The organism is Aliivibrio sp. 1S175 (assembly GCF_001690985.1).
GTDB lineage: Bacteria > Pseudomonadota > Gammaproteobacteria > Enterobacterales > Vibrionaceae > Aliivibrio.
The window spans coordinates 634386-692056 of the sequence record NZ_MAJS01000079.1; the positions used below are offsets into that span (position 1 = coordinate 634386).

The window sequence follows — 57671 nt, forward strand, 5'->3', positions numbered from 1 at the left end:
GACTTAATGTTAGAGCTGCTATTCCTATTATTACCTATTGCTGCCGGATATGGCTGGTATATGGGTAACAGGAGTGCGAGACAACAACGTCAAAGAGATACAAATCACCTGTCACGCCAGTATGTGACGGGGTTAAATCTATTGCTTTCTGATCAGTCAGATAAAGCAGTAGATCACTTCATTGAACTACTTCAAGTTGATAGCGATACCATAGATACTCATTTAGCCTTAGGTAATCTTTTTAGAAGCCGAGGTGAGGTTGATCGTGCTATTAAAATTCATCAAAACCTCATTGCTCGTCCAAACCTAACGTTAGATCAGCGTAATATTGCTCTGCAGCAACTGGCGAAAGACTACATGGTTGCTGGTATTCTTGATCGAGCAGAAAAGATTTTTGAACAGCTTGTTGATGAACCCGATCACAGAGAGGCAGCATTACTGCAGCTTGTTGCAATTCATCAACAAACCCGTGAATGGGAACAAGCAATTAACTTTGCAAATAGCTTAGTTAAAATGGGAAAAAAGAAATTAAAGCCAGATATTGCCCATTATTATTGTGAATTGGCAATGCAAGAACTAACAGATAGCCATATTAATAAAGCTAAGCAAAACCTGAAGAAAGCCTTATCTATTGATAATCAATGTGTCCGCGCCTCTATTATGATGGCAAAATTATTAATGGAAGAAGATAACTTCAAAGCCGCCGTTAGCCAATTAGAATCCGTTTTAGATCAAGATATTGAATTTATCAGCGAGGCATTGCCTTTACTTGCTGAATGTTATGAAAAGCTGGATCGAGAAGGTGCATTATTACATTTCTTGAAAGAAGCGATTTCAAAAGGAGCAGGTGCAAGTGCTGAGTTAATGTTATCAAATTTAATAGCGAAGCATGAAGGGACCGCATTAGCTCAAGGTTATATGACTAAACAACTGCTTAAAAATCCAACTATGAAAGGCTTTTATCGCTTAATGGGGTATCACGTGGATGAAGCTGAAGATGGCAGGGCAAAAGCCAGCCTATCAAGCTTACAACACCTGGTAGGAGAGCAGTTGAAAATGAAACCAAACTATCGATGCAGTAAATGTGGTTTTTCTGCGCATCGTTTATTTTGGCAATGTCCTTCTTGTAAAGGTTGGGGTGTTATTAAGCCGATTAGGGGCTTAGACGGTGAATAATTAAGAGGCGCATGAGTGCCTCTTTTTTTGATTAAAATAAATATAAATAAGGATAGAAAATGAAAGACCAAAAGGTAATCGTTGCGTTGGACTATGATAATCAATCAGATGCATTAGCATTTGTTGATAAAATTGATCCTAGTTCATGCCGATTAAAAGTGGGTAAAGAGATGTTTACTCTATTTGGCCCTGAGTTTGTAAAGGAACTTCATAAGCGTGGTTTTTCTGTTTTTCTAGATTTAAAATTTCATGATATTCCTAATACCTGTTCAAAAGCGGTAAGAGCGGCTGCTGAAATGGGAGTATGGATGGTCAATGTTCATGCGAGTGGTGGTGAACGTATGATGACTGCATCACGTGAAATCTTAGAACCGTATGGTAAAGATCGTCCATTACTTATTGGTGTTACTGTTTTAACTAGTATGGAGCAGCAAGATTTAGCGGGTATTGGATTAGATATTTCACCACAAGAACAAGTTAGACGTCTTGCGGCGTTGACTAAGAATAGTGGGTTAGATGGTGTTGTGTGTTCAGCTCAAGAAGCATCAATGCTAAAAGCTGACCTAGGCAAAGAGTTTACGTTAGTGACTCCTGGTATTCGTCCTGCAGGCTCTGCGGTGGGTGATCAAAAGCGTATTATGACGCCAGTAGATGCTATTACTTCAGGTTCTGATTATTTAGTGATTGGTCGTCCAATTACGCAGGCAGAAAATCCATCAGAAGTATTAAGCGAAATTAATCTTTCTTTAGCGTCAGTTTTATAAGTTTGTAATTTGACAGGTGAAAGATCCTAAATTTGTAATCACTGATAAATAGATAAAAAAATAGAGACCATTTGGTCTCTATTTTTGTTTGTAAGTTATACCAATCACAGTAAGTAAGTGATCAGAAATAGCGCAGGAAAAATGATTGAGAACAAGGCGAAATGTTTCGATAAGTAGTTATTCTACAATCAAAAATTTCAACGCAGTTATCGAGCATTTTAACTAGCTAGGATGAGCAGTTATTTACTACGATTGGTATTATCTTTAAAAAAAGAATTACATTACACGCATACCAGGTTGAGCACCTTCGTGTGGTTCAAGGATCCAAAGATCTTTACCACCAGGGCCTGCAGCTAGGATCATGCCTTCAGACATACCAAACTTCATCTTACGAGGTTTAAGGTTAGCAACCATAACAGTTAGCTTGCCCTCTAGTTCTTCAGGTTTGTATGCTGATTTAATTCCAGAGAATACTTGACGAGTTTCACCGCCAATGTCTAACTGGAATTTAAGTAGTTTATTTGCCTTTGGAACTTCTTCACAAGAGATAATACGTGCAATACGCATATCAACAGCTTCGAACGCATCGAATTCAATCTCATCTGCGATTGGTTCTTTGTCTAGTTCAGTTTGGCTTGCTTTTTCTTTGTCCGCTTCTGCTTTTTCTTTTGCTGCCATTTCAACTGCAGCATCTTCTTTTGATTCTTCAACCATTGCTTCTACTTTCTTAGGATCAATACGGTTGAACAATGCTTTAAACTTCGTAATCTCATGAGATGTTAATGGTTGTGCAACGCCTTCCCATGTTAATGTTTCGTTTAAGAATGCTTCAGTACGTCCAGCAAGTTCTGGCATTACAGGTTTCAAGTAAGCCATTAGTACGCGGAATAAGTTAATACCGACAGAAGCGACTTCTTGTAACTCTTGTTCTTTGCCTTCTTCTTTCGCAAGAACCCAAGGTGCTTTTTCGTCAATGTATTGGTTTGCTTTATCAGCAAGCGCAGTAATTTCACGAATAGCGCGGCTAAACTCACGAGTTTCGTATAATTCAGCGATACGGTCTGCAGCAGTAACGAATTCGTTGTAAAGCTCAGGAGCCACAAAGTTATCAGCAAGTTTGCCATCAAAACGTTTAGTAATGAAACCAGCGTTACGAGAAGCTAGGTTAACAATCTTATTTACGACATCAGAGTTTACACGCTGAGTGAAATCTTCAAGATTTAAATCAAGATCATCAATACGGCTATTTAGTTTTGCTGCGTAGTAGTAACGTAAGCATTCTGGGTCTAAGTGATTTAAGTAAGTACCGGCTTTAATGAATGTGCCTTTCGACTTAGACATTTTCGCACCATTTACTGTCACGTAACCATGAACAAATACATTGTTTGGTTTACGGAAACCAGAACCTTCTAGCATTGCAGGCCAGAAAAGACTGTGGAAATAAACAATGTCTTTGCCTATGAAGTGGTAAAGCTCTGTTGTGCTGTCTTTTTTCCAATATTCATCAAAATCTAGGCCTTCTTTTTTGCTACATAGATTCTTGAAAGAAGCCATGTAACCAACAGGAGCGTCTAGCCAAACATAGAAGAATTTATTGGTTTCACCAGGGATCTCAAAACCAAAATAAGGCGCATCACGAGAGATGTCCCACTGTTGCAAACCAGATTCAAACCATTCTTGCATTTTGTTTGCTGTTTCAGTCTGAAGAGAGCCAGAACGAGTCCACTCTTTTAACATGCTTTCAAACTGAGGTAAGTCAAAGAAGAAATGCTCAGAATCTTTCATTACTGGAGTTGCACCAGAAACGGCTGATTTAGGGTTGATAAGATCTGTTGGGCTGTACGTTTCGCCACAGTTATCACAGTTGTCGCCGTATTGCTCTTCAGCTTTACATTTTGGACATGTGCCCTTTACGAAACGGTCAGGTAAGAACATTTCTTTTTCGGGGTCAAATAATTGAGAAATAGTACGGCTAGTAATAAAACCATTCTTTTTCAGTTCAAGATAAATGTTAGATGCTAATTCACGGTTCTCATCGCTATGAGTGCTGTGATAATTATCAAAGCTAATATCGAAGCCCGCAAAATCTTTTTGATGTTCTTCGCTAACAGCTGCGATCATTTCTTCAGGAGTGATACCCATCTGTTGAGATTTAAGCATTATCGGTGTGCCGTGAGCGTCATCTGCACAAATAAAGTTAATGTCGTTGCCGCGTAAGCGTTGGTAACGAACCCAGATATCCGCTTGGATATGCTCAAGCATATGGCCTAAGTGGATTGAACCGTTTGCATACGGTAGAGCACATGTAACCAGAATTTTTCTCGGATCTGTAGCCATATCTTCTCTTTCGCTTAATGTGATGGGTGAAAATTTTAAGAGATAAATAGTACCTGAAGCGAGCTTGAATGCATAGAGGATCAAGGGGGCAATTAGTGATAGGATGAGTAAAAATAACTGAGGAGTAGCAAGATGGCATTTACAACGATGGCAGAGATAAAAAATTGGCTCAATGATTTTTCCCATTCACAACTTTGTGAGCGTTGGGCGGAGATCCCTAATGTAGTCTCTATTGCTGCAACAGGTGTGATTACCGTGACATTGCCTTTTGTTTCTCACTCAGTGAAATCCAGTTTACTTTCTTGGGTTGATGAGCAAAAAGAACAATTGAATCTCTCATCTTTAGAGTTCTCTGTGATATCTAAAATAGCAACATTAAAAACAGACAAACAAGCGGTAAAAGGCGTTAAAAATATTATTGCTGTTAGCTCTGGTAAGGGAGGGGTTGGCAAATCAACCACTGCAGTTAATTTGGCCTTAGCTTTAGATCATTTAGGCGCAAGAGTGGGGATATTAGATGCGGATATCTACGGCCCATCCGTTCCATTAATGCTAGGCGTTGAAGATAAAAAGCCAAATATTATTGATAATAATCGAATGATGCCAGTAGAAGCTCACGGTTTACACAGTAATTCAATTGGTTATCTGGTTGATAAATCAGAAGCTGCTGTATGGCGAGGTCCAATGGCATCTAAAGCATTATCCCAGTTAATTAATGAAACGTTATGGCCAGATCTGGATTATTTGATTATTGATATGCCACCAGGTACTGGTGATATTCAACTTACTTTATCACAGCAAATTCCAACAACAGGGGCTCTGATTGTAACAACACCGCAAGACTTAGCATTAACGGATGCTATAAAAGGGGTGAATATGTTTAGTAAAGTAGATATTCCAGTTGTTGGTGTGGTAGAAAATATGAGTGTTCATATTTGTTCTAATTGTGGCCATGAAGAGGCCATCTTTGGTACTGGCGGTGCAGAGTTAATGGCGCAACGTTATTCAATTCCTCTATTAGGACAGCTTCCTTTACATATTGATATTCGTCGTGAGACTGATTCGGGCACCCCAAGCGTTGCGTCTGATGCCTCTAGTGCACACAGCCAACTCTATATTGAATTAGCGGAGCAGGTTTCAAGTCGTTTATATTGGCAGGGAGAGGTGGTTGCTGACCAAATAATGTTCAAGTCATTGTAGCTTCACACTTATGTGTAATTTTCGGTGGAAAGTATGGTGAGTAATCCTTATAATCAGGCGGTTTTATTTTAATAACCGTATCTCGCACACTTTAGGTATCTTTTATGTCAGAGAACAGTAATCATCACTGTATTATCGTAGGTATTGCAGGGGCATCAGCTTCAGGTAAGAGTTTGATCGCTTCGACTATTTATAATGAACTACGAGCAAAAGTTGGCGACCACCAAATTGGTGTAATAACTGAAGACAGTTACTACAAGGACCAAAGCCACCTGACCATGGAAGAAAGAGTCAAAACGAATTATGACCACCCAAATGCACTTGATCACCAATTATTGAGTGAGCATCTTGAGCAATTAATGCGTGGTGAAGCGGTTAACATTCCGACTTACAGTTATACGGAACACACACGTACAGCAGACGTTGAAGTAATGACGCCAAAGAAAGTAATTATTCTTGAAGGTATTTTATTATTAACGGATCCACGCTTACGTAATTTAATGCACGCAAGTGTGTTCATGGATACGCCTTTAGATATTTGTTTATTACGTCGTGCTAAGCGTGATGTAGAAGAACGCGGTCGTTCAATGGAATCGGTATTTGAACAATATCAGAAGACTGTTCGTCCAATGTTCATGCAATTTATTGATCCATCTAAACAACATGCCGATATTATCGTCCCTCGTGGCGGTAAAAACCGTATCGCAATTGATGTATTAAAAGCACATATATCGCGTTTATTAAAAGCATAATCAGATGATATAAAATAAAAAGGCCAACATTTATGTTGGCTTTTTTTTTGTCTGATTTCTGTAATTTATCATTATTTAGGTATATAACTATAGGTAACCCTATGTTTATTAGGCCTAAGTGATGGCATAATTAACACTATCTTTACGATTTCAATACATTAGATGGATTTTTGCCGTGAAAAAAATTGCCCTACTAATTAGCATACCGCTTATCGCTATCATTGCCGCATTATTGGTGTTGGTATTACTTGTTAACCCTAACGATTTTAAACCTTTGATAAAAGAGCAAGTTGAGGCTCAAACGGGTCGTCAATTAACCATTGATGGCGATATTGAATGGCGATTTTTCCCATCCATTGGTTTCTCTATTGGAAAGACAGCACTAAGCAATCCTGAAGGTTTTGCGACTCCAAATTTAGTTAAGTTTGATAATGCAATTTTGGATCTTAATGTGCGTCCATTGTTTCACCACGAAATAAACATAGGGTTAGTTACTTTAGATGGAGCTTCCTTTACGTTACATACCTTAAAAGACGGTTCGACTAACCTTGATAATTTAACGCCTAAAAAAACGCAGGTTGGAACCGAAGCGCCAGTATCAGAAGATACAAATGTGGCAACTAATGCTAGTGAGGTTTCTCAGCCAAGCACAAGTATAAATGATTGGAAAATAACACTAGAGGGCATCGCTTTAACGAATGCAAAAGTGCTTATTCAAGATGATAGAGCAGGGTCAAAGACAAAGCTCAATGATATCAATTTATCATTGTCTCAATTTAGTCCGGGAGAATGGGCACACTTAACGTTTGATCTTAAAGGCAATTTAGGTCAACAGAAAATTTCTCTTGCTGGTAAAACCGATTTAAATATTGCAACTACGCTAGATACAGCATCGTTAAAGCAAACTGAATTTACAGCATCGTATTCAGATGCAACGAATACATTTGATAATATTACGTTCACTATTGATCAATTTTCTTTTGATGAATGGGCCAATATTCAGCTAATAGCAAAAGGCAAAGCGAACGATTTACTGGTTAATTCAGAATCATCTTTTGCTGTTAACGTCCCTAAATCATTAGATCTTATTCGTATTAAGTCGTTTAAAAGTACCAATAACGTAAAAGGTAAAGGGTTACCAAATGAAGATGTTACTGCCGTTATTGGTTTTGATAGTTCATTTGATGTAAACAAATCTTTTTTAAAGGTAGAGAAACTTACCTTATCTGCTGTCGATACTGACTTTACTGGTAAAGTGAGTGTTGAGCTAAGAGATATCTCTAAAGTACGCTTTTCTTTACGTAGCCCGAATATTGATGTTGATGCACTATTAGCGACATTACCAAAAAGTGATACGCAAGTTACAGATGAGAAAGCGAAAACAAACTCATCAAGTAGCACATCAACACCAGTTAAAGAAGTTGAACCTGACTTAAGTGCGTTAAAAACATTGGATGTCGCGGGTACGATTATCATTGATAAGTTTAAAGCGAATAATGCAAAAATGCAGAATGTTGAATCTGTATTTTCAATTAATCGAGGTGTATTAAAGCTAAGTAAATTTCATTCGAATTTATACGGCGGGGCTATAGATATGACCGCCAACTTAGATGCCCGTAAAGCAACCCCAAGCTATACAGCTAACAACGTTATTAAGGGCGTTCAAATTGCGCCATTATTAATTGATGTAATGGGAGAAAGTTTAGTTGAAGGAACAGGGAGTATTAATCTTAATATTTCTGGGAAAAGTTTAAAACCAACGGAATTAAAACAAAACTTGAAAGGGAAGGCATCGATTAACTTTGCTGACGGAGCCGTTAATGGGGTAAATATCCCATTACTGATACGTACGACTTATGCTCAAATTAAAGGCGAAAAAATAAAAGGCAGTGAAGAAGCTGAAAAGACAGATTTTAGTGCGTTATCTGCAGACTTTTATTTATCTAAAGGGAATGCGACAACGAAGAATATTAAGATGGTCTCTCCACTGTTAAGGATCCATGGTGAAGGCTCTGCACATTACATCAATGAGACAACGAATATGTTAATTAAAACATCAATCGTTGGTTCATTAAAAGGGCAGGGCGGTAAAGACATCAATGATCTTAAAGACGTCACTATTCCGATCCGTATCACGGGCTCTTGGGCTAAACCAAAATACAAACTTGAACTTGATGATGTGATGCAGCAGAAAGCGAAAAAAGAAATTGACCGCGGTATTGAGAAATTAGAAGAAAAATACGGCGACAAAATTAAAGATGAAAAAATAAAAGATGCTGCAAATAAATTGTTAAAAGGACTATTTAACTAATAGAACTTAACAATCATGGAATAGAAAATGGCCTGTAATCTTAATGATACAGGCCATTTTTATATTATTGGAATTAATCTTATTTACCAATCGATGCCTTTCAGCGCTTTTACTCCAGAATCAAACGCATGCTTAACACTACGAACTTCAGAAACGGTATCAGCCATTTCGATTAATTCACGGTGTGCTGCTCGACCAGTGATGACGACCGATTGCATTTTTGGTCGATTTTCTAATGCTGTTTTTAATTCATCTAATTCTATATAGCCGTAAGTGACCATGTAAGTCATCTCATCCAATAAAACTAAGTCAACCGACTCATCAGATAGACTTTTTTTACATTCCTGCCACACTCGTTGTGCAGCTTCTGTATCTGTTGTTTTATCCTGCGTATTCCAAGTGAAGCCTGTTTTCATTACATGAAAAGGAACGCCGTGACCTTCTAATAGATTTCTTTCACCACAATCCCATGTCCCTTTAATAAATTGAGCTACGACACAATTTAATCCATGGCCGACAGCTCTCGCTACTGTCCCAAAACCTGAGGTTGTTTTTCCCTTTCCATTACCAGTAACAACAATTAATAAGCCTTTTTCTATTTGTGCTTTTTCTACACGCTTATCTACGTTCTCTTTGATTTTTGATTGACGTTGCTTATAGCGCTCGTCTTTCTGATCTAGATCAGCCATTTTTTTATTCCATTAAATAAGAAGGGGAAGTAGTTAGTATTTTTGTAGGGTGTTAGATACAAAAATCCCGATAGGAGAACCATATCGGGATTTTTATTATCAATCAATTATAAAAGTGAAAGAGCAACTATTGGCTAACCACTTTATAGATTGGATCTTCTTGCACATTAATCTCTACCAGGCTACCAGCCTTATTTAGAAGTGCATGACAATCTTGGCTTAAGTGGCGAAGATGTACCTTTTTGCCTGCTTTAGAGTAGCGATCAGCGATAGTATCAACCGCTTCAATGGCCGAGTGATCCACCACTCGTGATGCAGCAAAGTCAATCACGATGTCTTTTGGATCACTTTCAACATCAAATAACTCTAAGAAATTAGCAGCAGAACCAAAGAAGATTGGGCCGTTAATTTCATAAACCTTAGAACCTTCGTCATTCACTGTATTTGTCGAGTAAATGTGTTTCGCGTGTTGCCATGCAAACATTAGCGCAGAAGCGACAACACCAACACCAACAGCAACAGCAAGGTCAGTCAGTACAGTAACAACGGTTACTAACACAATAACAAAGAAGTCTTGTTTTGGTACGCGACGAGCCAGTTTGAATGTAGCCCATTCAAATGTACCAATAACAACCATGAACATAACACCAACTAATGCTGCTAATGGGATCATTTCAATTAAACCAGAAGCGAAAAGGATGAAACCAAGTAGGGCAAGTGCGGCTGTAATACCTGATAAACGACCACGACCACCTGAGTTTACGTTGATCATTGATTGACCAATCATAGCACAACCACCCATCGCACCAAATACAGAACAAGTTACGTTTGCCACGCCTTGACCAACACATTCACGGTTAGATTGGCCACGAGTCCCCGTCATTTCATCAATGACAGTTAGGGTTAATAATGACTCGATTAGACCGATTGCCGCTAAAATTAATGCATACGGGAAGATGATGTATAACGTTTCTAAAGAAAGAGGAACGTTAGGTACAGAGAAAGTAGGCAGTGAACCAGCAAGTGTTGCCGCTTCGTCTCCGCTCATCGTACGTAAGAAATCAACAACAGTACGTGTGTCTAAATCTAATCCTTGAACTAAACCTGTGACTACAATGATAGCAACTAAAGAAGAAGGAATAGCCGTTGTTAGTTTTGGTAAAAAGTGAATGATAGCCATTGTTAGTACAACAAGACCAAGCATTAACATCATTTCAGGACCTTGAAGCCAATCTAAGTTGCCTAAAGCGTCAGGTGCTTTAAATTGACCAAGTTGAGCAAGGAAAATAACAATAGCTAGACCGTTTACAAAACCGATCATCACAGGATGCGGAACGATACGAATAAATTTACCTAGTTTAAATAAACCAGCAGTAATTTGCAGAAGACCGGCGAGTAAAATTGCTGCAAAAAGGTATTGAACGCCGTGCATTGCGACTAAGCTGACCATTACAACGGCCATGGCACCGGTTGCACCAGAAATCATTCCAGGGCGACCACCAATTATTGATGTAATTAAACCAACAATAAATGCAGCATAAAGGCCAACCATAGGGTCAACACCAGCAACAAAGGCAAAGGCTACGGCTTCAGGAACAAGAGCTAACGCAACGGTAAGCCCTGAAAGAACATCATTCTTTACTGAATGATTAGAAAATTTTGGGAATTCAAACATGTTTTTTAGGTATCTTCTTGGTTGTTTTTCAGGCATGTGTGGCGCGAATCGTACAGAAAAGCGTGATGAAGTTCAATGTTTATTCAGGATATCAATATAAAAAAAGCAAGTTACGTCGAAACGTAACTTGCTTAATTACAATGGTTTTATTATTCAAAGGCGAAGCCTAAGAAATTATAAACCTGCTGTTTTTGCCATTGCAGCACTTGCGTGCCCGGTTGCTGTTAAGCTACCGGCTTGTTTAGGCACAAAGCGTTCAGTTCTGAATGCAGCAGCGGTTACAGTGATTTCTTTAATCTCTGTAGGGCCAGTTGCTTTTGTCATACCTGAAGATGCTTGACCTTTATATTGTGGTTTAGCAGTAACAATTTCAGTTTTAGGTTGAGCTTCTACTGTTGCTTGAACAGTAGGTACCTGTTCAATCACAGGTTCGACTTCAACAATAACTGGTGCTACTTCTTCAGCAACAATGGGTGCAACTTCAACAAGAGCTACTTTATCTTCAACAATAACGTCTACTGTTTCAATCGCAACTGGTGCATCTACTTTAGTTGGTTTTTCTGTTATTGCTGTAGGAGCTTCAGCAGCAGGAGCTTCGATAATCGTTTCTGTCACAATTGCTTTTTCAACAATCGGAGTTGCAACGTAAGGAAGTAATACTTTACCCATCGCCATTTCAGGGAAAGCAACACCACCAACGAGATTTTTCACTACGTTAGCTTGATTTGCTTTGTCTTGTGCGTTTTGAGTATCGTTATCAACAAATTTCTCTTGTTGTTGTTTAGCCAGTTTTTGCTTCAAGATTTGAGCATAATCAGGATAAACTTTGCCCATCGCCATTTCAGGAGAGGCTACACCAGAGAATAAACGAGCAGGGTTTACAGGGCGACGATCACGACGGCGACGACGTTGACCGCTTGCACGTAAATGGCGAGGAGAACGACGATTACGACGCTGTCCTTCTTTACGCTCTGTATTTACTTCTGTATTCGTTTCTTTTGCTACTTCAGGTTGTGGTGCTGGAGTTTCAATTTCAGGAGTTACAACTTCAGGAGTTACAACCACTTTGCTTTCAACTTCAGCAGCTTGACCCGTACGGATTTTCTTCTGCAGTTGACGACGTTGACGACGTTGTTTAACTTGAACCGTTTTTTCACGTTTTTCAGCTGGTTGCTCTGATACTTGAACTGGAGCTTGTTGAGCTTCAGCAGCCAGTTGAATACCTTGCTCTGCAATTTCTTTACGAACTTTAGGCTGTCTAGTTGGCTTGTTATCAGCTGCTTTTACTGGTTTAGTAGCGGCAACTTCAACATCTTCAACTTTCTTATCACGACGGTTTTCGTTGTTATTGCGGTTATCATTACCGTTACGACGATTATTACGATTGTTACGATTATTTTCGTTACGACGACGATCGTTGTTACGGTTTTGATTATGACGTTGTACTGGTTTTTCTTCTTTCTCTTCTTTTTTCTCAGTTTCAGCTGGTGCTGCTTCTGGTGCAGAGAAGAAATTAGCAATAGTAGAGAAGATGCGGCTAATTAAACCCGGCTTATCTTCTGTTGTTACTGCTGTTTTTGGCTCTGTTGTTTTAGCTTCTGGAGCTTTAGCCATTGGAGCTGCTTGAGTTGGTGCACTGAAACCTTGAAGAGCCGGCTCTTCACGTTTCTTCGGTGCAGAATACATTGCAGGCGTTTCTTTGGCTTCAGCTTCACGTAATGCTTCTAAATTCTTAGGAAGAAGATAAGACAGCATTTCTTGTTCTTCACCTTCACGGATACGGACCACTTCAAAGTGTGGTGTTTCCATGTCAGAGTTAGGAACAATAATAACGCGAACATTATGGAATTTTTCAATGTGTTGAACTGAGCGGCGTTTCTCATTCAATAAATAAGAAGCGATAGCGACAGGGACAACAGCAAGAACTTGAGTTGTATTGTCTTTTAAAGATTCTTCTTCGATTAAACGAAGTACTGAAAGTGCTAGAGATTCATTATCACGAACCACACCAGTACCCGTACAACGAGGACAAATATGGTGACTTGCTTCTGCTAAAGACGGGCTTAAGCGTTGGCGAGACATTTCTAATAAACCAAAGCGAGAAATACGACCGATTTGAACACGAGCACGATCCATACGAACCGCTTCACGCATACGGTTTTCTACTTCACGTTGATGACGAACTGGCGTCATATCAATGAAATCGATAACCACTAAACCACCTAAATCACGTAGACGTAATTGACGAGCAATTTCATCGGCTGCTTCTAGGTTAGTATTTAATGCAGTTTCTTCGATATCGCCGCCTTTAGTAGCACGAGCAGAGTTGATATCAATAGAAGTAAGCGCTTCAGTTGGGTCGATTACGATTGAACCACCAGAAGGTAAGCGCACTTCACGTTCAAAAGCCGATTCAATTTGGCTTTCAATTTGGTAGTGGCTAAATAGTGGGACTTCGCCTTCATACAATTTAACGCGAGATAAGAAATCAGGACGAATAAGTTGAATGTGTTGACGAGCACGATCGAAAATCGTAGGGCTATCAATTAAGATTTCACCAATATCACGGCGTAAGTAATCACGAATTGCGCGAACAATCACATTACTTTCTTGGTGAATTAGGAAAGGTGCTTGATTTGATTCAGAGGCGTGTTTAACCGCTTCCCAATGATTTAGGAGTACGTTTAGATCCCATTCAAGCTCTTCTGCTGATTTACCAACACCAGCAGTACGAACAATCAGACCCATACCTTGAGGTAGTTCTAATGTGCTTAATGCTGCTTTTAATTGAGTTCGCTCGTCACCTTCGATACGACGAGAAATACCGCCAGCACGAGGGTTATTAGGCATAAGAACAAGGTAGCTACCAGCCAGAGATATGAACGTTGTTAAAGCCGCGCCTTTGTTACCACGCTCTTCTTTCTCAACTTGAACAATAACTTCTTGGCCTTCTTTCAATACGTCCTTGATATTTGGACGTCCTTGATAAGTGTAACCTTGTGGGAAATATTCTTTAGCGATTTCCTTAAGGGGAAGGAAACCGTGGCGATCAGCGCCGTAATCAACGAAAGCTGCTTCCAAGCTTGGTTCGATACGGGTGATTTTACCTTTATAAATATTAGCTTTCTTAGATTCGTGACCTGGGCTTTCGATATCTAGATCAAAAAGGCGCTGGCCATCAACTAATGCGACGCGCAACTCTTCCTTCTGGGTTGCGTTAATCAACATTCTTTTCATTAGGGAATACTCATTACAAATTGTCGAGCTTGTCTATCATAATCCATTTTAAATGGTGCCAGATCCCAAGGCTGATTACATGTGCAGCCTCACGGCTGGAACTCAGGGATGCTCTAGGGCACAATCCACATCAACACTATCGATAAAATAGTGCTGATCCGCAATTATTCGCGGTCGTTAAAACATAAAAAATGGTTTAGGCATAACAAGCAAAAAAACTCAAAGCAGTATAGATGTCTTACGCCAATTGCTGCATCACCGCATTCGAGCAGTATATTTTTAGTTCTTTTGGTGCTTTTATGCTCACCAAGGTGAAGAAATGGCCATCTGGGCCGATTTCAGATGCTAACTATAACAGTCAGATCAAGCCTCAGCAATCTTCATTATTTGAAACTGAGCTAAAAAAGGTTCATCAATTAGAATTAAGACAGTAGAATAAGGAAATGAATGAAGATAAACCTAAAGTGCAATTCGTTGAGATCGATGACGACTTTGCAGGGCAACGAATCGATAATTTTCTTCTTGCCCGCTTAAAAAATGTTCCAAAAAGTATGATTTACCGAATAGTGCGTAAAGGCGAAGTTCGTGTAAATAAAAAACGTATTAAACCAGAATACAAACTTCAAGAAGGGGATTTAGTCAGAATTCCTCCCGTGAAGCTTCCTGAGTCAACGGCTCCAGAATTACCTAGTGTTAAATTATCTAGAGTCTCTGAACTTGAAAGTTGTATTATTTATGAAGATGATCACCTTCTGATTCTAAATAAGCCTTCAGGTACTGCTGTTCATGGCGGGAGTGGTTTGAAGTTTGGTGCTATTGAAGCATTACGAGCTTTACGACCTGATGCTCGTTTTTTAGAGTTGGTGCACAGAATTGACAGAGATACGTCAGGAATTCTTTTAATCGCTAAAAAACGTTCTGCATTACGCAGACTGCAAGAACAATTTAGAAATAAAACGGTTCAGAAATACTATTTTGCTTTAGTTATGGGCCAATGGAAGAGTACGTGCAAAGTTGTGAATGTTCCTTTACTTAAAAATGAAGTGAACAGCATTGTTCGTGTTAACCCTAACGGTAAACCGTCAGAAACGCGTTTTAAAATTTTAGAAAAGTTTGAGCAGGCAACATTAATTCAAGCAAGTCCAATTACGGGACGTACTCACCAAATACGTGTACATGCACAACATGCAGGTCACCCAATAGGTTGGGATGACCGTTATGGTGACAGACGATTTGATGCGTATTCAGGCCAATTTGGTTTAGATCGACTTTTCTTGCATGCGGCAAATATTAAATTTACGCATCCAAGCACTGAAGAGTTAATGGATATTAGTGCTCCAATGGAAACTAGATTAGAACGTGTCTTGAAAGGATTACGAGCTAAAAACTAATTTTATTTTTTGTTATTTTCTAGCGATAAGTATTATTTCATACTTATCGCTTTTTTGTGATTGCGATTCAGAGTACTGAAAAAGATTGACGATCTAACATATCAATTAAAGAGATTAGTGGAAGGCCAATAAGAGCGTTTGGATCTTTTCCTTCTAATCTATCAAATAATGCAATGCCTAACCCTTCACATTTAAAACTACCAGCACAATACAATGGCATCTCTTTATCAACATAGTTTTCAATTTGTTGTGAGGTCAATTGACGAAAATGAACATGAAATTCTTCACAAAGAGTTTCTGCTGTCATTGTGGTCGTATTGAGTAGTGATAAGCCTGTGTAAAAAGTGATGATTTGACCACTGGCTTTTTGAAGTTGGATAATTGCTTTTTCTCGTGTCAGTGGCTTACCAATAATCTGTCCGTTAATTACGCAAACCTGATCGGATCCTATGATCAAATGGTTGGGATCCTGGACATGACAAGATCGTGCTTTTTGTTCCGCTAATCGAGTGACTAACGCAGTAGGTGATTCATTTTCTTGTGGGGTTTCGTCGCAGTTGGGTGAAATTGCATCAAAAGGAACTTGGATCTTCTCTAAGATCGTTCGGCGAAAAGGCGATGTTGAAGCTAGAATCAGTTTTGGTTGCATAATGGGTTCTTCTTCTTTAATTTTTCGTTTATTATTAGCAACTCTGCTGAAATAGCAACTGGGAAGAAAAAAAGCATAATTTTTGCCATTTTTCTTTGACTCGAAGGCTTTAGAAAGATAAGATGCGCGCCCTATGCAAAAGGTAAAATTACCACGAACAGTTGATGCAATCCAAAACGCTCAACGAAGATTAGACTACGATGGAATCATCCAATCTGATATTTTAAAGCGTTTGGCTGAATCTACTGTAGATGTGAAAAGTGATGCTGAAGTCACGATGTCGTTTAAAGTTGACGAACAACGATTAGCCGTTATCTCTGGTAAAGCTAACGTCGATGTATTGTTGGAATGTCAACGCTGTAATGAAAATTTTGAACATCACCTAAATGTATCATTTAAGTGTACGCCTTTTTTAAGCGAAGAGAAGGCAGCTCTAGTTCCTGAGGAATATGAGTTTGTAGATTTAAATGAAGTAGGTGAAGTTGATCTCGTTGAGTTGGTAACTGATGAGTTCATTCTAGCGTTGCCGCAAGTCGCTATGCATGACATTAAAGATTGTCAGGTCAAATCTAACAATTTGGTATTTGGTGAAATTCCTGAAGAGGAAGAGAAACCGAATCCGTTTGATGTTTTAAAATCTTTAAAACAACAGTAATTGAGGAGTAGGGTCCATGGCCGTACAAAAGAGCAAGAAATCACGTTCAATGCGTGGCATGCGTCGTTCACACGATGCACTAACTACAAGTGCATTATCTGTAGACGCAACTAGTGGCGAAACTCACCTTCGTCACAACGTTACAGCTGACGGTTACTACCGTGGCCGCAAGGTAATCAACAAGTAAGGTTGACGCTTTGCAGCAGCTAACCATTGCAATTGATGCGATGGGTGGGGACTTCGGTCCCCAAGTTACAGTGCCTGCCATCGTGCAGGCATTGTCGCAATTCCCAGAGCTAAAAATTATTGTTGTTGGAGATCGTCATGCGATTTCTACACAGCTAACACATCTAAATTATATCCCCAATCAACGATTCTCTATTGCTCATAGCGACAGCGTTATAGGCAATAACACAGTACCTTCAAAAGCATTACGACACAGTCGTGGTAGCTCAATGAGAATGGCCATTGATTTAGTTGCTAGTAAAGAAGCTGACGCGTGTATTAGCGCAGGCAATACTGGTGCATTAATGGGGCTCTCCCGTTTTACATTAAAACTTCTTCCGGGTGTTGAACGCCCTGCATTAATTAGTCCTTTACCTACTAAAAACAATCAACGTACTTGGATGCTTGATCTTGGCGCGAATGTATCATGCGATGCTGAAACCTTATTCCAATTTGCAGTAATGGGTTCTGAATTAGCTGAGCAGTCATTAGGGCGTAAAGCCAAAGTGGCATTGTTGAATATTGGCGAAGAAGAAATTAAAGGCAACGATCAAATAAAACGATGCGCAGAAATGCTACACCAGTGCAAAGATATTGAGTTTATCGGTTATATTGAAGGTGATAAACTTTATCAAGGCAATGCTGATGTAGTAGTGTGTGATGGTTTTGTTGGCAATGTATGCTTAAAAACCAGTGAAGGTGTTGCACATTTATTTTTAGATCAACTAAAATCACATCTGGTTACATCAAAATTCAAACAAATTTTAGCGAAATGGCTCTTCGGTGATGTCATTTCTAGCTTAAAAGAGCTGAACCCCGACCAGTATAATGGCGCAAGTCTGATAGGATTGCGTGGCATTGTTGTTAAGAGTCATGGAAGTGCAGATATATTTGCCTTTAACAATGCCATCAAGGAAGCGGTTCATGAGGTCAAGCGACAAATACCTAACCGTATTAGTGATCGCTTGGAGGCAGTTTTACTCGAGAGGCATTATTAGTCTTCATGTATAGCAAAATTTTAGGTACTGGTAGCTATTTACCAGCACAAATTCGCTCAAATGCGGATTTAGAAAAAATGGTCGATACTAGTGATGAGTGGATCTTAGCTCGTACAGGTATTAGTGAACGCCGCATTGCTGGTGAAAATGAGTCTGTGGCCACTATGGGTCACCTTGCTTCCGTTAATGCAATTGAAATGGCTGGTATAGATAAGCATGATATTGATCTGATTATCTTAGCAACAAGTACGCAAACGTACTCGTTTCCATCAGCTGCATGTGAAGTTCAAGGGTTATTAGGTATACAAGGGTGTCCTGCGTTTGATTTATCAGCGGCTTGTTCAGGTTTTGTTTATGCATTGAGTGTTGCCGATCAACACATCAAAACAGGCATGGCAAAAAATGTATTGGTTATTGGTTCTGATGCCGTTTCTCATACTTGTGATCCTACTGATCGTTCTACTGTTATTTTATTTGGTGATGGTGCTGGCGCAGTGGTTATTGGCCAAAGCGAAGAGCCTGGGATTATCTCGACTCACTTGCATGCTGATGGCAAATTTGGTGAATTACTTTCTTTACCTGTTCCTTCGCGTAAAAACGAAGAAGCAGATAAATGGTTGTATATGGCGGGTAATGAAGTCTTTAAAGTTGCCGTTACTCAACTATCTAACCTAGTTAAAGAAACGCTTCATAAAAACCAAATGGATAAGTCAGAGCTAGATTGGCTAGTCCCACATCAAGCGAATTTACGAATTATTAAAGCAACGGCAAAAAAACTGTCGATGTCGATGGATCAAGTTGTTGTTACTCTAGATCGTCACGGTAATACTTCAGCTGCTACAGTGCCTACAGCATTGGATGAAGCGGTACGTGATGGTCGAATTCAACGTGGCCAAACCTTATTGCTTGAAGCATTTGGTGGTGGTTTTACATGGGGTTCGGCACTCGTTAAGTTTTAGTTAGAAATAGGCCATTTCTTTGGCCTAGTTTCTTTATGCGCTTATTTAAAGGAAATAATGTACATGAGCAATTTTGCTATCGTTTTCCCAGGTCAGGGCTCTCAAGCCGTTGGCATGCTTGCTGAATTAGGTGAGAAACACGACGTTATAACGCAAACTTTTGCAGAAGCATCAGAAGCGCTAGGTTATGACTTATGGTCACTGGTTCAAAATGGTCCGGCGGAAGATTTAAACCAAACGTTTCGTACTCAGCCAGCATTATTAGCAACCTCAGTTGCATTATGGCGTGTATGGCAAGAGCAAGGTTTAGCACAACCAACCGTTTTAGCTGGACACAGCCTTGGTGAGTACTCAGCGCTTGTATGTGCAGGTGTTATTGACTTTAAAGAAGCAATTAAATTGGTTGAGCTACGTGGCCAATTAATGCAAGAAGCAGTTCCAGCTGGTGTTGGTGCTATGTTCGCTATTATCGGTTTAGATAATGATTCTATCGCTAAAGCGTGTGAAGCAGCAGCACAAGGCGAAGTTGTTTCTCCTGTAAATTTCAACTCACCAGGCCAAGTGGTTATCGCTGGTAATAAAGATGCGGTTGAGCGTGCTGGTGTATTATGTAAAGAAGCGGGTGCAAAACGTGCGCTTCCTTTACCAGTATCGGTTCCATCTCATTGTGCATTAATGAAACCTGCGGCTGATAAATTAGCGATTGCGTTAGAAAGCATTGAATTTTCAGCACCCGCATTGCCTGTTATTAATAACGTTGATGTTATTGCTGAAACTGATCCTGCAAAAATTAAAGACGCACTTGTTCGTCAATTATACTGCCCAGTACGTTGGACTGAAGTTGTTGAAATGATGGCTGAACAAGGTGTTGAAACATTATATGAAGTTGGCCCAGGTAAGGTTCTTACTGGTTTAACTAAACGAATCGTTAAATCACTTAGCGCAGCAGCGGTAAATGATGCTGCTTCTCTTGAAGCTGCTAAGTAATTAAAGGGAATAGTAAATGATGAATTTAGAAGGCAAAATTGCCTTAGTTACTGGCGCTAGCCGTGGTATTGGTCGTGCGATTGCTGAGCAATTAGTGTCTCGCGGTGCAACCGTTATTGGTACCGCAACTTCTGAAAATGGTGCGGCGGCAATTGGTGAATATTTAGGTGAGAACGGTAAAGGTCTTGCATTAAATGTAACTGATGCAGAATCTATTGCAGCGGTACTTAAAACTATTAATGATGAGTTTGGTGCGATTGATATTTTAGTTAATAACGCAGGTATTACTCGTGATAACTTACTTATGCGCATGAAAGATGATGAATGGATGGATATCTTAGATACTAACCTAACGTCTATTTTCCGTTTATCTAAAGCGGTTCTTCGTGGCATGATGAAAAAACGTAATGGCCGTATTATCAACGTAGGTTCTGTTGTTGGTACAATGGGCAATGCGGGTCAAACAAACTATGCAGCGGCAAAAGCTGGTGTCATTGGTTTTACTAAATCAATGGCACGTGAAGTCGCTTCTCGTGGTATTACCGTGAATACTGTTGCTCCAGGTTTTATCGAAACTGATATGACAAAAGCCTTGAATGATGAGCAACGAGCTGCAACACTATCATCTGTACCTGCGGGTCGTTTAGGTGACCCTAAAGAAATCGCTGCTGCGGTTGTCTTTTTAGCGTCTCCAGAAGCCGCTTATATCACGGGCGAAACTTTGCACGTGAATGGCGGCATGTACATGGTTTAATTTATAAAGTTGGCTTGAGAGTGACTTAAGTCAATTTTGGGTTAAAATTGCACTAAAAATCACGAATTTCGTGGTTTGACCAGCAATCTTGGCCTTGCAACTTTCTTATTAATGAATAAAATACAGCAAGTATCGCAAATCAGCGAAATCTGTAATTAGGAAAATAAAATGAGCAATCTTGAAGAACGCGTAAAGAAAATCATCATTGAGCAACTAGGTGTTGATGAAGCTGAAGTTAAAAACGAATCATCATTTGTTGACGACCTAGGCGCAGATTCACTAGATACAGTTGAACTAGTTATGGCTCTAGAAGAAGAGTTTGACACTGAGATTCCAGATGAAGAAGCTGAGAAAATCACTACTGTTCAAGCTGCTATCGACTACGTAACTAGCGCACAGTAAGAAATACCCTCCAGGCGGTCACTCTTGACCGCCTGAGTTTTTTTATACGCTACAATCCCTATCTAATTCAATTAATTCCGGAGAAATATATCGTGTCCAAACGTCGTGTAGTAGTTACAGGCATGGGTATGCTAACACCGGTGGGTAACACTGTTGAAGCAGCCTGGAAAGCGCTGTTAGCAGGCCAAAGTGGTATCGTTAATATCGAGCACTTTGATACCACTGAGTTTACGACTCGTTTTGCAGGTCTCGTTAAAGACTTTAATGCTGAAGAGTACATGTCTAAGAAAGACGCTCGTAAAATGGATTTATTCATCCAATACGGTGTGGCTGCTGGCATTCAGGCATTAGATGACTCGGGTTTTAAAGTTACTGAAGAAAATGCACACCGCATTGGTGCTGCTATTGGTTCAGGTATTGGTGGTCTTGGCTTAATTGAAGCCGGTCACAAAGCCTTTACTGCAAAAGGTCCTCGTAAGATCAGTCCGTTTTTCGTGCCTTCAACTATCGTAAATATGATTTCTGGTCATATGTCGATCATGCGCGGTCTACGTGGTCCTAATATCGCAATTTCAACAGCTTGTACGACAGGTCTTCATAATATTGGTCATGCTGCACGTATGATCGCTTATGGTGATGCTGACGCAATGCTAGCGGGTGGTGCTGAAAAAGCATCAACAGAGCTAGGTATGGGCGGTTTCGGTGCAGCTAAAGCACTGTCTACAAATAATGAGAATCCACAAGCGGCTTCACGCCCATGGGATAAGAACCGTGATGGTTTTGTTCTCGGTGATGGCGCAGGCATGATGGTTCTTGAAGAATATGAACACGCCAAAGCGCGTGGTGCTAAAATCTACGCTGAATTAGTGGGTTTTGGTATGAGCGGCGATGCTTACCATATGACTTCTCCTACTCCAGATGGTTCTGGTGGTGCGTTAGCGATGGAAGCAGCAATGCGTGATGCAAATGTAACGGGTGAACAAATCGGTTATGTTAACGCGCATGGTACATCAACACCTGCGGGTGATGTTGCTGAAATTAAAGGCATCAAACGTGCTTTAGGTGAAGAAGGCTCTAAGAAAGTATTAGTGTCATCAACAAAATCAATGACAGGTCACCTATTGGGTGCTGCGGGTTCTGTTGAAGCGATTATTACGGTTATGTCTTTGATTGATCAAATAGCGCCACCAACGATTAATCTTGATGATCCTGAAGAAGGTTTAGACATCGATCTTGTTCCGCATACTGCTCGTAAAGTTGAGATGGAATACGCTATTTGTAATTCATTTGGCTTTGGTGGTACAAACGGTACATTAATCTTTAAGAAAATGTAATAACTTGTTTGTGAGGCTTAATTAGTTTCACTCAGTTAGTTATACTAGAAAGCGGCTTGATATTATATCAAGCCGCTTTTTTCTGTTTGGAGTACGGTATGTATTGGGTTAACGGGGTAGTTACGGATTCATTACCACTCACTGATCGTAGTATTCAATATGGTGATGGTTCTTTTACGACCATGAAAGTTGAGCGGGGAGAAGTACGGTTATGGGACTTGCACTTAGCTCGTTTGAAAGATGCGTCAAAACGGTTAGACATTGAGATTGAAGATTGGCACCTTCTTGAAGCGCAAATTGAATCTTGCGCTCATGAGCTTAAGAATGGTGGTATTAAGATACTGATCAGTCGAGGTAGTGGTGGACGAGGTTATTCTCCTGAGGGCTGCCATGATACACAAATTATCGTGTCGACATTTTCTTATCCAACGTATTATCAGAGTTGGAAAGAAGGCGGTATTAGTTTGATGCTTTGCGAAACCCAGTTAGGACTGTCACCATTACTTGCAGGTATGAAGCATACAAATAGATTAGAACAAGTTTTGATTAAGAAAGAAATCGCAAAAACAACGTATCTTGATGGCGTGGTTCTTGATCTTAATAGCAAAGTTATAGAGACTTCAATAGGCAATATTTTTTGGGTGAAGAATGATAATATTTACACCCCTAATTTATCAAACTCTGGTGTTGAAGGTGTGATGAAAGCACACATTAATGCATTGGCAAATTCACATGGACTCACGTTGATCGAAACATCAATTAATGTAGATGAACTATGTATGGCCGATGAAGTTTTTATTAGTAATTCATTATTTGAAATAGTGCCAATTAACGCAATTGGCAATACGACTTTTGACAGTCATAAGTTGTCACATTGGTTTCAGGAGAAATTGTACTCGTGCTAAAGAAATTTTTATTCCTTATTTTAATTATCATCATTGGATCTGTAGGTTTTGGATTTTGGAGCTATCAGCAAGCAATTAAATTTACAGAGCAACCAGTTTTATTAGAAAAAGCCCAACTAATTGAAGTGAAACCAGGGACAAGCTACCGTAAGTTGATTCGTGAATTTGAAGAGAATAAATGGGTATCGAATACTAAATGGGCTCGTTTTACTCATAAAATATCACCAGAATTGACTGAAATTAAAGCGGGTACCTATTGGGTTGAACCTAATCAATCTTTAGCGGCGGTATTAACTCAATTAAAAACAGGTAAAGAACATCAATTTTCAATTACCTTTGTTGAAGGTAGCCGTTTTTCTGAGTGGCAACAACAATTAGAAAAAGCTCCTTATCTAAAGCATGAATTAAGTGAACTCTCTGAAAACGAAATTGCAAAAAAACTAGGAATTGATCGCTCAAAGTTAGAAGGGTTATTCTTAGCTGAAACGTACCACTATACGGCAGGAATGAGCGACTTCGATATATTGGAACGCTCTCATGATGCCTTAGTGTCAGTATTAGACGCAGAGTGGGAAACTAAATCAGCAAACTTACCTTTAAAATCATCTTATGAAGCGTTGATCTTAGCCTCTATTATTGAAAAAGAAACCGCGATTGATTCGGAAAGAGAGCGAGTTTCTTCGGTGTTTGTTAATCGTCTAAAACGCGGTATGCGTTTACAAACAGACCCTACTGTAATTTATGGTATGGGTGATAATTACGATGGCAATATTCGTAAAAAAGACTTACGTACACCAACTGCTTATAATACGTACACAATAAATGGATTGCCGCCAACACCGATAGCAATGGCGGGACCAGCATCGATAAAAGCAGCTCTTCATCCAGAAACGAGTCGCTATCTTTATTTTGTTGCAGATGGTACTGGCGGTCATAAATTCACTAAATCACTAGTTGAGCATAACAAAGCAGTTAGAGCTTACCTAAGAACCTTAAGAAATTAATATGTCTAAATTTATTGTAATTGAAGGCCTAGAAGGCGCAGGTAAAAGCACGGCAATTAAAAATGTACTAGCGACTCTCGCTAAACATGGCATTGATAATCCTGTGACGACAAGGGAGCCTGGCGGGACGCCATTAGCTGAAAAAATGCGTGAGTTAGTTAAACAAGGTCATCCTGATGAACCATTAACGGATATGGCCGAGTTATTACTATTGTATGCAGCACGAGCTCAGTTAGTTGGTAATGTGATTAAGCCAGCATTAGCGAGAGGTGAGTGGGTTGTTGGTGATCGACATGACCTCTCTTCACAAGCCTATCAAGGTGGTGGCCGTGGTTTTGATCGTGATTTAATGGCAACAATGCGAAATACCGTTCTTGGTGATTTCAAACCAGACTTCACTATCTATATGGACATTGATCCTAAATTAGGCCTTCAACGCGCATCAGCTCGTGGAGAGTTAGATCGAATTGAGCAGATGAAACTGGATTTTTTTGAACGCAGTCGTGAACGTTACTTAGAGTTCGCCAATAGTGATGAGACGATTATAACTATTGATGCAGGCCAAGATCTAGAGACAGTAACTCAATCCATTGTTAACGCATTAGAAACGTGGTTAGTGGCTAATGGTAACTAAACTGTATCCTTGGCAGAAAAATGTTTGGCAACAATGGCAACAATTGATTGTTAACGATAGGCTGCCACACGCCATTCTATGTGCAATGCCCGATGGAACGGGGCGAGATGCTCTGGTTCAATATTTGTCTAATACCTTATTATGTTTAACACAAGGCATTGAGCCTTGTGGTTTTTGTCATAGCTGTGATTTAGTTGAATCAGGTAATCATCCTGATTTACACTGGATTCGACCTGAAATTGAAGGGAAATCTATTTCAGTTGACCAGATCAGACAATGCAACTCATGGGCATTAGAGTCATCACAGTTCAATGCTAAGCGTATGATCGTGATTGAACCTGCCGAAAAAATGACAGAATCGGCGGCTAATGCGCTATTAAAGACATTAGAAGCGCCACCTAAAAACTGTCAGTTTGTATTATTGGCAGAGTCTCCACATCATTTACTACCCACTATTCGAAGCCGTTGCCAAGTCTGGTATCAACCAGAAATTAGTGGTGAAGTGATAGAGCAATGGTTAGGTGAGACAGAAAAGCTAAAAGTTAGTAAGCAATCTATTACTTTGAATGGGTACTTACCGTTAGCGGTCAAAAGTTTTTATCAAGATAAAAAACAATCGGCTCATCAATTATTATTATCTTCTTTTGATAACTGTGTTAAGTCTTCTTTTTGTTATACATCAGATGTGGTTAAAAGTTTGATTAAGCTAGAAGACGAAGGCTTGTGTTGGTTAAGCTATTTATTGTCGGATATCCACAAGCGACAATTAGGAATAATGACCACATGGGTGCATTGCGATGAAAAAGAGACTATCGAACGATTAGCAGTCAGTATCTCTGTTGATACCGTTTATAAGCAATATTTGAGCTTAAATACCTTACGACAGCAAATCAATGTCCATTCAGGATTAAATAAAGAATTACTATTAACTCAATGGCTACTTGAGTTTATTGGAGAATAATGTGCTAATTGATTCACACTGCCATTTAGACAAGTTAAATTACAATGACTTGCATACAAATGTTGCGGATGTACTTAAAAAGGCAAAGTTACGTGGGGTAGAGCAGTTTTTGACTGTTGGCGTTACGCTTGATGCTTTTCCAAATATGATGGATCTTATTAAAGATCACCCAGAGGTTCATGCTTCTTGTGGTATTCATCCATTAGATGTTGATTCGGATTTTGATTTGTCTATTTTTCGTCAATATGCTGCACATGAACGTGTTATTGCGATTGGTGAAACTGGATTAGATTATTTTTATCAACCAGAAAGCGCACCCCGTCAACGTGAATTATTTGAGCAACAAGTGGCCGTTGCCGTTGACTATAATAAGCCACTTATTATACATACACGACAAGCTCGAGAAGATACTTTAGCGATTCTAAAAAATGGTCAAGCAGCTAAATGTGGTGGTGTTATCCATTGCTTTACTGAGGATTGGGAATTTGCAGAAGCTGCAATAGATCTGGGTTTTTATATTTCTATCTCAGGAATTGTAACGTTTAATAAAGCTGCTGAATTGAAAGATGTCGTTCGTCGTTTACCATTAGAGCGCCTTTTAATAGAAACGGATTCTCCTTATTTAGCGCCTGTTCCTTTTAGAGGAAAAGAAAATCAACCTGCTTATGTGAGAGAAGTTGCTGAGTATATAGGTTTATTAAAAGGAAAATCGTTTGATGAAGTGGCTAAAATTACGACAGATAATTTCAAAAATCTTTTTTTGAACAAATAATTTTAGTTAGATTGAAAATTAAGCAAAAAGAGAGGTTTTAGCCTCTCTTTTTTTTATTAATTGATTTTAAGCATGTTTATACTTGAATGTTAAGCAGCAAACGATTGCATTTGTGGTTTATTTGACCTATCTATTTTTGTTGCTAAAAATAACATTTCATCCTTTTGTTTTAATCAATAATTTCCTTTAAAATCAACAACTTACTTGTAACTTGTATTTTTCTTACCACTTTTTCTACGCCTTGCTTTTGTGATCGCTGCAGGGTTTTAAAACATTAAATGAAAACATGCTAGAAAGTGTTTTTACATAGGTCTATATTTAGCGACAGTTTGATTAGATACATAATTACTTACAAAGTTACTGATTACACTAAGGCAAGGGGGATATTGCCGTAATGAGTTAGTAAGTATTGACTGTGTCCAATTGTATTTATAAATATTAGGAGCAAAACATGTTTAAACACCTTTTTGCCAATCTACAGAAAGTTGGTAAGGCACTTATGTTGCCTGTATCAGTACTTCCTGTAGCTGGTATTCTTTTAGGAGTTGGCGCAGCCAACTTTAGTTTCCTTCCAGAAGTTGTTTCTCATTTAATGGAACAAGCTGGTGGTTCAGTATTCGGTCAAATGGCTCTGCTATTTGCTGTAGGTACTGCACTTGGTTTTACAAACAATGATGGTGTTGCTGGTCTAGCAGCGGTTGTTGGTTACGGCATCATGGTTGCTACACTTAAAGTGATGGCAACAGTAATGGGTGTTGATGGTATCGAGACTGGTGTTCTTGGTGGTATCCTTGCTGGTGGTGTTGCTGGTTGGGCTTTCAACAAGTTCTACCGTATTCAACTTCCAGAATACTTAGGCTTCTTCGCTGGTAAGCGTGCAGTGCCAATCGTTACTGGTTTTGTATCTATCGCTCTAGGTTTAGTTCTTTCTATAATTTGGCCTCCAATCGGTGGCGCAATTGCGGCATTCTCTGATTGGGCTGCAAACCAAAACCCAGTAATGGCATTTGGTATTTACGGTGTTGTTGAACGTTCTCTTATTCCTTTTGGTCTTCACCATATCTGGAACGTACCATTCTTCTACGAAGCGGGTTCTTGTGTGAACAGCGCTGGTGAGCAAGTAAATGGTATTATGACTTGTTTCCTTACTGCTGATGACGCATCTCGCGCTGCAGGTAATGGTTTCGGTCAACTTGCTGGTGGTTACTTATTCAAAATGTTCGGTCTTCCTGCTGCTGCAATCGCAATTGCACATTCAGCAAAACCTGAAAACCGCGCTAAAGTAATGGGTATCATGGCATCTGCTGCGTTAACTTCATTCCTTACTGGTATCACAGAACCGATTGAATTCGCATTCCTATTTGTTGCTCCAGTTCTTTATGCTATCCACGCAGTACTTGCTGGTGTTGCATACATGCTAACTAACGCATTAGGTATTGTTCACGGTCACACATTCTCGAATGGTTTCATTGACTTTGTAGTTCAATCTCCACGTGCAGAGAATATGCTTCTTCTTGTTGGTCTTGGTATTGTTTATGCGGTTGTTTACTACATCGTATTCCGCTTTGTAATTAAAGCGATGAACCTTAAGACTCCAGGTCGTGAAGATGAAGACGATAATGCAGGTCCGGTTGTAACTGGTTCTGAATTAGCGGGTGAACTAGTTGCTGCATTTGGTGGTAAAGAGAACATCACAAACCTTGATGCTTGTATTACTCGCCTACGTGTTTCTGTAGCAAGTGTTGAAGCGGTTAATCAAGACAAACTGAAACAACTTGGCGCTGCTGGTGTTGTTGTTGCAGGTTCTGGTGTTCAAGCTATCTTCGGTACTAAGTCTGATAACTTGAAAACAGATATGAATGAGTGGATTACTCATAACTAATTATCGATTATATCGATGAAAAAAAGGAGACTTTCGAGTCTCCTTTTTTGTTTTCTAGAGTTGGGTAATAGATCTGTTAATTGGTTATATTGGTATTATTTTCAGGAAACGAAACTTCTTGATTCGATTCTAGCCAGGTAGGGTATTTCTTCATAATTGAAAGGAATAGTTCTGAATCAATGAAATTTGTAAGCCAATCACGTACGCGTTGATATTTACTTTGGTTAAACCAATGAATGTCCACAAACGCAAACTGGCGAATAAAAGGAAGAATGGCTAAATCAGCAAAACTGAATTCATCACTAAATAGCCTATTTGAATTAATTAACTGTTGTTCTAATTTCTCTAAAAATATCTCACCTTGCTCACGGTAGTAAATTTCTGAATGTTCAGGGTAGCGATCAGCGTATTTGTATTTATCTAACCATCCTTTAAATACGTCATCATTTTCTTTTATTAATAAATGCATGGAGCTCGTTGCTGAACTTAACAGTTGAGAGCCTTCTAAAGCCCATTTCATGATATCTAAGCTTTCATCTATAACATGTCCATCTTTTTCAATTAAGACAGGGACAGTGCCTTTAGGGGACGCCTGTAGCATTGCTTCGGGTTTATGTTTCAATATAATTTCACGAAGTTGTACCGATTTATTTGAAAGAACAAGACTAAGGCGTGCTCGCATAGCATAAGGGCATCGACGAAATGAGTAGAGAATGGTCATTTTTACCTTCTAAATTAATTTAAAATGTAACGGCGAAAAACAAAAAGCAGATCCGAAGATCTGCTTTAAGACTAACATTTTCTAGAAAGTAGTTTCTAGTTACTGTTCATTGCTTTACGGATACAGAAGGCTGCGCCTCCCCAAGTGATCCCTAAGCCAAGAACCATCATAATGATTGCACCAGTTGTCATATTAAGCCTCCTTGCTTGATTTATTAATTACGATACCAACCACTAACATCGCGGCAATAAGACCCCAACCAAGTAGCAGTAAATCAGATTGAGCGTATCCGCCGTAGCCATCAGTTAAGGTGTTAACAATATTTGTACCCAATATAACGACTAGGAATACCGGACTTACGAAACGTAAGCAGATTTCAAACCATTTGCCGACAGTAAATTCAGATATCTTATTTACGTGTGAGCGAATGTCTGCAAGTTTCACTAACCAACCCATGATAAACAGTTCAATTAGACAGCTAGCAAGTAGAGCAATGTTATTAATGAAGTAGTCCACTAAATCAAGCAGCAATAGACCGCCATTGGTTGCGAACGCCATTGAAACCACTAAACCAACACTACAAACAACAGACGCTGCTTTTTTACGTGACCAATTTAACTTATCAATGAAGGCTGAGGTTACCGCTTCAATAATTGAAATGTGAGAACTTAATCCCGCAACAACTAAAGCAAAGAAAAATAAAGGGCCAAGAATATAAGGGGCTGGTAGTAAGTTAATTGCCGCCGGAATAGTAACAAAAGCAAGGCCAACACCAGCGCTCACGACTTCAGTTAATGGCTTACTTTGTTCATGTGCCATGTTACCTAAGATAGAAAAGATAAGAATACCAGCGATAATTGAGAAACCACAGTTAATCAGTACCGTCATAAAGGCATTATTATTTATGTCTGATTTTTCAGGCAGGTAGCTTGAGTAAGCTAGCATGATTGCAAAACCCACACTTAACGTAAAGAAGATTTGCCCATAAGCAGCAGACCATACTTTTGGATCTGTGATTTTGCTAAAATCTGGTTGGAATAGGTAGTTAAGACCGTCTAATGCGCCAGGTAAGAAAATCATTCGACCAATAAGAGCGATAACCATGATGAATAGTAAAGGCATCATTATTTTACTTGCACGTTCGATACCACGTTTCACGCCACCAAAAATAGCGGCAAAAGTAATAGCCCAAGCAATAACCATTGGAATTGCGATATGCCATTGAATGCTACCTAGTTTTGTTGGTGAGTTGTCACCCAACTTTAGATATTCGCTAAAGAAATACGCGTTAGTATCCTGGCCCCAACTTTGAGAAAAAGACATACTGAAGTAAGAGATAGCCCAACCAATAACGGCAACGTAATAGACTGCAATCACTGCGGCGATTAATACTTGAAACCAACCAAGCCATTCGTATTTTTGATTTAGTTTCGCAAATGTTCGTGGCGCAGAGCCTCTGAACTTATGACCCATGCCAAATTCCATGATCATAAATGGAATACCAGCAGTTAACATTGCGAAAAGATAAGGAATGAAAAAGGCACCGCCACCATTTTCATACGCCATGTATGGAAAGCGCCATATATTACCTAGACCGATAGCAGATCCTACTGCTGCAAGAATAAATCCCGCACGAGATCCCCATTGTTCACGCTTCATAAAATACTCCTTTAAAAAACTTTTCCCTGAGAATTGAAGTTTGTTTAGTATCATTCTCTATTTAAATTGAAATTAATTTGCTCAAACTAGAGGTATTAGCTAAGCATTACAGCCAGATTACCTATTTATAATTGTTAAGGCAATATTACATAAAGGTAGTTAAATGTAGCGTTGTTAGGGTTTTATTCTGTTTTTTTGTTTTAACTAGGGGGGAGGTATTGATAGGATTGGCTTATTAGGTGGATAGCTTTGTTGAAATAAGGTTAATTAAATGATTGTGTTTTTTATAAATAATTCCAATTGATGAGAAAATAAACACTTCAATTGGAATTATTTGAATATAAAAGAAGGGGAGTTAAAAGCTAAAGCGTAATCCAAGATTGGCTTGAACTTGATTTACCCAACTACTTTCATAGCGGATAACACAACGATTTTGCGTTGGATTCGACACACAAGAACTATCTATATCACTATCAACAGCGGTTCCTAGCCAACGAGCTTCAAACTGTAAGGCTAAGTTATCGGTAAAGTGATATTGAAGACCAGTAAAAGCACCTGCTGAAAAATTGATATTTTCATCACTCCAGTCTACGTCGGTATAGGTTGCACCAATACTTAGACCAAAGAAAGAACTAAGACGTGTCGTTAGTGGGTAATCTAGAGCACTTTGAAAGTGCAAATAATCAAAGCGAGACTTGTTACCCAATGTTTTCACTTCACTACTTTGAGTACTGTAAAATAAACCAATGCGACCAGCATCAAAATCTGTTTCTAGGGCAATAGATAATGCGCTGTTGTTTTTTATTTTAAAAGTATCTCCATTTTGGTCTTCAACTTCACCACCAGCGGCAATGCCTATAACTGGGGTTATATGAAATTGAGCAAGAGCTGGGAATGAGGCTGTTGCTATTAGGGCGAGTAGTGCTATCCGTTTCATCTGAACTCCTAATTTTTGTGGTGTTATTTTGTACTCACGTAAACATATTATGTAGACATTGTGATGTTAATACCAACTTGATAGGTTAGTTAACCTGATAACTTGAAGACACTTCAAATTACTGTTAAATTTTTGTTACTGATAAAGCAAGGAGTCGTTATGGATAGTGATTTTAAGTTTGCGTTAATCACAACAATCGTTGTGTTTTCAGGACTGGCTTTTTTCGGAGTTTTAGTTCTAATGGCATGAAATCAGGATGATAGATATGAAAAGAGCAATCAAATTATTTTGATTGCTCTTTTTTGTTTAGGCTTGTGCTTTAGTGGGTAGATAACTTTCCCATGCATCTGAATATAGAGATTGAGATAAGCTTCTTAGCTTATTCATTCGTGCATTTTCAAACTGAGTTGATTCTCGATTATCAACTAAAGCTAAACGTTCAATACTTTGAATTTCTTCATAAAGTTTATGTTCAGCGCCATTTTTAACCATCGCGATGTCTTTCAAGTGCAGTTGTATTTCGGCAACTAACTTTGTTTTTGGTAATTCAACCAATAATTTAATATCTCGATAGCCTGATTTTGCTGGCTGAGCGAAACGGTTGGTAACGCTAAGTACCGTCGTTTCTCTATTTATAGATTCGTAAGCAGTAATTAAATCAGGAATAGAATCGGCAACAACGGTTGCTCTTGCTATATCTGTTAATTTATTTACTTGACCATTGAGTTCTTGCTCAATTTTCAATAATGCACGTTCTGAGCTTTTTACACCCGCAAATTGAGGTTGAGCATTTGAAATTAATGCGGTCTCTTTGCAGATATTTTCTAATTCTCTTTGAGCCTGGTGGGCTTTGGAGTTCAAAATGTCAAAATCATCATAAGGCTGGTGTGAGAAGTGGTTCCAACTTTGAATTGAAAGTAGGCCATTTAGACTATGAAGGACATGTTGGTGATCGATTTCTGATTGGTTTGCTTCTTGATAATCAGGTTCAATAAACTCAATTAATGAGGAAGCTTGTGCTTGAGGTCGTCCAAAAACAAGGACCATTAAGACGGCGGCACGGGCAAACTTTTTCATTCTTTTTCCTTAGCAAGATAGAAAGAAATAGCAACTAAGTAGACTGTATCTTAGCAACACCTACTACATAAATATGGGCACACTTAGCAGATTCAAGAGGTGAAAATTATCATTGTTTTGGTTTGAGTTAAGCATCACATAATTACAATTCTTGACGTTAAGTTAAGGTCAATTTTTGAACTTTTTCTCTTTGAAATTGAAAGCAATTGTAACAAGAAAAATTTTAATTAAATGAAGAGATGAAATAGATAATAGTTCACAGTGCCTTTTTACTCACAAAGCCTGTTATTTAGCGGGTAAATGTGTAAAATCGAATCTTCTTTTTTATACCGAAATTTAGAGTACAAGTAGGTTATCTATGACAGCAACAAATGAATTATTGCAGGATTTAAAAGCTCGTGGGCTTATTGCACAGTGCACAGCAGACGAAGAATTAGCTGAGCACCTTTCAACTGACTGTCGTACTCTCTATTGCGGTTTCGATCCGACAGCAGACAGCCTACACATTGGTAGCCTTGTACCTCTATTGGTACTTAAGCGTTTTCAACAAGCGGGTCACAAGCCATTAGCGCTTGTTGGTGGAGCAACGGGCCTGATTGGTGATCCAAGCTTTAAAGCCGCTGAGCGTCAATTAAATACATCTGATGTTGTTGGTGATTGGGTTAATAAAATCCGCACTCAAGTTTCTGCTTTTGTTGAGTTTACAGAAGAGAAAAATGGCGCAGAAGTTGTGAATAACTTAGATTGGATTGGTGAAATCAATGTCATCGAATTCATGCGTGATATCGGTAAACATTTCAGCGTAAATGCGATGATCCAAAAAGAATCAGTAAAACAGCGTATCGACCGTGAAGGTTCTGGTATTTCATTTACTGAATTCAGCTACATGCTACTTCAATCGTATGACTTTGCTGCGCTAAATAAAGCAAAAGAATGTACGCTTCAAATCGGTGGTTCTGATCAGTGGGGCAATATCACTGGCGGTATCGATCTGACTCGTCGTATGAATCGTAATAAAGTATTTGGCCTAACGTTACCGTTAGTAACTAAATCTGATGGTACTAAATTTGGTAAAACTGAATCAGGTACGATTTGGTTAGACCCAAGCAAAACATCTCCATACGCATTCTACCAATTCTGGTTGGGCACTGCGGATGCGGACGTATATGACTTCCTACGTTTCTTCACTTTCTTATCTGTTGATGAGATTGCTGCAATTGAAGAGAGCGATAAGAGTGTTCAAGGTCGTCCTGCTGGCCAAGGTATTCTTGCTAAAGAAGTGACTCGCTTAGTTCATGGTGAAGAGGGCTTAGCGTCTTCTGAGCGTATTACTGACGCATTGTTCTCTGGTGATTTAGCTTCTCTAACAGAAACTGACTTAGCACAATTAGCACAAGATGGTCTACCAACGACTGAGCTTGACGCTTCTGAGCAAACTATCGTAGAAGTACTTACTCAATCTGAATTAGCAAAATCAAACAAGATGGCGCGTGAATTTATTGGTAATGGTGCAGTTTCAGTGAATGGCGAAAAAATCGCTGATGCTGAAGTGATTCTGAAAAAAGAAGACGCATTATTTGGTAAATACAGTGTAATTAAACGTGGTAAAAAACTGTTTAACTTATACATCTGGAAATAATATTCGCTTCTGTTGATGAGGGATTTGTCTCTCATTAATGGGGTATAAATTATTTATTGTTCAGATAATAAAAAAGCGAACCTTACGGTTCGCTTTTTTATGCTTGTTAATTTTTCTATTTAAGAAAACGTCTTTAATTAAGAAAAGTCATTAACGATGTTTTGGTTTATTACGTTTTGGTGCTGAACCGCTTGGTTTATTACCCGCCGGTTTATTTGCGCCAGGCTTTCCATTATTGCTTGGTTTGCCAGTACCGTTGCCACTTGGTTTATTATTCGAATAACCATTACGAACGCCATTCTTCTGTCCGCTTGATGCCGGTTTATCTGCCCCCGTATTTCCGGTAGGCTTTCCACCATTACCACTACGGCTTTGACCTTGAGAGTTAGGCTTTCCGTTGCGATTATTTTTATTTTGACCGTCACGGTTATTACTCGTGCGTGGATCTCCGTCAAACTGTGCTTGTGTGTGCTTAGTTGCAAAGCGTTTAGCACCGTGACGACCGGTTTGGCGGCGTTCAGCCGGTGTTTGTGCATCAATGTCATGCTCAGGTACTAAACAGTGTGGTTTATCACCAATAAGGTGTTTTTTGCCCATATCTGTTAGTGCTTCACGGATCATTTTCCAGTTTTTAGGATCGTGATAACGCAATAAGCCTTTATGCAAGCGACGTTGGCGATCACCTTTCGCAACGGTCACATCTTCACGCTTTTTATATTTCACGCGTTTCAGTGGGTTTGTTTCTGAGTAATACATTGAGGTTGCATTACACATTGGAGATGGGTAGAAGTTCTGAACCTGATCACACTCAAGGTTGTTCTTCTTCAGCCACATCGCTAAGTTCAGCATATCTTCATCTTCTGTGCCCGGATGAGCAGAGATAAAGTAAGGGATAAGGTATTGTTTTTTACCAGCTTCTTGGCTGTACTTTTCAAACATAGATTTGAAGCGATCGTACGTTCCCATACCCGGCTTCATCATTAAATCTAATGGGCCTTTTTCGGTATGCTCAGGTGCAATCTTCAAATAGCCGCCAACGTGGTGGGTGACTAACTCACGTACGTATTCTGGAGACTCAATTGCTAAATCGTAACGAACACCAGAAGCAATTAATACTTTCTTCACGCCTTTTACTTTGCGCGCTTCACGGTACAAATCAATCGTATGTACGTGATCGGTATTTAACTTGTCACAGATCTTAGGGAAGACACAAGAAGGTCGACGACAGGTTGCTTCCGCTTTAGGAATAGAACAGCCTAAGCGATACATGTTTGCTGTTGGGCCACCAAGATCTGAGATTGTGCCAGTAAAACCAGGAACTTTGTCACGAATTTCTTCTAATTCATTAAGAATTGATTTTTTAGAACGGTTTTGAATAATACGACCTTCGTGTTCTGTAATACTACAGAATGAACAACCACCAAAACAACCACGCATAATGTTGACTGATGTTTTAATCATTTCATACGCAGGGATTTTTGCTTTTCCATACATAGGGTGTGGTACGCGTGCGTAAGGCAGGTCAAACACAAAATCCATCTCTTCTGTTGTGAGAGGGATTGGTGCTTGATTTACCCATAGCTCACGATCACCGTGACGTTGAATTAATGCACGACCAGAATAAGGGTTGGTTTCTAAATGCATAATACGGCTAGCGTGAGCATAAAGAATACGGTCGCTATTTAGTTTTTCAAACGGTGGAATGCGAATTGCTGTTGTTTTTGAATCATGACGAGAAGCCGTTACTGTAATAACTTGCGGTTGTTCTTCTTTTGCTTCTGTTTTATTCGTTTCGCACTGTTCTTCTGTTGCGTATGGATTGATAGGCACAAAAGCAGCTTTACCTGGTTTCTCAATACGAGAAGAATCAATGATTTTAAAGCCTTCTGGTTCAGCGGGTAGATTTACCGCCGTACCACGAATATTGGTCATTGTTTTAACATCTTCGCCACTAGCAAGGCGATGAGCCACCTCAACTAAAGCACGTTCAGCATTACCAAACAGAAGAATATCACCTTTGGCATCAAACAATACTGAGCGACGAACTTTATCAGACCAGTAATCGTAATGAGCTAAACGGCGTAGACTTGCTTCAATGCCACCTAAAACAATAGGCGTATCTTTAAACGCTTCACGACAGCGTTGAGAATATACCAGTACTGCACGGTCAGGACGCTTACCACCCTCATTATTTGGGGTATAAGCATCATCATGACGAAGTTTTCTATCTGAGGTATAACGGTTGATCATTGAATCCATGTTACCCGCAGTGATACCAAAGAATAAATTTGGTTGACCAAGAGCCATGAACTCGTCTTTGTTGTCCCATTTTGGCTGAGCAATGATACCAACGCGGAAGCCTTGTGCTTCTAGCAAACGTCCGATGATCGCCATACCAAAACTTGGGTGATCCACGTACGCATCCCCAGTTACAATGATAATGTCGCAGCTATCCCAACCAAGTTGGTCCATTTCTTTACGAGAAGTAGGAAAGAAAGGGGCTGTTCCATAGCATTCTGCCCAGAATTTCGGGTATTCGTTTATTGGAGTTACGTTGTGCATTAGTTCACCTCAGAATTTGGAGGCCGAATTATACCGATTTGAGAGAAGATTAACCAGAAAAGAAAGGCCCTACTCTGAGTAGGATAAATAATGACTGTTTTAGGTTATAAAAATAGGCGATATAAATAAGCAATTGAGGTGGCAGAAAGGAAGAGTAAAAAAATTATGGTTGTTTGCTTAATCATTATAAAACTAGGCCTGTTTATTTAATATTTATTGATTCGATAAATATATATTTTTATTAACAAGATTAAGTGAGCAGATTGTAAATTCTTTGCAAGTAACTTGCCTATTTAAATAAAAACGCCAACGGTTTATGCCGTTGGCGTTTGCATACTAGTAATTAGGAATACATTGGAACTAATACCATCGTCCCCACAATTACTGTGATTAGGCCACAGATAACAGGAACAGACGTACGTTTAACAACTTCAAATGGACTGATTTTAGCCATACCAGATGTCGCAACGATAACACCAGATACTGGAGAAATTGTACGACCAAGGTTAGATGCTTGAAGCATTGGAATGATTAAGAATGCAGGGCTTAAACCCATTTTTTCAGCAAGTTGCGGAGCAAGCTCAACAAATGCATAGAACGGCGCGTTACCAGAACCTGTTGCAATCGCTGCGGCTACTGTTAGACCTGTAAGAAGAAGCATTAAGGCAACACCACCAGCCCCCGCTTTATCAGCTAGGTGTAAAAGGTTATCTATTGCACCAACAGACATTAGACCTTGTGCGAATACACCAGCAGCAACCAATAGCATGACTACGCCTTTAAACGCATCAGCCATACCTTCGTAGCACGATTCTAAATCTTCCAGTGTTGCTCTGCCGTCTAGTTTATTAGTAATAAAGTTAATTACCGCACCAATGAAGATTGAAGCAACAACGATAGTATAGATATCTAAAGATAAGCCGGGGATAGTTTCGCCATTAAAGACAAAAACGCCGACGATTGGTAAGAAAGGTAAAATCGCATAGTAAGAAGGTGCGTTAACTTCCATTGCTGAAATATCAACTTTTTCCATTGGCGTATTTTCTTTCTTATCTAGATATTTATTCCAGAAGAAAGCGGCAGCAGCCATAACAATGATTGCACAGATAGAAACAGGTAATACCGTTTCAACAGCAAAACTGTGTAGAGGCATACCCGATTTTTCAGCGGCAACAATAACGTCACCAGAAGTAGGCGAAAGAATGATGGCTGCTGGAGATGCACAAACGGCAACTGCTGCAGGACGAGAGATGCCCATCGCTGTCATCATTGGGAAAAGGGTAGCCATTAGCAGCACACCTAGGCCAGTAGCAGAGCTAACAGCAAGTGACATTAAACAAGCTACGATATAAGCCGCTACAAGTAAAACGTAAGGTGATTTAATAAATGCTAGTGGTTTAGAAAATTGTTTAACAACCACATTGTTTGCGCCAATGTGAGTCATGTAAGAAGCAAAACCACAAAGTAGCATGATTTGCATCCCTAAGCCGCCCCCACGATATTGCAGCATGTATTTCACGTATTCTAGTGCATCTGTTAATAAGTTACCTGTTGCAGAAACTTTTGCAGGTAAAACAGTGTGACCTAATAAGCCAGCAATAATAAGTAGTGCTAAACCAGCAGTTAGTAGTACACCAGCTGCCTTGTATCCTTTTACGATAAAGTAACCAACCAAAACGGTGATTACCAAACCAATCATTAACTCCAACATGGAATTTTCCCCTATAAGATTTCAAAATACAAAAATTGTGTAACTTACATACATATTCTTACACATTTCGTAATAGAAACTTACCTAATTTTTACCTGTAGCACATCTGTTACTTAACCTCATTATGATCTAAAACAAATAAAAATTAATTCTGTTAATAAGATGATAACCAGCTGTTGCTCTTGTTGCGGGAAAAGGATAATAGGTTGGAAGGTGTCATATGTTTTTTTGAGACACTGAGAGGTATTGATTGCTTTTTAACCGCCACTAGACGAAGTGAAAATTGAGTTTATACTAGCGTAATTCTAATTAGGTGGCGTAGCTATGTTTTTTCAAACCTTACAATATATTCTTATCCCAGCGCTGTTAGGTGCTCAAATATTATTAACCATCATTTTACACAAAGGGGATATTTGCCCTGGGCAACGAGGACGCATTCATAAATGGCTGCCAGTATTAATCCTTGGGTGGTGTGTCATTGCTGGGATAGGTATGACTTATGCGTCTATCTTTGCCATTAATTTTATTCCTGCTATTGCGATGGCCGGTTTTTATTTTAGCGTTAAAACAGGTAAGACTCGTGATAAAGGGCCATTAATAGTGATGGCGCTGGCAAATGGTTTTGCTGCGGCAAGTTTTGTTAATTTGGCTCTAGGGTCAGGTTCATTTACGCAGTTGTTTTTTGCTATCACAGCCCCGTTTTTATTTGGATCTCTGCTGACTCACCTTCTTTTAACATTGGCACGAACTCGTTTACAAGCATTCCATAAACTATTGCCAATCAGTGGTGTAGTGAGTGGGATAGTTATGGCTGTTATTTTGTTATGCCAAACATTAAGTATTCATGAAATATTTTTAGATAAGATGGCGGTTAAACTCGGCATTGCACTTGGTCTGATGTTACTCAGTATTGGTTTGTGGAGTTTCCACTTATTCAAACAACAAGCGGTGAAGTGGCAAATGCTAGCCGTAGCAAGCGTAGTTATGGCTATTTCTGGTTATTATCAATTTCAGTTGTTTTTTGTGATGTAGGGCACGCATTGCTTTCAAAAACTGATCTAATCTAAGTATGTCTCTTACAGCAACATGGAGGGTGAAGATTGGATTTAAGTAATGCTCACGGACTAGAAAGTGGAATTCTACTCGGCATCATTAATGAAAAATTGCGATTGGAATGTCACAGCCTAGAAGAATTGTCCAGCGTGTATGAGCTTGATACACAAGGAGTTCAAGACAAGCTCAGTGGCTTGGGTTATCAATACGACCCATTAACGAATCAATTTAAGAATACGTAATTTTTAACCAATATTTAAATAGTTACATACCTCGATTTAAGTCATTTTAATACCATCTAAATGACTCTGGCTCTGCTGTTTCGCAGTAGAGAAAAATGCTTGTAAATATTTTTTATCATGTTCGCTGTCTCTAACGGCAGCGAACAATCTTCGCCACAACCCTTTCCCTAATGGTTTACTCTCAATTAACCCTTGTCTTGAAAATTCACTGATTGCCCAATTAGGTAGTGCTGCCACACCTAAACCAGCCGACACCATTTGTATCAACATTAATGTATTTTCTGCTTGTTTCCACTTAGCAGGTTCAATGTTATTGGGTGATAGAAAGTGTTTTACGATATCTAATCGCTGTTTTTGTACGGGATAGGTTAGCATGGTTTGATCGCGCAAATCTTTTGGTTCAATATATTCTTTACCTGCAAGAGGATGGTTAGTCGCCATGACCAATCTCATTTCAAAATCAAATAATGGTTCATAATGTACCTCTCCACGAGGTTGAATATCTGATGTGATAACCAGGTCTAAATCACCATTGACCAAAGCAGGTAAAGGCTCAAAACCAAAACCAGATGAAAAATCCAATTCAACTTCTGGCCAACTCACTTGATACTCTTTAATTGCAGGCATTAGCCACTGAAAACATGAGTGACATTCAATCGCCATATGTAGCCTGCCGTGTAAATCTTCTTTCAAACTTGCAATGTCATATTCTGCTCGAGTCATTTTCGGTAAAACATCATCAGCCAGTTTTAATAAGATCTCACCTTCAGAGGTGAATTTTACTGGACGAGTTTTACGTAAAAAAACATGACTACCAAGACGGGTTTCAAAATCTTTTAACTGATGAGAGAGGGCTGATTGAGTAAGATGAAGTGCATTCGCTGTTGCTGTTAATGAGCCTGTATCACGCAGTGTGACTAAGGTTTTTAGGTGTTTTAATTCAATCATTATTATTCCTCAAGTTCCGTTTGAGTAAGTTTAATTACCTTCACAGTAAAGAGATTAAACCATAAAGTAAACATCTAGACGGCTAAATAATGTTAATTATTTTGATTGTAAATCTAACCGTATTGAAAAAAATTCATAATCAAAGTGAATATTTATCCGTTGTAGGACAAAAGAAAACGCGTCATTGTTTAGCCATCCAAACGTCTAAGGGAATTAGTGCAATGACAACAGAATTGAATAAAAAAACAGTAACTCACATTTTAGGTTACCCACGAGTAGGTGCTCAACGAGAGTTGAAATTTGCACAAGAAAAATACTGGCGTGGCGAGATTGAACAAAAAGAATTATTGGCAGTAGGCGGTGAGCTTCGTCAACGTCACTGGAAAGACCAATCTGCATCAGGGTTAGATTTTGTTACTGCGGGTGATTTCGCTTGGTACGATCATGTATTAACAACAAGCCTTCTTTTGGGCCATATACCTGCTCGTCATAATAAAGGCTTTCCTGATTTAGATACTTTATTTAGAGTTGGCCGTGGTCAATCACAAAACAGTTGTGGTTGTGGTGAAGCGGCATCAGATATGACGAAGTGGTTTAATACCAATTATCACTATATCGTTCCTGAATTTTCTAAAGACGATAAATTTACGGTCAGTTGGTCACAGTTGTTTGATGAAATTGCAGAAGCACAAAAGCAAGGTCACACTGTTAAACCAGTACTTCTTGGTCCATTAAGTTATTTGTGGTTGGGTAAGGAAGTGAATGATGATGAAGTGGAGCAAGGGTTTGATCGTTTAGCGTTACTTCCTCGCTTATTAACTGCTTATCAGGCTATTTTCTCAAAACTCTCAGCATTAGGAGTGGAGTGGGTACAAATTGATGAACCAATACTCGCGCTTGAATTACCAAAAGCATGGGCAGATTCATTCAAACTTGCTTACCAAGTGATTCAAAGTGATGTGAAATTACTATTAACGACGTATTTTGATGGCGTAGAGCATCATTTAGATAAGATCATTGAGTTAGCGGTAAATGGTTTACACATTGATATCTCTGCTGATCCTAAACAACTAGAAACAGTCGTGAATGCATTGCCAAAAGAATGGGTGCTGTCTGTTGGTGCAGTAAATGGTCGTAACGTCTGGCGTGCAGATTTAGAGCGTTTGCATGAAAAATTACAGCCAGTGAAAGCAAAACTAGGTGACAAATTATGGATTGCAAGTTCATGTTCGTTATTGCATAGCCCTGTAGATTTAGAGCAAGAAACGGAATTATCACAAGAAACAACTCAATGGTTTGCCTTTGCAAAACAAAAGCTAAAAGAAGTGACTTTGTTGGGGGACGCTCTAGATGGTAATCAAAACGCAATCTTAGCCTGTCATCAATACAGTCAACCACTGCGTGAGCGTGAGACGGCAGAGCACATTAATAAGCCAACGGTACAGCAACGTTTAGAGGCGATCACTCCGGCATTAGCAGAGCGAGCAGAAGGGTATTCAATTCGTGCGCAGCACCAAGCTGAAAAATTAGGTTTACCATTACTGCCAACAACAACGATTGGTTCATTCCCGCAAACGACTGATATTCGTCAGCAACGTAGTGCGTATCGTGCAGGTAAATTGAACGAACAAGATTATGTTGCAGCAATGAAAGGTCATATTGCCGATGCAGTTGAGCGTCAAGAGCGTTTAGATTTGGATGTGTTGGTGCATGGTGAAGCAGAGCGTAATGACATGGTTGAATACTTTGCGGAGAATCTAAATGGCTTCCAAGCAACACGATTTGGTTGGGTTCAAAGCTATGGCTCTCGCTGTGTTAAGCCGGCTATCGTGGTGGCAGATATTGAGCGTGAAGCTCCAATTACAGTCAATTGGACTCAATATGCACAGTCTCTAACAACCAAACAAATGAAAGGCATGCTAACAGGCCCTGTAACTATTCTTGGTTGGACGTTCCCACGAGAAGACATTACTCGTAAAGAAATTGCACAACAATTAGCATTGGTATTGCGTGATGAGGTCTCTGATCTGCAGCAAGCAGGCATTAATATTATTCAAATTGATGAGCCAGCGATTCGCGAAGGATTGCCGATTAAAAAGAGCGATCAGAAAGCGTATTTAGAGTGGGCAGTAGAAGCGTTTAAGATCTCAGCGGCAAGTGCGAAATCAGAAACTCAAATTCATACTCACATGTGTTACAGCGAGTTTAATGAGATTATAGAATCAGTAGCGGCGCTTGATGCAGATGTCATTACTATTGAAACCTCTCGTTCAAATATGGAATTGCTTAAAGCGTTTGAAGATTTCAATTATCCAAACGAAATTGGTCCTGGTGTTTATGACATTCACTCACCAAATATTCCAAGTGAAGAGTGGATTATTGATTTAATTGAAACCGCAGCAGCAAAAGTGCCAGTTGAGCGTTTATGGGTGAACCCAGATTGTGGCTTGAAAACACGTAATTGGAAAGAAACGGAAGCCGCATTAGAAAATATGGTAAAGGCAGCGAAAGCATTACGTAAAAAATTACAGGTAAATGCCGCTTAAGTTGAGCTTGTATTAGTGTTCATTCACGCTAAACGAATAAAGCGAAACCTTTTCATTTAAGGGTTTCGCTTTTTTATTTATTAGAATTAACGAGTTGTGATCCAAAGTGCATGGATCATGCCTGGGAACCAGAAGAGAATAGTAAGAACGATATTTATTAAGAAATCTTTCCCTGCACCTTTGGCGAAAAAAACACCAGCAGGGGGTAGTAAAACACAAAGAATAATGAGAACGAGTTTGTTCATAAGTGAGTCCTTTTACTTGTTAATAAAATGTAGGTTTTATCCATTATGAGTCGAAATTTTTATATATCAACAAGCTATTTGTTTTTTGACAAAAAGTATCTTAAATCAGACGATATAAAAAATAGAGACTGCGCTTGATCGCAAATTTATATTAATCATGTCTAGTTTAGAAATGAAAGTGGGTTTTATGGTGTAGAGTAATTACTCTTACTATCATCTATTCAATCAATGATTTAGTCACATTTTGTTAATGCAAGTCAGGTTTCTGTTCGACTACTTCTTTGTGAGTATTCATTGGTGATGTAGGATGGTATAGTCTGAATCAATGTTTTTCTAATTAAGTAGAGTGAATGTCTAATTCTTTGTTATTTCATAGAACCTATGAACATGAATCAAGCGCCAAATGGGTTGTGTTTGTTCATGGTGCGGGGGGAAGTTCAACAACCTGGTTTAAACAGATCGCCGCTTTTAGAAAGAACTTTAACGTCTTACTTATTGATTTACGTGGGCATGGTCGTTCAAACCATTTCTCTCAGATTAAAGAGTTCATTAATAAGCAATACTCTTTTAAAGTCGTAAGCCAAGATATTATTGATGTACTTGATCACTTAAATATCAAATCAGCCCACTTCGTTGGAATGTCACTTGGTACGATCATTATTCGCAACTTAGCTGAATTGGCTCAAGATAGAGTAAGTTCTATGGTCTTGGCTGGCGCGATTACTCGTTTTAATTTTCGTTCTCAGTTTTTAATTAAAATGGGTGACATGACGAAAAACATCATGCCTTACATGTGGCTGTATAAATTGTTTTCTTATGTCGTAATGCCACAAAAAAGTCAGAAAGAATCACGTCATATTTTCACGAGAGAAGCAAAAAAAATATGCCAGAAAGAGTTTAAACGTTGGTTTAAATTGGCGGCTGATGTGAACCCATTGATGCGATATTTTAAAGATAAAGAATTAGCGATCCCAACATTGTATGTGATGGGAGCAAATGACTATTTATTTATGAAGCCAGTAGAAGAAATGGTCGCAGTACATAAATACAGTCAATTGTTACAGATCCCAGAATGCGGGCATGTGTGTAATATTGATAGGCCAAAAGAGTTTAATAAATACGCGATTGATTTTATTTCGGCTCAATAGAATAATCAGAATTGAATATAAAAACGGCGATCATCATGATCGCCGTTTTTGTTTCTTTTTTCTGTAAAATTAAAGGATCACGGTTTTGTTACCATAAACAAAAACATGGTCATTTAATACTTTCGTTAATGCTTTACTTAGTACCGATTTCTCTACATCACGACCAGCCATTGCCATGTCTTCAGCGCTGAAGTTATGATCAATAGGGATAACATCTTGTTTTATGATCGGACCTTCGTCTAAATTATTGGTCACAAAGTGCGCAGTAGCGCCAATGATCTTTACACCGCGATCATAGGCTTGCTGATAAGGTTTTGCGCCAATGAATGCAGGCAAGAAGCTGTGGTGGATGTTGATGATTCTTTTTGGAAATTGCTCGACAAATTCAGGCGTCAGTACTCTCATATATTTTGCTAATACAATATATTCCGGTTCATATGAATGAATAATGTTAAGCATCTTGTCTTCATGTTCACCACGCGATAAGCCTTGGTGACAAACATGATGAAATGGAATATCGAACTTTTCTATTAATCCACCTAGTGTGTCATGGTTACCAATGACTGCTGCAATCTCAATATTCATCGCACCTGAGTAGGCTTTAATTAGAATATCACCAATACAGTGCGCTTCTTTAGTGACGAGAATAACGACTTTCTTTTTTGGTTCTAATACTAATTTTCGTTGGCTGCCTTCTGGCAACGCTTGGTCTATATCAAGTAAGAATGTTTCGTCATTAAAGATCCCTTCAAGTTCAGTTCTCATGAAAAACTGGCCAGTCACGTTATCAACGTATTCATTATTATGAATAATATTCAGTTGATGTTTGTAACAAATGTTCGTTATTTTGGCGATTAGCCCACGAGAATCAGGGCAATCCGTTAGTAATATTTTCTTTTCCATTTTATCTCTCGTGTTTACAAAGTATGTTAAAAAATGTGGTCTACTTATGGTTGTACCGAGAAAAGAAGAGTACGTAAAGTATTTTTCGTGCTGTAAAATCAAAAATATAAATAACTTAGCGTTTGAATTTAAAGCTTAAGTTTAATTCGGCGGCATAATAAAAATTTAGGAAGAAACTTAACGTTTAGTTTCTTCTTAAATCTTGGCATAATCCCATCTTATTTTAATAATTACGATGAATGTAGGTTGATATGATTGCCAAGATATTTTCTTCTTCAGGCGCGTTAGGTAAAGCTATTCCTGGTTTCCAACCTCGTCAACCTCAACTCGATATGGCTCATGCAGTTCATGACGCGATTAAAAACAGCACTCAACTTGTTGTTGAGGCTGGTACGGGTACAGGTAAAACTTTTGCTTATCTTGTTCCAGCCCTGATTAGTGGTAAAAAAACCATTATTAGTACTGGTTCCAAAAACTTACAAGAGCAGCTTTTTCATCGTGATTTACCTTTAATGACATCCTCGCTTGGTTTTTATGGGCAAGTTGCTTTGTTAAAAGGGCGTTCCAATTACCTTTGTCCTGAGCGTTTAAATCAACAACTAATTGAAAGCCATACTCCTCAGGCTAACCCAGAATTATTGACGCAATTAGTTAAGGTTCGTTCTTGGTCATCAGAAACTAAAACGGGTGATCTTGGTGACTGCACAGCGATCGCGGAAGACAGTCCAATTATTCCTTCAATAACGTCTACTAATGACAATTGTTTAGGTAAAGATTGCCCAAGTTTTGATGAATGTTTTGTGGTTAAAGCGCGTAAAAAAGCGATGGATGCAGATATCGTAGTTGTTAACCACCATCTATTTCTGGCTGATTTAGCGATTAAAGAAACGGGCTTTGGTGAGTTAATTCCTGAGGCTGATATTTTCATTTTCGATGAAGCACATCAATTGCCTGATATTGCGAGCCAATATTTTGGTCAGAACCTTTCTAGTCGTCAATTGACGGAGTTAGCCAAAGATATTGAAATTGGTTATCGCACGGAAGCTAAAGATATGCGTCAACTACAAAAAGTAGCGGAACGTTTGGCTGGTGCCGCGATGGATCTTCGCATTATTTTAGGTGATACCAGTTTTCGTGGTAATTGGCGTGAAGCAATTAAATCACAAGCAGTTCAACGTGAAATCGTACGAATTAATGATGCGTTTGAATTAGCTCATGATGTATTGAAGTTAGCATTAGGTCGCAGCCAGTTATTAGACGCTGCTTTTGACCGTTGTGCGTTATTAAAAAATCGTTTAGAACGAGTATGTGATACGACAATTAGTGGCTACTCATATTGGTATGAATGTACTCCTCGTCATTTTAGTTTGAACATTACGCCATTATCAGTAGCTGATAAATTTAAAGAACATTTGGCTGATAAAAAGGGCGCTTGGATATTTACGTCAGCGACCTTAGCTGTAAATGATGATTTTTCACATTTTACCCAACGTTTAGGCTTATCTCCTAAGAAACAGTTTACGTTACCCAGTCCATTTGATTATCAAACTCAAGCGTTATTGTGTGTGCCTAGATTTTTGCCTGAACCAAACAGTTACGGAATTGCAGATAAGCTCGTTGAATTACTACAACCTGTAATTAAGCAGAATAATGGGCGTTGTTTTTTCTTGTGTACGTCACATCAAATGATGCGTGATTTGGCAGAGAAATTTAGAGAAACGCTTGATTTACCTATTTTGGTACAAGGAGAAACCACAAAACAACAATTGTTGTCTGAGTTTATGGAATTAGGTAATGCATTATTAGTTGCAACCGGCGCTTTTTGGGAAGGTATCGATGTTAGAGGTGATACGCTAAGCTGTGTTATCATTGATAAACTTCCTTTTACCGCACCTGATGATCCGCTGTTAAAGGCGCGTATAGAAGATTGCCAGCTGAATGGTGGTGATGCTTTTTCACAAGTGCAAATTCCGGATGCTGTGATTACCTTAAAACAAGGTGTCGGTCGACTTATCCGAGATACAAAAGATAAAGGGGTATTGGTGATTTGTGATAATCGTTTGGTAACAAGACCTTATGGTTCGATATTTTTACAAAGTTTACCACCAATACCACGAACACGAGATTTACGTAATGTGTCTGAATTTTTAGCGAAAACCAATCAGACCAATGAAAATGAATCAGAAAAACAAGAAGCAATTTTAGAAGATTGAGGCATTAATGAGTGTAAAAATTTTAGCGGTAGATACCGCCACTGAAAACTGTTCTGTTACATTGATTGTTGATGGAAAAGTCTATTCTCGACGTGCAGTGGCACCGCGTGAGCATACTATTAAAGTACTTCCTTTTGTTGATGAAGTATTAAAAGAAGCCGGTGTGCGCTTACAAGAGTTAGATGCATTAGCATTTGGTCAAGGCCCAGGTAGCTTTACAGGGGTTCGTATCGGTATTGGTATCGTTCAAGGTTTGGCGTTTGGTGCCGATTTACCTATGATAGGTATTTCCACATTAGAAGCAATGGCACAAGCGGGTTACCGAGTACATGGTGCAACACAAGTCGTAGCCGCGATTGATGCACGTATGAGTGAAGTATACTTTGGTATGTACCAACGTAATGATGATGGTACTTGGGCTTATAATGTCGCTGAAACGGTGTCTGCTCCTGAAGGGCTTGCAACGTATTTACCTGAACAGTCCGGTGAATGGTTAACGGTCGGAACGGGTTGGGATGCTTACACTGAGGCATTGGCTGAATTACCACTAATTCGTAAAGCATCGGATGTGCTTTATCCTGATGCAGAAGATATGGCGTTACTTGCACAGCAAAAGTTTGAACAAGGCTTGGCACTGCCAGCAGAAGAATCTGCACCTGTTTACGTTCGTGATACCGTGACATGGAAAAAACTTCCAGGTCGTGAATAATAGATAAAATGAATGGGGATATTGTTCCCCATTTTTTAATGAATAAAGAAAGGTCACTATGGTCTCAATTCATGGGCTACCACCGGCATTAGTACCGAATAAAAAGGTAAAAAAGCAGCAAGCCGTTGGAAATAAAAATCAGGTTAATAAAGCCAGTGGCAGTAAAGCCATGGTTGCTCAACCATCCAAAGTGACGACTGCGATAACCAATCAAGTAAAGCAGCTTAATGCATCTGAATACGTTAATTCTCGTATTCATTATGATTTACCAGAAGGTGGAAATCGTAAAGCGATGGAAGAGTACATGGACATTATGTTGCAAAAACGCAAAGAGGAACTTGCACAGCTCGTTGGTGTCGATCTGTATATCTAAAAATTAAATTTAAATTAAGGATATTTATGAAATCTTCATTATTATTTCTTTGTGTTTTATTTCTTGCTGGTTGCAGCTCCCTTCCTAAAGAATTAGCTTCGTCTCAGACTACTACGCTAATTGAATATGATGCTTTTGTTACTGCAGCCAAAAAGGATGAAACTGCCGAAGTTCGCTTAGGTGGTGTTATTGCTCGCATTGATAACCTAAAAGACACAACTCGCATTGAAATTGTTAATCTCCCTATTTCTTCATCGGGTAAACCGGACCTCTCTCAAAAGCCAAATGGGCGTTTTGTTGTCTATCTCAATGGTTTTGTCGATCCTGTTACTTATTCTGTCGGTCGATTAGTGACGGTGTTAGGTCTGTCAACGGGTATTGAGGAGGCAAATGTTGGAGAGTTTCTGTATCCATTTCCTGTGATAAAAGCCTCAGCCTTGCACTTATGGCAAATTCAAGAGTATGTGATTAGTAATGACATAAACATGAGTTACATGCCTTGTACTGGTGCTCGTTGTCTTCACCAACGCAGTATTGAAAGCCGACGTGGTAAAGTCGTACAAGAAGTGAAATAAGCTAAGATGCCTTTATTTCAAGAATCTACGTTTACGCTCCACCATGGCACGATTGCTGTGATGGAGATTAAACCAAACGACATTGAGCAAACATTAGTGCTTCTACATGGTTGGCAAGATAATGCAGCGACGTTTAAAACTACAATGGAAGCGTATGCAAAACACCACCCTCACCACCACTTAATTGCTGTTGATTGGTTTGGGCATGGGTTATCAGATCATAAAGGAAATGATAACTTTTATCATTTTTTTGATTATGTTGACGATCTTCATCAAATCATTTTGCACATTAAATTAGAAAAAGTGGTTTTAATCGGACACTCTTTAGGGGCTTTAATTGCCAGCGCTTACTGTGCAGTTTTTCCTGAAAAAGTATCTGCATTGATGATGATTGAAGCATTAGGTCCATTGAGTGAAGAAGAGGATGAGATTACCAATAGGCTTCGTCAAGGGATTTTAAGTCGTCAGCGCTATCGTAATAAGCCTCAACGGACATTAAAAGATAGCCAGTCGGCAGTTGAATTACGTTCTAAAGTGAATCAACTTCCTGAGTCTTTGATTGAGCCGATGGTACTTCGTTCGCTCGTATCAAAAGATAATCATGTGCAATGGACTACGGATGCTAAAGTAAAATGCGACTCCTTGTATCGAATGAGTGAGAACCATGCTTTATCATTACTTTCTAAAATAGAATGCCCTGTAATCGCAGTTATCGGTAATGATGGTTATGATCATTTAAAGCAAAAATCTCATCGTTATGGTTATATTTCAGGCTTTCAATGTTATCAAGTTGATGGTGGTCATCATTGTCATTTAGAGCACCCAGAGAAAATTAGTACTTACATTAGTGTTCTCGTTAACAGAATTTACACATAACTGCTTCACATATTTAAAAAAAGACCCTATTTGTGGTCAAATAACAAACGAATAGATAATAGGTAATAAAATTAGTTGACTATACTTGTAGAGTAAATAGTCTACTCGTTAAAAGTGATAACGATCACTGTTTTGATTATTGCTAACAGAGTAATAAATCGTATATAGAATAGGAGAAAAGCGTGGATAAAGTTTGGCTTTCACGTTACCCAGAAGACGTACCAGCAGAAATTAACCCAGATCAATACAGCTCATTAGTTGATATGTTTGAGCAATCGGTTCATAAATATGCCGATCAGCCTGCATTTATTAACATGGGTTCAGTAATGACATTTCGTAAGTTAGAAGAGCGCAGTCGTGCTTTTGCTGCTTACTTGCAAAATGAACTGAAACTGAAAAAAGGCGACCGAGTTGCTTTAATGATGCCAAACCTACTGCAATACCCAATTGCATTATTTGGTGTGCTGCGTGCAGGTATGGTAGCGGTAAATGTTAACCCACTTTATACTCCGCGTGAGTTAGAGCATCAATTAACAGACTCAGGTGCTGCGGCAATTGTTATTGTGTCGAACTTCGCTAGTACGCTAGAAGAGATTGTAGATAATACGCCAGTAAAACATGTAATTTTAACTAACTTAGGTGAACAACTTCCTCGTGCAAAAGGCACAATTGTTAACTTCGTTGTTAAGTACGTGAAAAAAATGGTGCCAAAATACGACCTGCCTGATGCAACATCAATGCGGAATGCATTACGTAAAGGCCGTAGAATGCAGTACATCAAGCCATTTATTGATAGTCAAGACTTAGCCTTCCTTCAATATACCGGCGGTACTACAGGCGTAGCAAAAGGCGCAATGCTGACTCATCGTAATATGATTGCTAACGTAATGCAGGCGAAAGGCGCTTATGGTCCAGTTTTAACTGAAGGCCGTGAGCTGATTGTTACCGCATTACCGCTTTATCATGTATTTGCGTTAACCGTAAACTGCTTATTGTTTATAGAAATGGGCGGAAGAAATTTATTAATCACGAACCCTCGTGATATTCCTGGTTTTATTAAAGAGCTACAGAAATACCCATTTACGGCTATTACTGGTGTAAATACGTTATTTAATGCACTCGTGAATAACGAAGATTTCCATGAATTAGATTTCAGCAATCTTCGCTTATCTGTGGGTGGTGGTATGGCTGTGCAGCGTGTAGTTGCCGAAAAATGGCAACAGCACACGGGTTGTTATTTATTAGAAGGCTACGGTTTAACAGAGTGCTCACCACTGGTTGCTGCCTATCCCCATAATCTAACGTCATACAATGGTTCTATTGGCTTACCGGTTCCATCAACTGAAGTTCGAATGGTTGATGATGAAGGAAATGTCGTCGCAAATGATCAAGTGGGAGAACTTCAAGTTCGTGGCCCTCAAGTCATGAAAGGCTACTGGAATCGTTCTGAAGCAACAAAAGATATGATCACAGAAGATGGTTGGGTAAGCACCGGCGACATCGTTAAATTTGATGATGAAGGCTTCCTACATATCGTCGATCGTAAAAAAGACATGATTCTGGTATCAGGCTTTAACGTATACCCAAATGAGATTGAAGATGTTGTTGCTCTGCACGGTAAAGTGTTAGAAGTTGCTGCAGTCGGTAAACCACACCCAACGTCTGGTGAAGTGGTTCGAATTTGTGTCGTTAAGCGCGATCCAAGCCTTACTAAAGATGAGCTTATCGCTCACTGCCGTAAACATCTAACAGGGTATAAAATCCCACGTATTGTTGAGTTCAGAGATGATCTTCCAAAAACAAACGTAGGTAAAATTTTACGTCGTGAGCTGCGTGATGAATATAAAGCAGAAGAAAACGCGTAATTTGGTTACAATGTAAAAACACGATAAATGCCAGCTTAATCGCTGGCATTATTTTTATAATAAGTAAAAATAATAGAGACAAGATAGCTTAGTTTTTCGAGGTTAAGCTATCTTGCCTTATCAGTTATTAAGGAAGAATAGTGGAATTTGAAATAGTGACGCACAGCCAGCGTTTAGCTGAGATCTGTCAGCAAGCAAGTCATAAACCTTTTCTAATGTTAGATACTGAGTTTGTACGTACGAGAACCTTGTATGCACGCTTAGGCCTGATCCAAATGTTTGATGGTGAAACGTTAGCACTGGTTGACCCTGTTGAGATAGATGACTTAACACCACTTTGGGACATACTGAAGGATGAAAGCGTAACTAAAGTGCTTCATGCTTGTGGTGAAGATTTAGAAGTATTTCAACATTACGCCGGCTGTATGCCAACACCAATGATTGATACTCAAATCATGGCCGCATTTTTAGGTTACGGCCTATCAACGGGTTTTGCGAAATTAGTATCAGATTATTTAGGGGTAGACCTTGATAAAGGAGAATCTCGAACTGATTGGATGGCTCGTCCTTTGTCGGATAAACAACTTAATTATGCAGCAGCAGACGTACATTACTTGTTGCCGTTATTTGAAAAGCTACAAGCAGAATTAGCTCAGACAGAGTGGACTGACGCAGCATACCAAGAGTCGACTCTTGCGGTAAGAAAACGTGAAAAGCAACCTGATGCAGAGCAAGCGTATCGAGATATAAAGAATGCGTGGCAACTGAATCCTAAGCAATTAGCAATCTTAAAAATGGCAGCTAAATGGCGTTTAGAAGAAGCAAGAAAGCGTGACTTAGCTGTAAACTTCGTGGTTCAAGAATTAAACCTATGGAAATTAGCCCGTTTTGGACTTCGCAGTAAAGAGCAAATGCTAAAAGAAGAGTTCGATTCAAGAGAAGTACAACGTCATGGTGGGAAGTTACTACGTTTTACTTATTTAGCTGATGATCTTTCTGCTGATGAGTATCCAGAAGTGATTACACGCCTAATGGATTACCCTGGTTACAAACAAATATTTAAGTTGTTAAAAGATGAAGTGAAAGAGGCTTCAGAAGAATCGGGTCTAATGCCTGAGTTTTTAGCGTCTAAAAAACAATTAAATCAGTTGTTATCTTGGAAATGGAAAAAAGGGTGTGCACCAGAATGCAGACCAGACGTTGTTCAAGGCTGGCGTGGTAAATTATTAGAAGACCGTTTTATGTCAGTTCTCGATAAATAGAACGAGTATCTGTTTTGATCAAAAAAGGGTGACTACGATAGTCACCCTTTTTTATATGAGATATCAATCATGGAGATTAATGGTCATCTTCTGGTAGAGTCACATTCAGTTCTAGTACTGATAAGTCTTCTTCTTTTTGTTCAAGAGACACTGTCACCATATCAGGACTTACGTTTACATATTTACTGATCACTTTAAGAATATCTTCTTTTAGCTGTGGTAAATATGATGGAGCAGGTCCGCCATTACGACGTTCTGCAACGATGATCTGTAGCCTTTCCTTCGCTATGTTAGCAGTGGCTTTTTTTTGTGGTCTGAAAAACTCTAGCAGTGCCATGCTTAACCTCCAAATAGTCGTTTAAAGATACCTTTCTTCTCTTCTTCTAAGAAGCGGAACGAAACTTCCTTGCCTAACAGACGGTCAACTGCATCTTGGTATGCAGAGCCTGCGTTTGATTCTTCGTCAAAAATTACTGGTACACCTTTGTTTGATGCATTCAATACTGATTGGCTTTCTGGAATAACACCCAATAGAGGGATATTTAGAATCTCTTCAACATCACCCACACTTAACATTTCGCCCTGATTTACACGTATTGGGCAATAGCGAGTTAATAATAGGTGTTGTTTTACTGGCTCTAAAGCTTCTTCTGAACGGTGAGATTTAGAGTCTAAAATACCTAATATACGGTCAGAATCTCGAACTGAAGATACTTCGGGATTGGTTGTGATAATCGCTTCATCCGCAAAATATAATGCCATTAATGCGCCAGCTTCAATACCCGCTGGAGAATCACAAATAATGAAATCAAAATTCATTGCGATAAGTTCGTCAAGAACGCGACGTACACCTTCTTTCGTTAGTGCATCTTTATCACGAGTTTGAGAAGCGGGAAGGATAAATAAATTACCTACACGCTTATCTTTAATAAGAGCTTGGTTTAATGTTGCTTCGCCATTGATTACGTTTACAAAATCATAAACAACGCGGCGTTCACAACCCATGATTAAATCAAGGTTACGTAAACCAATATCAAAATCGATTACAGCGGTTTTATTGCCAGCCAGCGCAAGACCGGATGCAATAGCAGAACTAGAAGTAGTTTTACCTACGCCGCCCTTGCCTGAAGTCACAACGACAATACGTGCCATTTTTATTATTCCTTTTATGTTGTGCTATAACGTGAGGGTATCGATCTGAATACGGTCGTCAACCATAGTGATCATGACATTTTGATGCCAATACTCTTTGTCAATTTGGTCGCTTAACCAATAATTACCCGCAATGGAAATTAGTTCAGCTTGTAAGTTTTTACAGAAGACTTTTGCTTCCGTTTGTCCACTTGCACCAGCAATTGCTCTGCCACGCAAGGTTCCATGTATATGTATACTACCATCAGCAATAACTTCAGCCCCAGGACTGACATGGTTTAAAACCACAAGATCTGCATCTTTTGCATATACTTGTTGCCCTGAACGAATTGGTGTTTTAATTACCATCGTTGGTCGCATACTGGCTTTTTGTGTTACCTGCTGGGGCGTAAAAGAAGTCATTACAGCAAAACCAGCGGCTGTTGCTTGAGCCTGTTTGTTTTTGTCTTTGCAGCCTGTGATCCCTACAGGGATCATTCCAGTGCGCTCGACACCAGATTTCAGTTCAACAAAGTTAATTTCATTTGATACATTTTCAATATTGACGACAACCGGAGCAGAAGCAAAAAATGAAGGGGCTTGAGCCACTTTTTCTTCCAGCATACTGAGTGCTTTTTCGATGTCATCATTAGGTAAATGTAATACTGAAAGGGTGAAATTACTGCCCTTTAAATCGGCTGTTTTTGTCATGCTATACTGTATCTTGATAAATTTAATACCACAAATCTGATACCATGTTATAGTCAGTTTGACCGCACAGCAAGTTATCTTATTGTCTTAAGTCTACTTTTTAGCAAGGCTCTCATCAAATAGACATTGATTGAATGTGTTAAGTTGAGAGTAAGTTCAATCCTTTCAAAAATAGGTTATAAAATGTTCTGTTCAATTTATAAAAGTACCAAAAAGCAAGGTGCTTATCTTTATATTGAGAAAAAAGATGACTTTTCTCCAGTACCTAAAGAATTAATGGGTATGTTCGGTACTCCAACTATGGTTATGGTGGTAAATTTAGCTGGTAGGACATTAGCTTCTGTTGATGTCGAAAAAGTTAAAGCTTCAATAAAACAAGAAGGTTTCTTTTTACAACTTCCACCACCGCCAGAAAATTTACTTGAAAAATATAAACAAGATAAAGCGGCACGAAAAAAAGAGAGTCAATGATAATGAAGAAAAAATTACTGCTAGGGATAGTCAGTTTGCTCATGGCAACATCAGCTACAGCAAATACTCCGGAAGGGGAGTTTCAGGATTATATTGTAGAATTAAAAAATGAAGCGAGAGAGTTAGGAATTTCAGAACCAATTCTTGAGCGTGCATTTAAAGATATTGCATTCAAAGAAAAAGCGGTCAAGTCAGATCGAAACCAACCAGAAAAAAAATTAACGCTAGATGAGTACATTCCACGAGCTGTGCCGAAATGGAAAATCAAACAAGCGAACGATTTATATCAAAAACACCATGAAGAATTAGAACGTATTGGAAAAGAATACGGTGTTCAGCCTCGTTTTATTGTTGCGTTATGGGGCGTTGAAAGTAACTTCGGTAAGTTGACTGGTGGTTATAATGTGATCGAAGCATTGACGACGTTAGCTTATGACGGCCGTCGTGAAGAATTCTTCAAAAAACAAACCATGGCAGCATTAACTATTTTAGAGCAAGGGCATATCATGCCTGAAAATATGAAAGGTTCTTGGGCTGGAGCGATGGGCCAATGTCAGTTTATGCCAACCTCGTTTTTAGCTTATGCGGTTGATGGTAATGACGATGGACGTAAAGATATTTGGACGACTGAGGCTGATGTATTTGCTTCTGCTGCTAACTACTTAAAACAGGTTGGTTGGGATGATACTTATACCTGGGGTCGTCAAGTTCAGCTTCCTGAATCATTGGATGCAGAGAGCCTAAAAGGACTATCTGAAGAAAAAGGTAAGACATTAGCACAGTGGCAAGAACTTGGTGTTCGTCGCCTGACTGGTAAAGCGTTACCTGATGTAGATATCGAAGCATGGTTAGTGCAACCAGATGATAACGATGGTCGTGCGTACCTTGTTTACAATAATTACCAAGTCTTAATGGATTGGAACCGTTCGCATTACTTTGCGTTAGCGGTGAGTCATTTAGCAGATTCTATTAAGTAAATTATAGAGTTCAGATCGGTCGCAAGCTCCTTAGCAGAATTTAGAGGTTAGTGTTGTTAGTCGTATACTTACAACGAACACCTCTGAATTCTTTAAGCGAAGCGATCTGAACTCTGCTTTAGCTCTTAAATATCCAACGGCTTTCCTTTCAACAACCTTCTCACCCACAATCTTCCTGGGTGCAATCCTTCAAGTACTGAATTTGGTAGCGGAATTGGATCTCCCATGATCTGTGATGCTAAGGTTTCTGCCAATAGTGGCGCAGAGCTTAATCCCCTTGAACCTAATGTCAGCATACAGAACAGGCCTTCATAGACAGGAATGTCTTTCGCTTCACGTAACCAGTGGCGTTTTTTATAGATATATTTGTACTCTTCTTGCATATCCTCAAAACGAACCACATTACCAAGAAATGGCAGATGATCACGACTGGCGCAGCGAATGCCGACACGAGCGTGATTGTC

The 57671-nt window shown here is 39.2% G+C and carries 55 protein-coding genes (1 of these 55 only partly in view); 36 read left to right on the forward strand and 19 right to left on the reverse strand.

The features are described from left to right. Positions 1-6 precede the first annotated feature (6 nt). Together lapB and pyrF are read left to right on the forward strand one after the other, a co-directional pair. Entirely contained in the window at positions 7-1176 is a 1170-nt protein-coding gene (lapB, locus tag A6E06_RS18170) for a lipopolysaccharide assembly protein LapB (RefSeq protein WP_065593711.1), read from the forward strand. 59 nt (positions 1177-1235) lie between these two features. Next, entirely contained in the window at positions 1236-1940 is a 705-nt protein-coding gene (gene pyrF, locus A6E06_RS18175; RefSeq protein ID WP_065593710.1) for an orotidine-5'-phosphate decarboxylase, read from the forward strand. Positions 1941-2216: 276 nt separating this feature from the next. Here pyrF and metG read toward each other — a convergent pair whose 3' ends face one another. Next, on the reverse strand, positions 2217-4277 hold the full coding sequence (metG, locus tag A6E06_RS18180; RefSeq protein ID WP_065593709.1) for a methionine--tRNA ligase: 2061 nt from the start codon (positions 4275-4277) through the stop codon (positions 2217-2219). Between the two features lie 132 nt (positions 4278-4409). Here metG and apbC point away from each other — a divergent pair, with 132 nt between their 5' ends. The 3 genes from apbC to A6E06_RS18195 all read left to right on the forward strand — a co-directional run bounded on the left by apbC (position 4410) and on the right by A6E06_RS18195 (position 8540). Next, positions 4410-5477, forward strand: coding sequence for an iron-sulfur cluster carrier protein ApbC (gene apbC, locus A6E06_RS18185; protein WP_065593708.1), 1068 nt, complete (start codon positions 4410-4412; stop codon positions 5475-5477). A gap of 104 nt (positions 5478-5581) precedes the next feature. Then, positions 5582-6229: a uridine kinase gene (udk, locus tag A6E06_RS18190; RefSeq protein WP_065593707.1), complete on the forward strand. Its 648-nt coding sequence runs from the start codon at positions 5582-5584 to the stop codon at positions 6227-6229. Positions 6230-6404: 175 nt separating this feature from the next. Continuing rightward, positions 6405-8540, forward strand: a complete 2136-nt coding sequence (locus tag A6E06_RS18195; protein ID WP_065593706.1) for an AsmA family protein — start codon at positions 6405-6407, stop codon at positions 8538-8540. Between the two features lie 83 nt (positions 8541-8623). Here the strand turns inward: A6E06_RS18195 and cobO are convergent, their stop codons facing one another. The 3 genes from cobO to rne all read right to left on the reverse strand — a co-directional run bounded on the left by cobO (position 8624) and on the right by rne (position 14141). Next, entirely contained in the window at positions 8624-9229 is a 606-nt protein-coding gene (cobO, locus tag A6E06_RS18200; RefSeq protein ID WP_065593705.1) for a cob(I)yrinic acid a,c-diamide adenosyltransferase, read from the reverse strand. Positions 9230-9356: 127 nt separating this feature from the next. Beyond that, positions 9357-10904, reverse strand: a complete 1548-nt coding sequence (locus tag A6E06_RS18205) for a SulP family inorganic anion transporter (RefSeq protein ID WP_065593704.1) — start codon at positions 10902-10904, stop codon at positions 9357-9359. 174 nt (positions 10905-11078) lie between these two features. Beyond that, positions 11079-14141, reverse strand: coding sequence for a ribonuclease E (gene rne / locus A6E06_RS18210; RefSeq protein WP_065593703.1), 3063 nt, complete (start codon positions 14139-14141; stop codon positions 11079-11081). A gap of 233 nt (positions 14142-14374) precedes the next feature. Between rne and A6E06_RS18215 the strand changes: the two genes are divergently transcribed. After that, positions 14375-14575 carry a hypothetical protein gene (locus tag A6E06_RS18215; RefSeq protein ID WP_065593702.1) on the forward strand — a complete coding sequence of 67 codons (201 nt, stop codon included), beginning with the start codon at positions 14375-14377 and terminating at the stop codon, positions 14573-14575. Positions 14576-14584: 9 nt separating this feature from the next. Further along, positions 14585-15532, forward strand: a complete 948-nt coding sequence (gene rluC, locus A6E06_RS18220) for a 23S rRNA pseudouridine(955/2504/2580) synthase RluC (RefSeq protein WP_065593701.1) — start codon at positions 14585-14587, stop codon at positions 15530-15532. Positions 15533-15599: 67 nt separating this feature from the next. Here the strand turns inward: rluC and A6E06_RS18225 are convergent, their stop codons facing one another. Then, a complete protein-coding gene (locus A6E06_RS18225; protein ID WP_065593700.1) occupies positions 15600-16181 on the reverse strand; it encodes a nucleoside triphosphate pyrophosphatase in 582 nt (193 codons plus the stop codon). Between the two features lie 133 nt (positions 16182-16314). Here A6E06_RS18225 and yceD point away from each other — a divergent pair, with 133 nt between their 5' ends. The 14 genes from yceD (at position 16315) to ptsG (ending at position 28653) form a co-directional block, all read left to right on the forward strand. Continuing rightward, entirely contained in the window at positions 16315-16836 is a 522-nt protein-coding gene (gene yceD, locus A6E06_RS18230; RefSeq protein WP_065593699.1) for a 23S rRNA accumulation protein YceD, read from the forward strand. A gap of 16 nt (positions 16837-16852) precedes the next feature. Further along, entirely contained in the window at positions 16853-17023 is a 171-nt protein-coding gene (gene rpmF / locus A6E06_RS18235) for a 50S ribosomal protein L32 (protein ID WP_060991458.1), read from the forward strand. Positions 17024-17033: 10 nt separating this feature from the next. After that, a complete protein-coding gene (gene plsX / locus A6E06_RS18240; protein WP_065593698.1) occupies positions 17034-18059 on the forward strand; it encodes a phosphate acyltransferase PlsX in 1026 nt (341 codons plus the stop codon). A 5-nt stretch (positions 18060-18064) separates the two neighbouring features. After that, complete coding sequence (locus A6E06_RS18245) at positions 18065-19018, forward strand: beta-ketoacyl-ACP synthase III (protein WP_065593697.1); 954 nt, start codon at positions 18065-18067, stop codon at positions 19016-19018. Between the two features lie 63 nt (positions 19019-19081). Then, positions 19082-20005, forward strand: a complete 924-nt coding sequence (gene fabD / locus A6E06_RS18250; protein WP_065593696.1) for an ACP S-malonyltransferase — start codon at positions 19082-19084, stop codon at positions 20003-20005. 19 nt (positions 20006-20024) lie between these two features. Then, on the forward strand, positions 20025-20759 hold the full coding sequence (gene fabG / locus A6E06_RS18255; RefSeq protein ID WP_065594239.1) for a 3-oxoacyl-ACP reductase FabG: 735 nt from the start codon (positions 20025-20027) through the stop codon (positions 20757-20759). A gap of 168 nt (positions 20760-20927) precedes the next feature. Beyond that, on the forward strand, positions 20928-21161 hold the full coding sequence (gene acpP / locus A6E06_RS18260; protein ID WP_017022099.1) for an acyl carrier protein: 234 nt from the start codon (positions 20928-20930) through the stop codon (positions 21159-21161). A gap of 92 nt (positions 21162-21253) precedes the next feature. Continuing rightward, a complete protein-coding gene (gene fabF, locus A6E06_RS18265; RefSeq protein WP_012550756.1) occupies positions 21254-22495 on the forward strand; it encodes a beta-ketoacyl-ACP synthase II in 1242 nt (413 codons plus the stop codon). Between the two features lie 98 nt (positions 22496-22593). Beyond that, on the forward strand, positions 22594-23400 hold the full coding sequence (pabC, locus tag A6E06_RS18270; RefSeq protein ID WP_065593695.1) for an aminodeoxychorismate lyase: 807 nt from the start codon (positions 22594-22596) through the stop codon (positions 23398-23400). Beyond that, on the forward strand, positions 23394-24404 hold the full coding sequence (gene mltG, locus A6E06_RS18275; RefSeq protein ID WP_065593694.1) for an endolytic transglycosylase MltG: 1011 nt from the start codon (positions 23394-23396) through the stop codon (positions 24402-24404). The genes pabC and mltG overlap by 7 nt, the downstream gene beginning before the upstream one ends. 1 nt (position 24405) lies before the next feature. After that, a complete protein-coding gene (tmk, locus tag A6E06_RS18280; RefSeq protein WP_065593693.1) occupies positions 24406-25038 on the forward strand; it encodes a dTMP kinase in 633 nt (210 codons plus the stop codon). Further along, positions 25028-25999: a DNA polymerase III subunit delta' gene (holB, locus tag A6E06_RS18285; protein WP_065593692.1), complete on the forward strand. Its 972-nt coding sequence runs from the start codon at positions 25028-25030 to the stop codon at positions 25997-25999. Before tmk ends, holB begins: the two co-directional genes overlap by 11 nt. A 1-nt stretch (position 26000) precedes the next feature. Next, positions 26001-26771: a TatD family hydrolase gene (locus A6E06_RS18290; protein WP_065593691.1), complete on the forward strand. Its 771-nt coding sequence runs from the start codon at positions 26001-26003 to the stop codon at positions 26769-26771. Positions 26772-27222: 451 nt separating this feature from the next. Next, positions 27223-28653: a PTS glucose transporter subunit IIBC gene (ptsG, locus tag A6E06_RS18295; protein ID WP_065593690.1), complete on the forward strand. Its 1431-nt coding sequence runs from the start codon at positions 27223-27225 to the stop codon at positions 28651-28653. 76 nt (positions 28654-28729) lie between these two features. Here ptsG and A6E06_RS18300 read toward each other — a convergent pair whose 3' ends face one another. The 4 genes from A6E06_RS18300 to A6E06_RS18310 form a co-directional block, all read right to left on the reverse strand. Further along, entirely contained in the window at positions 28730-29374 is a 645-nt protein-coding gene (locus tag A6E06_RS18300; RefSeq protein WP_065593689.1) for a glutathione S-transferase, read from the reverse strand. A 95-nt stretch (positions 29375-29469) separates the two neighbouring features. Continuing rightward, a complete protein-coding gene (locus A6E06_RS19915) occupies positions 29470-29565 on the reverse strand; it encodes a MetS family NSS transporter small subunit (protein ID WP_099047736.1) in 96 nt (31 codons plus the stop codon). 1 nt (position 29566) lies between these two features. Further along, a complete protein-coding gene (locus tag A6E06_RS18305; RefSeq protein WP_065593688.1) occupies positions 29567-31033 on the reverse strand; it encodes a sodium-dependent transporter in 1467 nt (488 codons plus the stop codon). A 355-nt stretch (positions 31034-31388) separates the two neighbouring features. After that, entirely contained in the window at positions 31389-31970 is a 582-nt protein-coding gene (locus A6E06_RS18310) for an outer membrane beta-barrel protein (protein ID WP_065593687.1), read from the reverse strand. Between the two features lie 159 nt (positions 31971-32129). Here A6E06_RS18310 and A6E06_RS19920 point away from each other — a divergent pair, with 159 nt between their 5' ends. Beyond that, entirely contained in the window at positions 32130-32219 is a 90-nt protein-coding gene (locus A6E06_RS19920; RefSeq protein ID WP_141677001.1) for a YnhF family membrane protein, read from the forward strand. A 57-nt stretch (positions 32220-32276) separates the two neighbouring features. On the opposite strand, the gene A6E06_RS18315 is transcribed toward A6E06_RS19920, so the two are convergent. Then, positions 32277-33047 carry a phosphoribosylglycinamide formyltransferase gene (locus A6E06_RS18315; RefSeq protein WP_065593686.1) on the reverse strand — a complete coding sequence of 257 codons (771 nt, stop codon included), beginning with the start codon at positions 33045-33047 and terminating at the stop codon, positions 32277-32279. A 358-nt stretch (positions 33048-33405) separates the two neighbouring features. On the opposite strand from A6E06_RS18315, the gene tyrS reads away from it, so the two are divergent. Next, positions 33406-34686, forward strand: coding sequence for a tyrosine--tRNA ligase (gene tyrS, locus A6E06_RS18320; RefSeq protein ID WP_065593685.1), 1281 nt, complete (start codon positions 33406-33408; stop codon positions 34684-34686). Between the two features lie 150 nt (positions 34687-34836). Here tyrS and A6E06_RS18325 read toward each other — a convergent pair whose 3' ends face one another. Together A6E06_RS18325 and dcuC are read right to left on the reverse strand one after the other, a co-directional pair. Next, the gene (locus A6E06_RS18325; RefSeq protein ID WP_065593684.1) at positions 34837-37248 is read right to left on the reverse strand and encodes a YgiQ family radical SAM protein; all 2412 of its coding nucleotides are present in this window, start codon (positions 37246-37248) and stop codon (positions 34837-34839) included. A gap of 343 nt (positions 37249-37591) precedes the next feature. Continuing rightward, complete coding sequence (gene dcuC, locus A6E06_RS18330) at positions 37592-38959, reverse strand: anaerobic C4-dicarboxylate transporter DcuC (protein WP_065593683.1); 1368 nt, start codon at positions 38957-38959, stop codon at positions 37592-37594. A gap of 324 nt (positions 38960-39283) precedes the next feature. Here dcuC and A6E06_RS18335 point away from each other — a divergent pair, with 324 nt between their 5' ends. Continuing rightward, positions 39284-39991: a hypothetical protein gene (locus A6E06_RS18335; protein WP_065593682.1), complete on the forward strand. Its 708-nt coding sequence runs from the start codon at positions 39284-39286 to the stop codon at positions 39989-39991. 68 nt (positions 39992-40059) lie between these two features. Beyond that, a complete protein-coding gene (locus A6E06_RS18340; protein WP_060991439.1) occupies positions 40060-40254 on the forward strand; it encodes a DUF4250 domain-containing protein in 195 nt (64 codons plus the stop codon). Between the two features lie 36 nt (positions 40255-40290). Here the strand turns inward: A6E06_RS18340 and A6E06_RS18345 are convergent, their stop codons facing one another. Next, entirely contained in the window at positions 40291-41202 is a 912-nt protein-coding gene (locus A6E06_RS18345; protein WP_065593681.1) for a LysR substrate-binding domain-containing protein, read from the reverse strand. Between the two features lie 221 nt (positions 41203-41423). Here A6E06_RS18345 and metE point away from each other — a divergent pair, with 221 nt between their 5' ends. After that, positions 41424-43748 (forward strand): 5-methyltetrahydropteroyltriglutamate--homocysteine S-methyltransferase, encoded by a 2325-nt coding sequence (metE, locus tag A6E06_RS18350; protein WP_065594238.1) that lies wholly within the window; start codon positions 41424-41426, stop codon positions 43746-43748. A gap of 86 nt (positions 43749-43834) precedes the next feature. On the opposite strand, the gene A6E06_RS18355 is transcribed toward metE, so the two are convergent. Continuing rightward, positions 43835-43993, reverse strand: a complete 159-nt coding sequence (locus A6E06_RS18355; RefSeq protein WP_065593680.1) for a YqaE/Pmp3 family membrane protein — start codon at positions 43991-43993, stop codon at positions 43835-43837. A 350-nt stretch (positions 43994-44343) separates the two neighbouring features. Here A6E06_RS18355 and A6E06_RS18360 point away from each other — a divergent pair, with 350 nt between their 5' ends. Then, entirely contained in the window at positions 44344-45141 is a 798-nt protein-coding gene (locus A6E06_RS18360) for an alpha/beta fold hydrolase (protein WP_065593679.1), read from the forward strand. Positions 45142-45210: 69 nt separating this feature from the next. On the opposite strand, the gene purU is transcribed toward A6E06_RS18360, so the two are convergent. Then, a complete protein-coding gene (gene purU, locus A6E06_RS18365) occupies positions 45211-46044 on the reverse strand; it encodes a formyltetrahydrofolate deformylase (RefSeq protein ID WP_065593678.1) in 834 nt (277 codons plus the stop codon). Between the two features lie 251 nt (positions 46045-46295). Here purU and A6E06_RS18370 point away from each other — a divergent pair, with 251 nt between their 5' ends. From A6E06_RS18370 to rnd, 7 genes are all read left to right on the forward strand, one after another. Next, a complete protein-coding gene (locus tag A6E06_RS18370; protein ID WP_065593677.1) occupies positions 46296-48257 on the forward strand; it encodes an ATP-dependent DNA helicase in 1962 nt (653 codons plus the stop codon). A gap of 7 nt (positions 48258-48264) precedes the next feature. Then, a complete protein-coding gene (gene tsaB, locus A6E06_RS18375; protein WP_065593676.1) occupies positions 48265-48966 on the forward strand; it encodes a tRNA (adenosine(37)-N6)-threonylcarbamoyltransferase complex dimerization subunit type 1 TsaB in 702 nt (233 codons plus the stop codon). A gap of 58 nt (positions 48967-49024) precedes the next feature. Continuing rightward, positions 49025-49339: a chromosome partitioning protein ParA gene (locus tag A6E06_RS18380; RefSeq protein WP_065593675.1), complete on the forward strand. Its 315-nt coding sequence runs from the start codon at positions 49025-49027 to the stop codon at positions 49337-49339. Positions 49340-49365: 26 nt separating this feature from the next. Continuing rightward, positions 49366-49914, forward strand: a complete 549-nt coding sequence (locus A6E06_RS18385) for a Slp family lipoprotein (RefSeq protein WP_065593674.1) — start codon at positions 49366-49368, stop codon at positions 49912-49914. Between the two features lie 6 nt (positions 49915-49920). Then, positions 49921-50790: an alpha/beta fold hydrolase gene (locus tag A6E06_RS18390; protein ID WP_065593673.1), complete on the forward strand. Its 870-nt coding sequence runs from the start codon at positions 49921-49923 to the stop codon at positions 50788-50790. Positions 50791-50972: 182 nt separating this feature from the next. After that, positions 50973-52655, forward strand: coding sequence for a long-chain-fatty-acid--CoA ligase FadD (gene fadD, locus A6E06_RS18395; RefSeq protein ID WP_065593672.1), 1683 nt, complete (start codon positions 50973-50975; stop codon positions 52653-52655). 140 nt (positions 52656-52795) lie between these two features. Then, positions 52796-53917 (forward strand): ribonuclease D, encoded by a 1122-nt coding sequence (rnd, locus tag A6E06_RS18400; protein ID WP_065593671.1) that lies wholly within the window; start codon positions 52796-52798, stop codon positions 53915-53917. 76 nt (positions 53918-53993) lie between these two features. Here the strand turns inward: rnd and minE are convergent, their stop codons facing one another. Genes minE through minC form a run of 3 tightly spaced genes read right to left on the reverse strand, consistent with a single transcriptional unit; the run spans position 53994 to position 55759 of the window. Continuing rightward, positions 53994-54254 carry a cell division topological specificity factor MinE gene (minE, locus tag A6E06_RS18405; protein WP_060991419.1) on the reverse strand — a complete coding sequence of 87 codons (261 nt, stop codon included), beginning with the start codon at positions 54252-54254 and terminating at the stop codon, positions 53994-53996. A gap of 2 nt (positions 54255-54256) precedes the next feature. Beyond that, positions 54257-55069, reverse strand: a complete 813-nt coding sequence (gene minD / locus A6E06_RS18410; protein WP_065593670.1) for a septum site-determining protein MinD — start codon at positions 55067-55069, stop codon at positions 54257-54259. A gap of 24 nt (positions 55070-55093) precedes the next feature. After that, the gene (gene minC / locus A6E06_RS18415) at positions 55094-55759 is read right to left on the reverse strand and encodes a septum site-determining protein MinC (protein WP_065593669.1); all 666 of its coding nucleotides are present in this window, start codon (positions 55757-55759) and stop codon (positions 55094-55096) included. Positions 55760-55942: 183 nt separating this feature from the next. On the opposite strand from minC, the gene A6E06_RS18420 reads away from it, so the two are divergent. Then, on the forward strand, positions 55943-56230 hold the full coding sequence (locus tag A6E06_RS18420) for a YcgL domain-containing protein (RefSeq protein WP_065593668.1): 288 nt from the start codon (positions 55943-55945) through the stop codon (positions 56228-56230). Positions 56231-56232: 2 nt separating this feature from the next. Beyond that, on the forward strand, positions 56233-57207 hold the full coding sequence (locus tag A6E06_RS18425; protein WP_065594237.1) for a lytic transglycosylase domain-containing protein: 975 nt from the start codon (positions 56233-56235) through the stop codon (positions 57205-57207). A 125-nt stretch (positions 57208-57332) separates the two neighbouring features. On the opposite strand, the gene mnmC is transcribed toward A6E06_RS18425, so the two are convergent. Then, on the reverse strand, positions 57333-57671 hold the final stretch of the coding sequence (gene mnmC, locus A6E06_RS18430) for a bifunctional tRNA (5-methylaminomethyl-2-thiouridine)(34)-methyltransferase MnmD/FAD-dependent 5-carboxymethylaminomethyl-2-thiouridine(34) oxidoreductase MnmC (protein ID WP_065593667.1). 1704 nt of this gene lie beyond the right edge of the window; 339 of the gene's 2043 nt are visible here — the last part of the coding sequence; its start codon lies off the right edge, out of view; its stop codon occupies positions 57333-57335.

Coding starts and splice junctions, on each gene's coding strand:
- purU (WP_065593678.1), bottom strand. CDS start 46,044: ATGGAAAAGAAAATATTACTAACGGATTGCCCTGATTCTCGTGGGCTA.
- A6E06_RS18420 (WP_065593668.1), top strand. CDS start 55,943: ATGTTCTGTTCAATTTATAAAAGTACCAAAAAGCAAGGTGCTTATCTT.
- A6E06_RS18225 (WP_065593700.1), bottom strand. CDS start 16,181: ATGCAACCAAAACTGATTCTAGCTTCAACATCGCCTTTTCGCCGAACG.
- A6E06_RS18315 (WP_065593686.1), bottom strand. CDS start 33,047: ATGAAAAAGTTTGCCCGTGCCGCCGTCTTAATGGTCCTTGTTTTTGGA.
- A6E06_RS19915 (WP_099047736.1), bottom strand. CDS start 29,565: ATGACAACTGGTGCAATCATTATGATGGTTCTTGGCTTAGGGATCACT.
- rne (WP_065593703.1), bottom strand. CDS start 14,141: ATGAAAAGAATGTTGATTAACGCAACCCAGAAGGAAGAGTTGCGCGTC.
- A6E06_RS18205 (WP_065593704.1), bottom strand. CDS start 10,904: ATGTTTGAATTCCCAAAATTTTCTAATCATTCAGTAAAGAATGATGTT.
- minD (WP_065593670.1), bottom strand. CDS start 55,069: ATGGCACGTATTGTCGTTGTGACTTCAGGCAAGGGCGGCGTAGGTAAA.
- A6E06_RS18355 (WP_065593680.1), bottom strand. CDS start 43,993: ATGAACAAACTCGTTCTCATTATTCTTTGTGTTTTACTACCCCCTGCT.
- A6E06_RS18215 (WP_065593702.1), top strand. CDS start 14,375: ATGTCTTACGCCAATTGCTGCATCACCGCATTCGAGCAGTATATTTTT.
- fabD (WP_065593696.1), top strand. CDS start 19,082: ATGAGCAATTTTGCTATCGTTTTCCCAGGTCAGGGCTCTCAAGCCGTT.
- A6E06_RS18305 (WP_065593688.1), bottom strand. CDS start 31,033: ATGAAGCGTGAACAATGGGGATCTCGTGCGGGATTTATTCTTGCAGCA.
- ptsG (WP_065593690.1), top strand. CDS start 27,223: ATGTTTAAACACCTTTTTGCCAATCTACAGAAAGTTGGTAAGGCACTT.
- A6E06_RS18380 (WP_065593675.1), top strand. CDS start 49,025: ATGGTCTCAATTCATGGGCTACCACCGGCATTAGTACCGAATAAAAAG.
- yceD (WP_065593699.1), top strand. CDS start 16,315: ATGCAAAAGGTAAAATTACCACGAACAGTTGATGCAATCCAAAACGCT.
- A6E06_RS18360 (WP_065593679.1), top strand. CDS start 44,344: ATGTCTAATTCTTTGTTATTTCATAGAACCTATGAACATGAATCAAGC.
- cobO (WP_065593705.1), bottom strand. CDS start 9,229: ATGGCTGATCTAGATCAGAAAGACGAGCGCTATAAGCAACGTCAATCA.
- A6E06_RS18245 (WP_065593697.1), top strand. CDS start 18,065: ATGTATAGCAAAATTTTAGGTACTGGTAGCTATTTACCAGCACAAATT.
- A6E06_RS19920 (WP_141677001.1), top strand. CDS start 32,130: ATGGATAGTGATTTTAAGTTTGCGTTAATCACAACAATCGTTGTGTTT.
- A6E06_RS18300 (WP_065593689.1), bottom strand. CDS start 29,374: ATGACCATTCTCTACTCATTTCGTCGATGCCCTTATGCTATGCGAGCA.
- fabG (WP_065594239.1), top strand. CDS start 20,025: ATGAATTTAGAAGGCAAAATTGCCTTAGTTACTGGCGCTAGCCGTGGT.
- acpP (WP_017022099.1), top strand. CDS start 20,928: ATGAGCAATCTTGAAGAACGCGTAAAGAAAATCATCATTGAGCAACTA.
- minE (WP_060991419.1), bottom strand. CDS start 54,254: ATGGCACTGCTAGAGTTTTTCAGACCACAAAAAAAAGCCACTGCTAAC.
- A6E06_RS18370 (WP_065593677.1), top strand. CDS start 46,296: ATGATTGCCAAGATATTTTCTTCTTCAGGCGCGTTAGGTAAAGCTATT.
- metE (WP_065594238.1), top strand. CDS start 41,424: ATGACAACAGAATTGAATAAAAAAACAGTAACTCACATTTTAGGTTAC.
- lapB (WP_065593711.1), top strand. CDS start 7: ATGTTAGAGCTGCTATTCCTATTATTACCTATTGCTGCCGGATATGGC.
- pyrF (WP_065593710.1), top strand. CDS start 1,236: ATGAAAGACCAAAAGGTAATCGTTGCGTTGGACTATGATAATCAATCA.
- apbC (WP_065593708.1), top strand. CDS start 4,410: ATGGCATTTACAACGATGGCAGAGATAAAAAATTGGCTCAATGATTTT.
- tsaB (WP_065593676.1), top strand. CDS start 48,265: ATGAGTGTAAAAATTTTAGCGGTAGATACCGCCACTGAAAACTGTTCT.
- A6E06_RS18310 (WP_065593687.1), bottom strand. CDS start 31,970: ATGAAACGGATAGCACTACTCGCCCTAATAGCAACAGCCTCATTCCCA.
- metG (WP_065593709.1), bottom strand. CDS start 4,277: ATGGCTACAGATCCGAGAAAAATTCTGGTTACATGTGCTCTACCGTAT.
- dcuC (WP_065593683.1), bottom strand. CDS start 38,959: ATGTTGGAGTTAATGATTGGTTTGGTAATCACCGTTTTGGTTGGTTAC.
- minC (WP_065593669.1), bottom strand. CDS start 55,759: ATGACAAAAACAGCCGATTTAAAGGGCAGTAATTTCACCCTTTCAGTA.
- A6E06_RS18345 (WP_065593681.1), bottom strand. CDS start 41,202: ATGATTGAATTAAAACACCTAAAAACCTTAGTCACACTGCGTGATACA.
- rpmF (WP_060991458.1), top strand. CDS start 16,853: ATGGCCGTACAAAAGAGCAAGAAATCACGTTCAATGCGTGGCATGCGT.
- A6E06_RS18325 (WP_065593684.1), bottom strand. CDS start 37,248: ATGCACAACGTAACTCCAATAAACGAATACCCGAAATTCTGGGCAGAA.
- tyrS (WP_065593685.1), top strand. CDS start 33,406: ATGACAGCAACAAATGAATTATTGCAGGATTTAAAAGCTCGTGGGCTT.
- rluC (WP_065593701.1), top strand. CDS start 14,585: ATGAATGAAGATAAACCTAAAGTGCAATTCGTTGAGATCGATGACGAC.
- tmk (WP_065593693.1), top strand. CDS start 24,406: ATGTCTAAATTTATTGTAATTGAAGGCCTAGAAGGCGCAGGTAAAAGC.
- A6E06_RS18390 (WP_065593673.1), top strand. CDS start 49,921: ATGCCTTTATTTCAAGAATCTACGTTTACGCTCCACCATGGCACGATT.
- udk (WP_065593707.1), top strand. CDS start 5,582: ATGTCAGAGAACAGTAATCATCACTGTATTATCGTAGGTATTGCAGGG.
- A6E06_RS18335 (WP_065593682.1), top strand. CDS start 39,284: ATGTTTTTTCAAACCTTACAATATATTCTTATCCCAGCGCTGTTAGGT.
- holB (WP_065593692.1), top strand. CDS start 25,028: ATGGTAACTAAACTGTATCCTTGGCAGAAAAATGTTTGGCAACAATGG.
- A6E06_RS18385 (WP_065593674.1), top strand. CDS start 49,366: ATGAAATCTTCATTATTATTTCTTTGTGTTTTATTTCTTGCTGGTTGC.
- pabC (WP_065593695.1), top strand. CDS start 22,594: ATGTATTGGGTTAACGGGGTAGTTACGGATTCATTACCACTCACTGAT.
- A6E06_RS18425 (WP_065594237.1), top strand. CDS start 56,233: ATGAAGAAAAAATTACTGCTAGGGATAGTCAGTTTGCTCATGGCAACA.